A 45,796-nucleotide genomic window follows, 5' to 3' on the forward strand; every position below is an offset into this window, starting at 1 on the left:
CCTGGATGACCTTTTTGGGAAGAGTAGTAGGGATAATCTTCTCCTGCTTTTCATAAAGATATTCAGCTATGTCTTTAGAGTCCGCCTTGTCTGACTTACCTCTTCTTATTCCCAAGGATCGCTTTAATTCAAGTCCTGAAATGATACAAAATGGAAGGGAGTGCTTCTCAAGAAACAAAGCAAGTTCTGAAGAGTAAATACCCGTAGATTCGAATCCGAAAAGCAATTCTTTAGCAAGTACTAATCCGGAGTTTTCCATCACCCATTCCACCAGCTCCTGATACCCCTGTTCATTATTATCAAAGACTGCGTGACAGTGGTTGATCATCAGATAGGCATCAAGGGTAGATTTACTTACATCGATTCCGATAATTGATTTGAATTTCATAATTTAGATGTTGAAGTTTAACAAAAGAGAGTTGCGGAAACTAAAACCTTTATAAGGCCTTCAAGCCTAAAATTCTAACTGGTTACTGGCAACTCAATTAAGAATGGGGACTGATACAGGCAATAGGTCACTAGCCTATGCGGCAGGAAAGTTCACCCCATTCTTTTTTAATTTATTAAATCTCTGAGTCACTTAATAATCGGAAAGATATTAGCTCTGATTTTCCCAAATAATTCTCCATTGCAAACCTAAAGGAGGCAGACAGGCATGACGCAAGCGACACACAGAGGGATGATTATAAATGCGAGATTCTCCCGAATCAAGTTCGGGACAAGCTATGTGACCGCTTTAAGACAAATTATAAACACATGAAAAGAATAGGGATTTTTATATTCGACAATGTGGAGCTCTTGGATTTTGCAGGGCCACTGGAAGTTTTTTCCATCGTGGGAGAAATCATCGGAAAAAGCGAATTGGAAGTGTTTACCTTTACGGACAATCAAAGCCCTATCAAGACCATTCATGGCCTTTCAGTCTCGGCTGATCTCAGTCTAGATCATCTTGAAAGCTTAGATTACTTGGTAATCCCGGGAGGAGATGGTTCCAAACAAGTGATCCAAAATGAGGGTCTGATGAATTCCTTGGAGCAACTCATTTTAAAATCTGAATGGACCATGACCGTATGCTCAGGGGCAAGAATTCCTGCTAAACTCGGTCTATTGGCTGATAAACCATTTTGTACGCATGCTTCGGTTTATGAGGATTTAAAAAGGATGGAACCCACAGGAATCCCAAGGCCGGATCAGCGTTTTGTCCAATCTGATAAAAAGCTATTTACTGCGGCAGGTATTTCTGCGGGCATAGATTTAGCCCTCTACCTGACAGCAAGAACTTTTGGAAAAAGCGTAGCTGAAAAAACTGCCGAATACATGGAATATCCAATGAATTACAAATGATCGCAAAGACGCCCTCACCACCCTATTATGCTGTGATTTTCACCAATCTCCTTACTGAGAACACAGATGGATATCAAAAAATGGCCGAAAGAATGGTTTTGCTAGCTGAAAAGCAAGCTGGCTACTTAGGCCACGAAAGCGCAAGAGATGGCCTTGGAATCACCGTGAGTTATTGGGAAAGCCTGGAAGCCATCAAAAATTGGAAAGCCGTCTCGGAGCATATTTTGGCTCAGGAATTGGGCAAAGAAAAATGGTATAAATTTTTTAAAACAAGGATTTGCTTGGTAGAGCGGGATTATGGATTTGAAAGAGAGTCAGATCAAAATGCGTAACCTAGGCTGATCCCGAACCAAAAAGGGAAAAAGGTACCTTGTCCGAATAATGGTGTCATGGAGGCTCGGAAAAGAAATCCACCCTCCTCAGGTTCCCTTCTATATCCAAAAATCATATGACCAACAGTCCCGGTTCCTACAGACCGACTATCCCCTACTGCAAATGCATTTGTACTATCCTCTGCACGGAGGAAAGTAGCTCCCGCCCCCATTTCGAAGTATTTTCCATTTTTCCCCAATAGGTAATTCAAGCCAACAGGTAGCGTTGCAACAGAATTTCCATCTATGGCGAAATAAGATAATCCAGCTTTAAAGCCTAAGCCATCAAAGCGCTTATCAAATCGCTGATCGTAATTAAATGAATAGCCCAAACCATTCCCAAAAAGCTCCACAAAAACTCCTCTTCCCCTTTCCCTCGTGTTTTCTTGTGCAAAGGAGATTGTCGATACGGACAACAGTAGCAAGATGACTGTAAAAGTGAATAGAGATTTCATGGTTATATTAAAATGCATATCCAACCCCTATTCCAGCAAAAAGAGGCCAGAAGCCATTATTGTTAAAAATAGGATTCAGATTGACCTTCCAAGTAAATCCACCGTCAACAGGCACTCTTCGGTAACCAAAATTCATCGTACCCATGATGCTTGGTGAGCCATCTACATCGAGAATAAAATTGTAGGTACTAGTTTGAATATTCGTACAAATGTATTCACCGGTATTTTGGTCAAAATATCCATTAGAGCAATAATCATAAGACGAGTTATCAAAAGCAAAGAAGGTAGCTCCAAAACCTAATTCAAAATAATGGGGCCCCTTGCCATACAATCTATTAACCATGATAGGCAATGAAAAAAAAGAATCCCCATCCGGAGAGAGTGTATAGCCCCCTGCTCCAATCCGCATACCCCAAGAATTGATATTATCCTTGTCGAAACGGAAATCATAATTGAAACTATATGGAAGACCAGCTCCACCTAGTTCCACATAGACGGCCTTGGTTGGAGATGTAGGACTTTCCTGTGCCAAAACGAAATTTGAAAAAGTAATGGCAAGAATGGCGAGTAAAACTTTTTTCATTATAGAGGATTTTGTTCTTGTAACGCAAGACTAAAAGAAACGATACAGTTTTCCATGAAAATTGTTAAAGATTCTTTCAAAAATTTTCAGGTGATATAATTCTCTTAAATTAGGAAGGCATTTGGACGGATGAAAAAGAAATTAAAAGCATTATCGATGGTGATTGTGGGTTATTTTACCCTACTAATTGGACCTTCATGTGTCGAGGAACAATTGCCTGATCTCTTTGCCCGCTGCCCAGATCCGCGCGATGCTAATGCGATTGACATTACAGTCGATTTTGCTCCCTATCTCACCGATCGTTATGCTACCTCTTCTGATACGGTTGACTTCGAAGATTTTTTTATGGTCTTGGATTTGGAGGCTGAAGTATTGTCCGAAACTAGTTCCTCTTGGACATTTGGAAGAGCCTATGCGCTTTCATGTGCTCCGATATACAATTTCAAAAACATCTCCAATATCGCTGTGACTTTGCGTGAACCTTTTGATGATCTATCAGCGGGTACGGATATTTCCTATCTCTTTGAAACCTTAGAAGGCACTCAGCTTTCGGATTTGAGAGACTTTCAGAATTTCATTCCTACTTTTGGGCTTTATTATCAAAACACTCCCGAAAACTTCTCACAAATGTCACTAAGAATATTTCTATTCCTGAGAGATGGAAGGCAAATACTAGTCGATACCACTTCCCCTACTTTGAAAACCAACTAATTATGCTGAAAAAGCTGTTTTTATTCATTTTCGCAGCAGCGATGATCATAGCTGTAGTGTATATGCTGGGCCCAAAAGTAGAAAGACAAGAACTGACGATCGAATATCCTGAAGTTCCCACCCGACTGACAGAACTCGAGTCCTATCTTCAAACGCGAGAGGATACGGTCATCGGTCTGAAAGAAGGTAATCAGGCCTATATTCAGTGGGCTGATGAAAGCAATAAGCGAAAAACCCCCTATTCCATTGTTTACATCCATGGTTTTGGAGCCAGCCCCATGGAAGGTGATCCGGTGCATCGATTTCTAGCAGAGCATTTTGGAGCAAACCTTTTCGTGACAAGACTTCCGGAGCATGGGATCAGACGGGAAAATGGAATGGAATACTTAAGTCCTCAAGTCTTAGCCAATGCTGCTGGCGAGGCCTATCAAATTGGAAAAAGCCTTGGCGATGAGGTCATTATAGTTGGAACATCCATGGGTGGAGCTTTGACCCTACTGCTCGCTTCACAGCAGCCGGATATCAAAGCAGTTGTGGTGTACTCACCTGCTATTACTGATTATGGAGGAAGATTGGAAGCTTTATTTAGTCCCTGGGCTCAGTGGATCATGGAAAAGACAAGCATGAAAAACAAAGTGCTCCATCAAAACCGAGAGGGAGAAAAAGCAGCCTATTGGTCTGAGGACTACCATAGCAATGCCTATGAAAGCCTAGCGGTGATTATGTATGGGAATATGGAAGAAAAAACCTTCCAAAAAATCCGCCAACCACTTATGCTAGGATACTATTATAAAAATGATGAAGAGCAGGACAAGGTAGTATCAGTGCCAAAAATGCTGGAAATGTACGAGCAGCTTGGAACTCCCACCGAATTGAAAAGAGAGAAAGCATTCCCGAAAACGGGCGATCATGTGATTGCCAGTTCCATTACTTCCAAGGATTGGGAAGCGGTCTTATTTGAAACCATTGATTTTCTGGAAAATGTAGTTGGCATTCCTGCTAACCCCAAATTTCAGGAAAATATTGAAGAATTGACTAAGGCTAACGAACTGATGAAGAATTAAAAAAAGGCCCGAAAATTCAAATGATTTTCGGGCCTTTTGGCTTTAATCAATTAAAATCTAATTATCTACTTTTTACAATTCAAATTGTGAGCGGCTTAAAACCCGTTTTGAGGTTCAGCTTCCGTCCGCTTCACGCTTCTAGCTTCAAGCTTCCGACCAGAAATAAATAGAAAATCTTACAAAGGTCTTAAAGCTAATATTCGCATTTTAAATAAATCTATTCAGAAGATTCTCATAGTATTCCTGCTTGCCACTTATTTGCTCAGGTTCACCTGCCACAGCTGCATAGGTTCTCAAATCTTCCAATCCAAGTTGACCTTCTTCAAATTCCTTTCCTTTTCCTGAATCAAAGCTTTTATATCGATTGATTCTTCTCTCCAGGTAATCAGATTTTTCGAGGATATCCTGAGCGATCAACATGCTCCTTGCAAAGGCATCCATACTTCCGATATGAGCTAAGAACAAGTCATCTGCATCTGTTGAATTTCTTCTGATTTTTGCGTCAAAGTTGACACCACCACCTTGAAGACCTCCGGAAGTCAAGAGCACAAGCATCGCTTCTGTAAGTTCCTGAAGATTCAATGCAAACTGATCGGTATCCCATCCATTTTGATAGTCTCCCCGATTCGCATCTATACTTCCCAAAAGCCCTGCATCGGCAGCTACCTGCAATTCATGCTGGAAAGTATGCCCCGCCAGAGTCGCATGATTCACTTCGATATTTAATTTGAAATCCTTATCCAAACCATAGTGACGGAGGAAACCGATGACTGTTGCAGAATCATAGTCATATTGATGCTTGGTTGGCTCCATTGGTTTTGGCTCGATGAAGAAGGTACCCTTGAATCCATTCTTTCGGGCATAGTCTCTAGCCATGGTTAGAAAACGTGCAAGGTGCTCCGTTTCTCTTTTCATATCGGTATTTAGCAAGGACATGTAGCCCTCTCTACCTCCCCAAAACACATAGTTCTCTCCATCCAATTTGATGGTAGCATCAATGGCATTCTTAACCTGAGCTCCAGCCCAAGCCACCACATCAAAATTAGGATTGGTGGAAGCTCCATTCATATAGCGCGGGTTACTGAATACATTCGCAGTACCCCAAAGCAACTTTATTCCTGTTTCCTGTTGTTTCTGCTTCGCATAATCAGTGATGATTTCCATTCGCTTTTCATACTCAGCAAGCGAAGCTCCCTCATCTACCAAATCCACATCATGGAAACAGTAGTACGGTGCTCCAATCTTTGTAATAAATTCAAAAGCAGCATCCATTTTGTCCTTCGCACGTTGTACAGGATCTGGATTTTTATCCCAAGGATGCTGAATAGTCCCAGGTCCGAATGGATCACCGCCCGTTCCGCAGAATGAATGCCAATAGGCAATGGCAAACTTGAAATGCTCTTTCATGGTCTTTCCGCCTATCATTCGATTCTCATCGTAGTAGCGAAAAGCTAAAGGATTATCACTTTTGGGTCCTTCAAAAGGGATTTTTCCTATCTCTGGAAAATAATTTGTTGACATATAGGTTATGTTTAGGTTTGATATTTTTCGAATTATAAGTCCATTTTTTCAATATCTGAAAGCCGTTTTTTCCATCGGGAAAATAACTCTTCGTATGGCTCAAAGAAATTTTCATTGGGTTCATAGGTTTCGATCAACTGAAGCCCTTCAAAAGCCTCTGATTCATTGGAAAATAAACCCATTCCAATTCCTGCACCCCGAGCAGCTCCTTGAGCTCCATCCGTATCATAAAGCTCCAAAGTCACCCTATTCATATGAATAAAAGCACTTCGGAATATTGGACTCAAAAACATATTTGCCTTTCCGGCTTTTACGGTTTTGAGATCCAAACCCATTTCATTCATAATTTGAAATCCATAGGTCAATGCAGAAACAATTCCTTCCTGTGCTGCTCGAAGCATATGCCCTTTGCTATGCTTCAGCAAATCAAGCCCTATCAGATGAGCGCCAAGTTGTCGATTTTGGAGAATTCGCTCGGCTCCATTTCCGAATGGAAGGAAAATTAATCCGTCTGAACCGATGGGAGCAGATCTTGCCGAGGTATTCATTTCAGTATAGTTGATATGACTTCCTCCAAGGAGTTTACGCATCCAACTATTCAGAATTCCAGTCCCATTGACACAAAGCAAAACGCCGTAAGAGGGTTTTTCTTTAGCATGGTTGACATGGACAAAGGTATTCACTCTCGAAAGTGGATCATGAAGAGGCGTATCACAAACCCCATAGACAGTACCTGAGGTACCGGCAGTAGTGGCAAGCTCTCCCGGCTTCAATACTTGCAGCGAAAACGCATTATTGGGCTGGTCCCCCGCTCGGTAAGCTACAGGCACCCCTACTTCTATACCCGTCAGCTTGGATGCTTGGGCTGTTACTTTTCCTTGCTCAGAAAAAGAAGGAACCGCCTTAGGCATCCAGTTCTTATCGATTTGGTAATTTTTTAAAACGGAATCACTCAAGCCATTTTTCTGGAAATCCCAAAAAATCCCCTCAGAAAGACCTGTCTCTGAAGTCATAATTTCACCCGTCAACTTCATGGCAATAAAGTCCCCGGGAAGCATCATTTTATGAATTTTAGAGGCAATCTCGGGTTGATTTTCAATCACCCAGCGAAGTTTGGATGCAGTGAAATTTCCAGGGGAATTCAAAAGATTATTCATGCAATAATCTTCGCCCAGAGACTGGAAAGCTTTTTCGCCAATTCCAACCGCACGGCTGTCGCACCAAATAATTGAAGATCGAAGTACATTTTGATCCTTGTCGACCAAAACCAGTCCATGCATTTGATAGGCGATACCGATTCCTTTCAGTTCGCCCTTTTTGACATTTGCATGCTTGATTACATAGCGTGAGGCTTGCTGTACATATTTCCACCACATTTCTGGATCCTGCTCAGCATAGCCTGTTTCAGGAGCATCGATGGGCATTTCTTCCTCTGGAAATGCTTTTGAGACAATAGGTGCTCCAGTATCTGCATCCAATAGAGAGGCTTTGACGGAGGAGCTTCCGATATCAAATCCAATTAATAAGCTTCTCATTCTACCAGAAAATTATATAGAGTGCCGCTATAATACCCGAAATCAAAAATGCCCCAATTTTGAAACTGGTACTGGTCTGGAATAGCTCCTTGTTTACATCGATACTGTTTGGATGATCCTTACCTTTTCCTTCGTACAAACTGATCACAATCATCAATGCCGCAAGTACCAAGAAGACAATCCCCATTCGGTCAAGGAAAGGAAGATCAGGGAATGCTAATTTCAACACTACTGAAAGCGGAATACTCAACCCTGCACCTACCAAAGCTGCATTGGAAGTGGTTTTCTTCCAGAATACTCCAAAGAAGAAAATCGCAAAAACCCCTGGACTGATGAACCCTGTATACTCCTGAATAAACTGGAAGGCCTGATCTAATTGTCCTAAAGCAGGAGCTACAAAAGCTGCAATCACGAAAGCAACAACAGCCGTAATTCTGCCTACTCGAACCTGCTGAGTTTCTGTTGCATTTTTACCAAAATATTTGCTATAGATATCCATGGTAAAAATCGTAGAGGTACTATTGGCCATGGAAGCCAAAGAAGACACAATTGCCGCTGTCAAGGCAGCAAAAGCAAGCCCTTTCAATCCTACAGGAAGTAATTGCAAGAGCGTGGGATAAGCCCGGTCTGATTTAATCAAGCCAGTAGCAGGATCTTCCATGGAAGAGATGAAGCTCGCGTCCATACCATTATTCACGATCACCAGTGCCGCAATTCCAGGAATTACCACAATCAAAGGCATTAAAATCTTTAAGAAACCGGCAAAAATCATCCCTTTCTGGGCCTCATCAAGGCTTTTTGCAGCTAGAGCACGCTGCGTGATATACTGGTTAAAACCCCAATAGCTCAGGTTGGTAATCCACATTCCACCTACCAAAACACTTAGGCCTGGCAGATCTTTATACGCATCATAAGTTCCTCCCTTTCCATCAGGAATCATCATTTCTCCCTTGGATAAAATCATTGAGAAATGGCCCGGAACTTCTTTTCTAAGTAGGCCTAAACCTTCCCAAGCATCTCCATTACCGACCATTTGCAAGGCAATGTAGGTAGTCGCAAGACCACCCGCGATTAGGAAAAAGACCTGAACTACATCAGTCCAGGCTACTGCTTTGAGACCTCCATAGATGGAATAAATCATCGCAAAAAGAGCCAAGCCGATAATTCCGTAGGTCAGGGGAATGTTCAAAATGGTATTCAAACTCAAGGCTCCGAGATAAAGCACCGATGTCAAGTTGACAAAAACATAAAGAAGAAGCCAAAAGATCGCCATGGTGGTTCTCACCCTTGTATCGTAGCGATCCAAAAGGAATCCCGGCATGGTGTAGATTCCTTTTTTGATATATACCGGTAAAAAGAAAATAGCCACCACCAATAAGGTCGCAGCCGCCATCCATTCATAGGTAGAGATTGCCAATCCAAGGGCAAAACCTGAACCGGACATTCCGATAAATTGCTCTGCAGAGATATTGGAAGCAATGAGTGAAGCACCTACCGCCCACCAGGGCAGTGCTTTGGAGGCTAGAAAGTAATCTGAGGAGTTTTTTACGTGTCCTTTTTTTTCACGAGAGACAAAAAGCCCCATTCCGACAATCAATAGGCAGTATCCAATGAATACCGCCAGGTCTAAAGGTTCTAAGAGCATAGGATTTTGGGTTGTAAAGCTACTAAATAAGGTTTTGGTTTAAAGACTAAGGGATAAATAGGGACTAAATATAAAACTTTCATGCAAACGTCTGCGTCCCTTTCACCCATTTTCAAATAGAATTTTTGTAAAAGGCCAAAAGGTAATCCGGGAGATCGGTTTGAAATGCTTTGGAACCAATCTGTCCCAACATACTGATCCCAGTCACATTACTTACCCATACCCGGTCCGATTTTAAAAGATCATCCATAGGAAAAAGATCTTGGACAAATTCAATCCTTTTTTCCTCCAAAAAATCGAGGAAACTCCTACGCATCACTCCTCCGATACATCCAGATTCCAAGGAAGGAGTATAAATCTCCCTTCCTTTTTCCCAAAAAATATTTGCTGCTCCTGCTTCAGCCACATTACCATGATTATCTAGGAGAATAATTTCATCCGCCCCATTTCTCTTTCTTTCCAAATTGGCCAAAACGTAAGGTATCCCATTCAAGGACTTGCTTGAGGAAAAAATACTGGGGTTTAATCGAATTCTTTCAGAAATTATTGCTCTATGCTTAATAGCTGGAGCTCTATGAAAATCAGAAATCTGAAGGACCTGAACCACATCAGATGATTCCGGAGTGTATTTTCCCTTTCCGGCCCTAAAGACAGTCCAACGAAGACGGGATTCACCATGCAGATTCAAAGATTGTAAGAGCTGGAGTAGGCTATGCTCTTGCAGACCTGATACTGATAGTTCAAGGATTTCCATCCCATGTCTGAGTCTATCTAGATGAAAATCGAAAAGCCTTATCTTTTCTCCATCCCAATACATCGTCTCGAACAAACCATCACCAAAACTCATGGCACGATTGGGTAAATCAATCTGACTTGTGGAAGACCAAGTATCAGATTCGGACATTTTTATAAAAATTGTATCGCTAGCGTTCATTAAACCGTTCATTTTCGAACATAAAATCCCACAACTTATTTAGACCTTTGTTAAATTTCGCCATTGATATAAAGATTTTTCTTCTAATTGACTAAATATTTACATTTTTGGACCGTCGAAATGATCCTAGCTTTCATTAGCATCATTATTGACTATTTCGGGCAATGGCAGGTAAAAGTAGTGTATTTGATATGATCGGGCCAGTAATGATTGGACCTTCTTCTTCCCATACCGCGGGTGTGGTCCGAATAGCTCGTGCTGCCATTCGGGTATTGGGGGAGACACCGGATCATGCAAGCATTGTCTTTTACAATTCCTTTGCGAGAACTTATGAAGGACATGGAAGCGACCGTGCGATTATTGGCGGATTGATGGATTTCAAAACTGATGATGAGCGAATTCGAGAAGCTTTAGATTTGGCAAAGTCAAGCGGCTTGACTTACCAGTTCAAATCCATCGGCAACTCCTCTGTTCATCATCCCAATACGATTAAGCTCAACCTCAAGAAAGGTGAAAAGTCAGTGGAGGTAGTTGGAGAAAGTCTCGGAGGTGGGCTCATCAACATTGCAGAAGTGGATGGATTTGTAGCCAATTTTTCGGCTCAGTTTCATACACTGATCATAAAGGCTCAGGATATTTCAGGAGCAATTGCTTTTATATCTTCAGTCATCGCTCAGGAAAAAGCTAATATTGCTACCATGTCAGTTTCGAGAAAGGGAAAAAATGACCTAGCTTGCCATGTCATTGAGATGGACTCAGGGATTAAAGCACTTACCCTAGAATATCTCAAGTCGCTCTCTTGGGTAAAAGAATTAATCTACATTCCAGATATAGATTTATAGAATAAAGTGAATTGAAACTTTAAAAAATTTTAAACGCAACTTACAACAAGCATCTGATTATAAACAGATTAACCAAAAAAACTAAACCAAATGAAGAAACTTTTATTAGGTTTTGCATTAATGTTTGGAGCTTCTTTTGGAGTGAATGCACAAAACGCCGGTCCTTACGACCTGGAGACCGCTGTGACTATTGCTCTAGAGAATAACCTAACTTTAAAGCGAAGCGAATTAAACCAACTTAATAACGAAGCAAACCTGCTAAGTACAAAAGGCAACCGCTACCCTACCCTTTCCACTGGTGCTAGTAGTGGTTTTAGATGGGGGCGTTCGATCAACCCTGTGACCAACTTGTTTGAAACTGAGAGAATCGGAAACATCAACCTTTCCATGAACTCAAACATGACTCTTTTTGCTGCAGGAAGAATCAACAACGCGATCAATCAAAACAAAGCGGATTTGGAAGCGGGTCAATTCAATATCGAGGCTACCCGAAACAATATCACCTTAAATACAATCAACCTCTTTATCAATGTGGTTTTTAATAGAGAGCAGGTAAAAATCGCTGAGAATCAATTAGAAACTACAGAAGATCAACTTGCCCGTACAACTACCTTGGTTGAAGCAGGTCAGTTGCCGATTTCAGATCAATTAGACCTAGAGGCTCAGAACGCTACCAATCAGCTCGAGGTGATCAATGCCAAAAATGCTCTGCGAATTGCAAAATTGAACTTAGCACAAGCAATGCAGATTCCATTCACAGAGGAATTTGATATTGTAGATCCTGAGTTGGAGATAGATCAAAACTTGATGGCAACGGAGACTCCAGCTATGATTTATGAAACTGCTGTAGAAATTATGCCTGAAATTGCAGCTGCTGAGAAAGCAATCGAAAGTGCTGAATATGGAGTAAAATCGGCTAAAGGAGCCTTTTATCCATCTATTGGACTAGGAGCAAATATTTTCTCAAACTACGTAGACCGGGTTTTTGGTACGGAAAGACCAGGCTTTGGGGAACAGATCGAGAATAACCTTTCTCAATCCTTGAACCTTAGCTTGAATATCCCAATCTTCACACAGTTCAACAATAAAGCTTCCTTACAAAGAGCGCGCGTTTCGCGCCAAATCGCCGAGGTGGCAGAATTGGAAGCCAAGAACCAATTGAGACAGGATATTGAAACAGCTTACAATCAGGCGCTCGCTGCTAGACTTTCCTACGAAGCTTCGCAGACAAGAGTAGAAAGCCTTGGAGAAAGCTTCCGAATTGCTCAGCAACGATTCGATCTGGGCGCTATCAATTCGGTAGATTTCCAAGTTGCTCAGACTAACTTCTTCAATGCCCAAGCGGATCTACTAAATGCTAAATACACTTACATTTTCCGAGTGAAAGTTCTTGACTTTTACCTAGGTAACCCCATCAACCTAAACTAAACCATGGCTACTAAAAAATCCAACAAATCACTCTATTACCTCCTTGGCGTAGTCGCCTTGATTATTGTTTTTGCAATCATTGCTAAATCTGCCGGATGGATTGGCGGAGAAAGAACTACTTCCGTACAAACCGCAAAAGCTAAGAAAACCAAGATTATCGAGAAGGTCTCTGCATCAGGAGAGATTCAACCAGAAATCGAAGTAAATCTTAGCCCGGATGTCGCTGGAGAGATCATTGAACTCAATGTCGCAGAAGGAGATTCTGTGGAAATGGGTAAGCTTTTGGTGAAAATCCGCCCTGACAACTTTATCTCTGCACTTGACAGATCCAGAGCAAACCTGAATCAGCAGCAAGCTAACCTTGCGCAAGCAAGGGCTAGTCTTCAAAGAGCAGAAGCACAGTTTACCCAAAGCGAGCTAAACTTCAATCGTCAAAAGGTCCTTTTCGAGCAAAAGGCTATCTCAGAAGCTGATTATGAGCAGGCTGAAGCAAACTACATTTCTTCCCAAAAGGATTTGGAAGCTGCCAAGCAAAATGTAGTTGCTGCAGAATTTATCGTGAAAAGTTCGCAGGCAACCGTCAACGAAGCAGCTGAAAACCTCCGGTTGACCAATGTTTACTCTCCTGTTTCGGGAATCGTATCCAATCTTCTTGTCGAAAAAGGTGAGCGTGTTGTAGGTACGCAGCAGATGGCTGGTACAGAAATGTTGACTATTGCTGACTTGACCAAAATGGAAGTCCGAGTAGATGTAAATGAAAATGATATTGTCCGTCTAGCCAAAGGAGATACCACAATCATTGAAGTGGACGCTTATTCTTTCTCAGGAAAGAATTTCAAAGGAGTAGTGACAAGCATCGCTAATACTGCCAATCAAAAAGCTTCGGCTGATGCGGTAACTGAATTTGAGGTGAAAATCAGAATCCTCAACTCCTCATATGCTGACCTAGTTGCTGAAGGAAATCGCTATCCATTCCGACCTGGAATGACGGCATCTGTAGAAATTATCACCACTGAAAAGTCTGATGTTCTTTCAGTCCCACTTTCGGCCGTGACTACAAGAGAAAGCGAATTGGACACCCTATCTGATGGAACTACCCGCATGAAGGAACTCATTTTCGTGGTAGAAAATGGCACTGCCAAAATGCGTACTATTAAAACAGGTATTTCTGACTACCAAAACATTGAGGTATTGGAAGGACTTTCAGAAGGCGAGGAAGTTATTTCAGGCCCCTACTTCACTGTCAGTAAAGAATTGAAAGATGGTGATAAAGTAGAAGTAACAAAAGCCCCTGCTATGGGCGAAAGTATCGCAGAGAATTAATTCTACATCTTTTTTCAAAAAGCTTTCTTTCGAAAGTCTATCGGGAAAAACCCTTCATTTAGACTCTAGAAAGAAAGCTTTTTTATTTCCCTCCTTAGCACCCAACCGAACTTTTTCAGCGGATATTTTTTTATGAATTTGTGTGATTTGATACAATTTATTTATCTCATAAGAGTCACCTTTACCAGCTAGATTGATTTTCATTTTTAACTATGGAGCAAAGTACCCTCGACAAACAAAGCACAACACGCATTTTCCCCGTAACGGGAATGACTTGTGCTGCCTGTGCTTCCAGCGTAGAAACTATTTTGAGCTATACCGATGGGGTTGTTTCTGCAGCAGTAAATTTTGCCAGCAATACCGTAAAAGTCGAATTTGAAGAGGGTATTGATCCACAGCAGCTTCATGAGGCTTTAGCAGATGTTGGCTATGGTCTGATCATTTCTGACAAAAAGGTTCAAGACAGTGTGGAGGAAGCTCAGGCCGAGCAATATCAAAAAATCAAAAAGCAAACGATCGGAGCAGCCATTCTCAGCATTCCTGTTTTCTTACTGGGAATGTTTTTTATGGATTGGCTACCAGGAAGGTGGACCAGTCTTGTTTTGACCATTCCGGTCCTTTTCTATTTTGGCTCTCACTTTTTTGTCAATGCATGGAAACAGGCAAAAAGTGGAAAGGCCAACATGGATACCCTGGTTGCTCTATCCACTGGAATCGCATTTATCTTTAGTAGTTTCAACACAATTTTCCCTCAAATCCTCAGAAATCAGGGACTAGTACCACATGTGTATTTTGAAGCTGCGGTGGTGATTATCACTTTCATTTCCTTCGGAAAACTCCTGGAGGAACGCGCCAAATCCAGTACTTCTGCCTCATTAAAAAAGCTGATCGGACTTCAGCCTAAAACACTTACAAGACTGCGTGGAGAAAAATCCGAAGAAATCCCAATCGAAGAAGTCCAAAAGACAGATGTCATTTTGGTCAAGCCCGGTGAAAAAATCCCTGTGGATGGTCAAGTAATCGAAGGAGTGTCTTTCGTGGATGAAAGTATGATTTCGGGAGAACCAATCCCAGTAGAAAAGAAATCCGGAGATGAACTTTTTGCTGGCACGATCAATCAAAATGGGAGTCTTCAACTTCAAGCCACGGCCGTAGGCTCTGAAACTATCCTTTCACAGATCATTCAGCGAGTTCAAGAAGCTCAAGGAAGCAAGGCTCCGGTACAAAAATTGGTCGATAAAATAGCCGGAATCTTCGTTCCCACAGTGATGGGTATTTCGATTTTAACCTTTATCATTTGGATGGTTTTTGGTGGTGAGAATGCACTTACGCAAGGAATATTAGCATCCATTGCCGTTTTGGTGATTGCCTGTCCATGTGCACTAGGTCTAGCGACCCCAACCGCTGTCATGGTGGGAATGGGAAAAGGAGCAGAAAACAATATTTTGATCCGCGATGCGGAAAGTCTCGAGCTTGCTCATCAGGTAGATGCGATTATTTTGGATAAAACCGGAACAATTACCCAAGGCAAGCCTGAGGTCCAAAACGTAAAATGGGACAATGATTTGGATCCGGAAGAGCTAAATAGACTTTCTGGAGCTTTACTTGCAATGGAATCCCAATCCGAGCATCCCCTAGCCAAGGCTATTTCTAAGAGCCTACAGGAAAGTGGCGTTAAAGCCAAGAAAGTAGAAGACTTCCAAAATCTCTCAGGCCGTGGAATTCAGGCTTTCTTCGAAGGTAAAAAGTTACTGATTGGAAATCAGAGTTACATTCAGGAAAATGGTATCGAAATCCCCGAAGCCTTCACTGATATTTCAAAAGAAGCGATGCTTGACGGAAGTTCTACCATTCATTTTGCAGATGAAGAAAGAGTCCTTGCTATTTTCAATATAGCCGATCAGGTTAAAGAGGGTTCTCTTGAAGCTATCAAAACTCTCCAAAAGGACGGGATTGAAGTTCACATGCTGACAGGAGATCAACAGAGTGCTGCTGAGAAAATCGCAAAAAGTACCGGAATTAAGCATTTTAAGGCAGGAGTACTTCCTTCTGAGAAAGGTGAATATGTGGAAATGCTGAAATCCCAAGGCAAAAAAGTGGCCATGGTTGGCGATGGCATCAATGACTCGGAGGCACTAGCCCGAGCAGATGTAAGTATCGCAATGGGCCATGGATCGGATGTGGCCATGGATGTGGCAAAAATCACGCTCATCACCTCCGATCTTAGAAAAATCCCCCAAGCAATCCACCTTTCTAAGTTGACAGTCAAAGGAATCCGGCAAAACCTGTTTTGGGCATTTATCTACAATGTAATCGGTATCCCGATCGCTGCAGGTTTGCTATATCCGATCAATGGATTTATGCTTGACCCCATGATTGCAGGAGCGGCCATGGCTTTCAGTTCAGTATCCGTGGTGGGAAATAGCCTTTTGCTCAAGAGGAAATCGCTCTAAAGTTTGTTAAGTGAAAACTTCTTAAGGATTGTAGCATATATTTTGCAAATTAAGTTTTCGTAAAAAATCTCAAAATCATGAAATCGAGTATGGTTTTGCAATCACACAATGATATGACTATTGTCATGCGAGATTCTCCCGAATCGAGTTCGGGACAAGCTATGTGACCTTTGAAAATCAAATTATAAACACATGAAAAAATTAATTCTATCATTTTTCGCCTCCATTTTGATCCTTGGTGCTTTCTCCGCAACAGCACAGCAAATGGAAAACATTCCTATCATCGAGGTGATCGGGACTGCCAGCAGAAGTACAGCGCCTGATCAGGCTACATTCAATATCCTTTTAGAGGAAAAAGCCATGAATGTGCCCACAGCGACAGGCGTATTGAATACCAAGACAAAAAACCTCGCCGATGCCCTAAAAAAGGCCAGAATCAAGGACTATAAACTAGTGGCGGATAATTATTCTGTCAACGTCAATCGGGTAAAGCGAGGCAACTCCCTACAGGACAGTGGATTTGTGGCTAGACAATCCTTAAGAGTGGTTACAACCAGCCAAAATGAAGACTTGCAAAAAATCTCAGAAGCCATCCAATCAGCGGGAGATATGAGTTATCAACTACGATTTGAGCTTTCCGAAGAGCTCCAAAAATCACTGGAAAATACCCTGATCACCGAGGCACTAAGAGACGCTCAATCCAGAGCGAGATTGATTGCGGAGACTTTGGGAATTGCATCCATTCGTGTCCATCATGTTACTTTCGAACAGGATCTTCAAAAAGGCATTCGAATGATGTTGGGCGACTCGGAAAGCAGCCCAATGCTTATAGCCCCTGATAATCAGGATATTTCAAAAAGAGTATACGTGAAATATACCTATTGATAAAAAGCGAGGTCTTGGGTTAATACCCCAAGACCTTTAGCATACTTTCTTGTGTTTGATCCTCCGCAAAAAGGCGGTGAGTAACTTTTCCATTTTCATCACGATCAATCAACACATGCTTCGGCGCAGGAATCAGGCAATGCTGAATTCCCCCATACCCACCAAGTGATTCCTGATAAGCACCCGTGTGGAAGAATCCAATGTATTGCTTTTTCCCTTTTTGAACTTTAGGAAGATAAATATTAAACTGATGCGCCTCTGAGTTGTAATAATCCATGCTATCGCAAGTCAGACCGCCGAGTGAGATATTGTGATATTCCTCATCCCAGTTATTCACTGCGAGCATGATGTATTTTTGATTAAGTCCCCAGCTATCAGGCAATTGCGTGATAAAGGACCCATCGATCATATACCACAGCTCCTTATCATTTTGTAGCTTTTCATCCAAAATAGAATAAAGAACTGCCCCACTCTCCCCTACTGTATAGCTACCAAATTCAGTGAAAATATTCGGCTCAGTAGTGTTGTTTTTGGCGCACATCCATTTGATGTTCTTGACGATTTGATCTGCCATGTATTGGTAATCATAGTCAAAAAAGACATTGGTCTTGATCGGCCAACCGCCTCCAATATCCATAGTATCGAGACTTGGAGCGATTTTTTTCAGATCCACATACTTCTGAATAAAGCGAGTTAATTCAGACCAATAGTAAGCCGTATCCCTTATTCCTGAATTGATAAAAAAGTGCAGCATTTTCAGGCTCACCAAAGGATGATCTTTGATTTTTTCCTCGTAAAGCTTGATGATATCATTGTAACGAACTCCCAATCGGGAAGTGTAGAATCCAAACTTTGGCTCCTCATCAGCAGCAATTCGAATTCCTACCTGAAATGGCACTTTCACATGCTCCAAATAGTAATCGATCTCACTTAGATTATCTAGAATCGGCACGCAGTTTTTGAATCCGTCATTGAGCAATTCGGTGATGTATTGCTTATACAAATCACGCTTGTACCCATTACAGATAATAAAGGTATCCTTGGTGATTTTTCCACGCTCAAATAAAGTTCGCACAAGCGGAATATCGAAAGTGGAAGAGGTTTCGATATGAATATCATTTTTCAACGCCTCATCCAATACAAAGCTGAAATGCGAAGATTTGGTACAATAGCAATAAGTATAATTCCCCTTGTAATCATGCGTTTTCATCGCATTTCCAAAGTAAGACTTAGCGTTTTGAATGCTTTCAGAAATCTTTGGAAGATAGGTCAGTTTGAGCGGTGTTCCGTAGGTTTCAATTATCTCCATCAAGTTGACCCCATTGAAGAAAAGTTGGTTGTTTTCTACATGGAATTCCTTGGTAGGAAAGTCAAAAGTCTGTTGAATGAGGTCTATATAACGATTCATTTTTAAATATTTTCTTCTTTACAAAACTGCCACAAAATTTGGGGAATCCCATGAATTTTCAAAAACAAAGGTGCTCCCATTATATATAATTTATTTAATACTGCTTGTGTTTGAATTCCTCAGCTTCATTGGGCATCTCAATTGCCAAATAGCTGGATAAGCTAGATTCCTTAGAGTATATTAAGTACTTTTGCAAGCTGAAAATAATCCACCCAAAATACCATGAGAGATATCCGACTCGTAGAAGTACGATCTGAAATAGCTGCCGGCACACGAGGCGCGAGTTTAGGAATAGACGCACTCAAAATTGCTTCCTTGGATGCTAAATCAGACTTTTTTACTCAGTTTGACCCGATCAATGTGCCAGATGCCAATGATTACCTCTGGAAAGGCAATAAATTTCCTCATGCCAAGTACATTGATGGCGTATATCAGGTTTTGAAAAATGTGTACAGCACTATCGAATCGCTTAGAATCGACAAGAAATTCCCAATAGTCCTGGCAGGGGATCATAGTACTGCAGCAGGCACCATCATGGGAATCAAAGCAGCCCATCCCGATAAGCGCTTGGGCGTGATTTGGATCGATGCACATGCAGATCTCCATACCCCATTCACCACTCCTTCCGGCAATATGCATGGAATGCCCTTGGCTATGGCTTCGCAAACAGATAATCCTGAATGCAAGATTAATGAGCCTTCGGAGGACACTTTGATGTTTTGGGAGCGTATCAAAAATATCGGTGGCAATTTCCCAAAAATCAACCTTGAGGACATCGTTTTCATTTCGGTAAGAGATACAGAGTCACCGGAAGATTTCTTGATAGAAAAGCACGGAATCAAAAACTTTAAAACCAAAGAAGTACGGGAATTGGGAATCCAAGAAGTAGCCAAGCAAAGTCTGGAAATTCTGAAGGATTGCGATCAGATTTACATTTCCTTTGATGTGGATAGTCTGGACTCTTCCATTTCGGTAGGTACTGGAACACCCGTTCCGGATGGCCTTACGGTGAAAGAGGCCATCGAACTCAATGCAGAGCTCATCAAAGACAAGCGTGTCTGCTGCTGGGAAATTGTGGAAGTCAATCCTACTTTGGACACCGAAAACACCATGGCTGAAAACGCCTTTGAGGTCCTGGAAGTCACCACCAAATCTCTTGTAGATAATTTCTAAGGCATTTATTCAAAATAAATCCGGACGGCGACAGATAAAAATCGAGAAAACTGATTTATTACTGAAGCAGTCTTAAATTTGGCATTCAAAATATATCAACCTGCTTCGGCTTATTTACTGCTAAAAATCTAGCATGACCATACAAGAAAACATCCAAAAAGGCCTCCAACTTGCCTTTCAAAATATCTTTAATCATTCAGTAGAAACCCAAGATTTGGCTTTGGCCCCAACCCGGAAGGAGTTTGAAGGGACATATACTTTTGTGGTTTTTCCCTATTTGAAAATTTCCAGAACTACTCCTGAAAATACCGCGACTTTACTCGGTGAATACCTTCAGGAAAATGTCAAAGAAGTAGCAGGCTTCAATGTGGTCAAGGGTTTCTTGAATCTTGTGCTCAATCAAAGTTCTTGGTTGGACCTTTTTACAAAAATCTACCAAAACTCTTCCCGAGGCCAAATGCCTTCCAATGGTAAGCGGGTCATGGTAGAGTATTCTTCCCCAAACACCAATAAACCCCTTCACCTCGGGCATTTAAGAAATAACTTCTTGGGTTATTCTGTGGCTCAAATTCTGGAGGCGAATGGCTATGAAGTGATCAAATCCAATCTGGTCAATGATCGGGGAATTCACATTTGTAAATCCATGGTCGCCTATCTCCGATTTGGAAATGGAGAAACTCCTGAGTCATCCGGACTAAAGGGAGATCATCTTGCTGGAAAGTATTATGTGCTTTTTGACAAAGAGTACAAAAATGAGATCAAGGAACTGATAGCGTCTGGACAGACAGAGGAAGCTGCAAAGAAAAATGCTCCAATCTTGCTTGAAGCTCAGGAAATGCTTCGAAAGTGGGAAGCAAATGATCAGGAAACAGTTGCTCTTTGGAAGCAGATGAATACTTGGGTCTATGCAGGCTTTGATGAGACTTACCGAAAAATGGGCGTGGAATTCGACAAGTTTTATTACGAATCTGACACTTATCTGCTTGGGAAAGATATTGTAGAAGAAGGGTTACAAAAAGGCGTCTTTTTCAAGAAAGAGGACAATTCTGTTTGGGTAGACCTGACTGATGAAGGACTTGATGAAAAGTTGGTTCTTAGAGGTGATGGCACGTCGGTTTACATCACTCAGGATATGGGTACTGCGGATTTGAAATATGAGGACTTCCAGATTGACAAGTCTGTCTATGTAGTTGGAAATGAGCAGGATTACCACTTTGATGTGCTCTTCAAAATCCTCAAAAAACTAGGCCGTCCATATGGCGAAGGTTTGTATCATCTCTCCTATGGCATGGTAGATTTGCCTACCGGCAAAATGAAATCCCGCGAAGGGACAGTGGTAGATGCAGACGACTTGATGCAAGAAATGGTCGATACTGCTGAAAAACACACTAAAGAACTGGGGAAAATTGAGGGATTCAGCGCTGAGCAGGCAGAGGAGCTTTATCAGATTTTAGGACTTGGAGCCTTGAAATACTTCCTTCTGAAAGTGGATCCGAAAAAACGAATGCTCTTCAATCCGCAGGAATCCATCGAATTTCAGGGATTTACCGGGCCATTTGTCCAATATTCCCATGCTCGGATCGCCTCCATCCTTCGCAAGGCCGATCAGATTGGAGTAGATTATCAAAATCCGGATTTCACAGGAATTGGCTTTATTGCTCAGTCCGAATCTGATTTGATCTACCTGCTCAACGAATTTGAAAATAAACTCAGACTAGCTGGTGAGGAATATTCGCCATCGATCATTGCGCATTACCTCTTTGAATTGGCTAAGGAGTATAATCGCTTCTATGCGGATCAACAGATCTTTGCGGAGGAAAATCCCGAACTCGTAGCCTTCAGAGTTGCACTTTCTAAATTAACCGCCCAAACAATCAAAAAAGGGATGGGTTTATTGGGTATACAAGTACCAGACCGAATGTAATATGCAAAAGCTTTTAACTTTCATTTTTGCCCTTGGCATCCTGTCCTGTGGCCGAACACTAGAAAGACCTGAGAATCTTCAGGCAGGAATGTTACCCGTAAATACGAAAACTATGGAATCAGAATTTTACAATTTCAAACTGAAAGACCTTGATGGCAAAGAGGTGAACTTTGAGCAATTCAAAGGGAAGAAAATCCTTGTGGTGAATGTAGCATCTAAATGTGGCTACACTCCTCAGTATGCTGCCTTACAAGAGCTGCACGAGAACTTTGGAGATAAAATCCAAATTCTTGCCTTCCCTGCCAATAACTTTGGGGGACAAGAGCCTGGTTCAAATGAGGAAATCAAAGAATTTTGCTCTACCAATTACGGGGTGACTTTCCCGGTTTTTGAAAAAATATCTGTGAAGGGATTTGATAAACATCCTCTCTACAGGTGGCTTTCTGATGAAAACCTAAACGGTTGGAATAATCAAGAACCAACCTGGAATTTCTGTAAGTACTATATCAATGAAAAAGGAGAATTAGAAAAATTCTTCCCTTCATCCGTCGCTCCATTGGATGAGGAAATCTTGGCATTGGTAGGAGCTTAATTCAGAATCTTAGTGAAGCACTCCATTACAACAAAAAAAGAAGCCTGGCTGCATGCAGTCAGGCTTCGTACTTTACCTTTGGCTTTGGCCAGTATTTTTGCGGGATCAATACTTGCCGCTTACTACGGGATTTTTCGATTGGAAATTCTAATTCTGGCCTCCTTAACCACCATTTTTTTACAAATCCTCTCCAACCTATCCAATGATTATGGGGATACGGTTCATGGGGCTGATTCTCAGGAACGTGAAGGGCCTGTAAGAGCAGTTCAGTCTGGGCTGATCACTTTGTCCGAAATGAAAAGAGCCATGTATCTATTTGGAATGCTTTCATTCATTTCTGGAATCAGCTTGATTTATCTAGCCTTGAATGATTGGATCTTATTTAGTGTATTCTTGGGATTAGGAATTTTAGCCATTTGGGCATCTATTTCTTACACCTCGGGCGTAAATCCATACGGATACCTAGGATTGGGAGATTTATCGGTATTCCTGTTTTTCGGAATCTTGGGAGTAGCAGGAACGTATTTTCTGCATGGTTTAGAGCTTATTTGGCCCATATTTTTAATAGGCGGATCTTTGGGCTGCTTTAGCACGGCAGTTTTGAACATTAATAATATCAGGGATATCGAATCGGATCAAAAAGCCGGAAAGCGATCCATTCCTGTACGCATAGGAAGAAGGGCAGCTGTGCGATACAATTGGATTTTGATCATAGCTGGATATTTTTTCTTGTTGATATTTTGCCTGATTACTGAAAACTTCAATGGACTACTAGCTATTGGAGCTCTGGCAATGATGATCCCGATTGGATTGGGAGTACAAAAGGCCAAAAACCCGAAAGAAACAGATCCATTTTTGAAAAAAATGGCATTGAGCACCTTGTTTTGGGTCATCCTTTTGGGTGTGGGCTTATTGCTTTTTTGAAATCGAGCCTGCCAAAAGGAGACAGGCACTTCACAAGCGACACATACCGGGATACCCCGATGGATCGAGGAATTCCGACGAGATTCCATAGCCTGCCCCGATTATTCGGGGTGGTCTTTGAAAATCAAATTATATGCACATGAAAGCTGATAAAAGTCCTTTTTTGCTAAGGAAATTATGCTAATTTGGCATAAAACATTAATCCAAAAACCATGACTAAAGTACTTGTACCTTTTGATTTTTCGGAAGAAGCCCAAAACGCATTGGATTTTACTTTGGCTTTTGCCAGTAAACTCGATAATGTTTCCATAGAGGTTCTTCACGTCTTAGAGATTCCCGCTACCACTAGTATGGGCACCATGGGCGGAGGTGAAATGATGGGAGATATAGAGAATCAGATTTTTTTCGTAGAACTCATGGAAAAGCGAAAAAAACAGCTGAGTGATTTAGAAGCTGCTCATCAGAATAAACCTTATGCCTTTAAAAGCACCATCAAACTTGGTAATGCTTTCAAGAGTATTCAATCATCCATCTTGGAAGAAGATCCGGATTTAGTTGTCATGGGTTCTAAAGGCTCTTCAGGTCTGGAAGAAGTATTGATCGGATCAAATACAGAAAAGGTAGTTCGCACGGCCCGCTGCCCTGTCGTGACCATCAAATCTAAAGTCAACCCATCAGATTTGAAAAAAATAGTCTTTGCAAGCGACTTTAGAAGCAATTCAGCTGAAATCGCAGCTCGATTGAAAAGATTGCAGCATATTTTCGGGGCTGAGATTTTCTTAGTGATTGTCAATACACCAGGGAATTTTGAAACTACCAGAGAGTCCATTTCCAGAATTAAGCGATTCGCTAAAGAATTTGGATTCGAAAATGTGAAAGCAGAGGTCTATAATTCTACTTCTGAAGAAAATGGCATCATCGAATTTGCCGAGGATATAGATGCAGATCTAATTGCTATGGCCACTAGTGGGCGTACAGGCTTCCTACATCTAATCACTGGCAGCATCGCTGAAGATGTAGTCAATCATGCCAAGCGGCCTGTTTGGACGCTTCGGGTAGAAGATTAATTCTTAAAAAAGACAGTACTAAGAGACTGTCTCAAAGTGTATTTACGTCATCGGGATCCCGACAAAGTCGGGAGAAGCCCGCCTACCGGAGGACAGGCGATCTCATTGTTGATTTAACTTAGTCAAGATAGATTGCTTCCCCGCCGCGGCGGATCGCAATGACGAAAGTCTTTTGAGACAGACTCTTTTTAATTTTAAACCATGGGAAGAAAAAATAACGATTGGAAAAAGCGAGACGGTGTAGTCTATTCTACCTCTTCGGATTTTGATTTCAATTACGACTCAGAAGAAACATCGGATACCCTCCCTCCTCAGCAGCAGAATCTAAAAGTCATGCTGGATAAAAAAGCTCGGGGAGGAAAGCAAGTGACGTTGGTGTCTGGATTTGTTGGGTCGGAAGATGATTTGAAGGAGCTTGGAAAAACGCTCAAATCCAAATGTGGTGTTGGTGGCTCTGCAAAAGATGGAGAAATCTTAATTCAAGGAGACCATCGGGACAAAGTCCTGCAAATTCTAATTGAGCAAGGGTATAAGGCAAAAAAATCAGGAGGCTAATTCATGCTTTCCTATCGACTTTTTCAGGCAGGACTTTTTCCTTTTTTACCTTTTCTGATTGCTGAGGCAAAGGCGATCCGAAAAAGCAAACCCATCCCTCCTGCCCAAAGCAATCATTTGATTTTAGGAAGTGGAGACAAAAAACTATTGATTTTTGGTGAGTCAACTGCGGCAGGTGTCGGAGCTAGCAAACCCGAAAAAACGCTCGCTGGACAAATCAGCTTTCATTTTGGTCAAGATTTCCAAGTGATTAATCTGGGTAAAAACGGCTTGCAAGCCAAAGATTTTTTCAATGAGTTTGGGGAAGAGATCAGTAATCTAAAAGGTCATGTAGAGGGAGTTTTTCTTTTTATGGGAGCCAATGACTGCTTTAGACTTACGGAACCCTCAAATTACAAAAGCCTGCTTCTTGAAATCATCAATCATTTCCAGAAGAACTTTTCCCCGGAATGGATCTATCTGGCAGCCATCCCTCCGGTGAATAACTTCCCGGCATTTTCTCCAAGAATGCAGTTTTTCCTTCGCAAGCAGCGAACATTTTTGACCAAAAAGATGGAAGAGATCAAAGAAATTTATCCCAATGTCATTTTTGAAGAAATAGACCTGAAGCTTAGCCCGGAGTTTTTTGCAAGTGATGAAGTTCATCCATCTGACATGGGTTACGAAGCCATTGCCCAATTTGCCATTGATGGAATAAAAAGATGGCAGGCTAAAGTCTAGCCTCATTTTCCTTAAATTTCTGCCCCAATTTTGATTTGAAACTATGAGACGACTTCATCTCCCAATTCTATTCATTCTCTCCTCATTGATTTTCTCCTGTCAAAATTCCAAGATCCAAGAGGAATTGATTTTTGACGAGGCAGCCCAATTTCGGTTGGATTCGACACTTGAGGCTTTCGTATCTCAAGGAAAAGTGGCTGGACTTTCTGCTTTGGTTTTTGAAAAAGGGCAGGAGCGCTATTTCAACGCATTGGGATATGCAGACAAGGAGGCTAAGCGAAAAATGAACAGGGAGACTATGGTTCAAATTTACTCCATGACTAAGCCAATCACCGGAGCAGCACTTATGAAGGCCTATGAGCAAGGGCTTTTTGAACTGGATGATCCACTGGAAAAATACCTGCCTGAATTTACAAAAATGAAGGTATATCAAGGGGTAGATGAAAATGGGGAGATGATTTTGACGGAAGCCCAGCGATCCATCACGGTACGGGATATTACTAGGCACACTGCGGGCTTCCCCAATCGAGACAATATTCCCGGTCTCAGCGAAGTCATGGCCGAAAAGGATGCTAGAAACTTCGAGAACAGCCTCAGTGATATGGCTTCCAAAATTGCGAGTACTCCACTTTGGTTTGAACCGAGCACTCAGTGGGAATATGGACTATGTGTAGATATGCAGGCCTATTTGGTGGAGAAAGTGACCGGAGTTCCTTATGAGCAATTTGTGAGGGAAAACATTTTGGATCCTCTGGAGATGAATGAAACCATGTATTTCGTCCCAGAAAATTACCGGGATCGCATGGCTGCCGTTTACCAAAAAACCGATGAAGGTGGAGTCGAAAGACAAAATGATTCGATTGCTTATCGCTTTAGCTACAAAAATTGGCCTTTGACACCAGGAGGATTTGGCCTGAGCAGCACGATAGATGATTATTTGAAATTTGCTAAAATGCTCCTCAATGAGGGAAAACATGAAGAGAAAACCATCCTTAAGCCAGAGACTATTCAATTGATGGCTACCAATCACCTCCCCGATTCGATCCCGCTTGATAAGCGATCCTGGCTACCAAGCAAGGGTCAAGTGGGGTTTGGGATTGATTTCGCTGTGCGAACAGCTGCTCCCCAAGGTCCGGAAGAGAATCCGGGAGAGGTAGGAGAATTCTTTTGGGACGGAGCATTGAGTACGCTCTTTTTTGTGGATCCCAAAAATGAATTGATCGCCATTTTATTCGTTCAATTAACCCCCTACGATGGAATTGGACTACATCATGATTTCCGGCAGGCCATTTATGGTCCTTGGAAACCATCAAAAAATTAATCTTGCAGAAAACTATATCAGGCTTTGTATGTTTTGAATCGGTGGTTAACTTTGAATTCGAAATGAATTACTCCAAAGCACATAGCGCTTATTTTTATTCACATGCCTTTCAGGTTCATGTGCATCATTTCCATCATTCCTCTTGAGAGGAATATTACAAACACCCCACCCGGTGACGCTGATGATAGGGATTCGGCCTTTCACCACCATTTTACACAATCATTACATTTCTTAGCGTAAATTTATTCATGGAAAAAATTATCCGTATAGCCGTCCAAAAAAGCGGTAGACTCTCTGAAGATTCATTGAAGTTGATCAAAGAGTGTGGCATCAAATTCTATAATGGAACCGGAAAATTAAAATCCACCTCCACCAATTTCCCAATTGAGTTTTTATTCCTCCGGGATGACGATATCCCAGGCTATGTTTCTGATGGGGTTGCTGACTTGGGAATAGTGGGTGAAAACGAACTCGTAGAAAAGAACAAGGAAGTAGAAACGCTTAAAAAGTTGGGTTTCTCGAAATGCCGCCTTTCTCTTGCCATTCCAAAGGGAGAAAAGTATGCTGGCATCGAATATTTCGAGGGAAAAAACATTGCTACCTCCTACCCAAAGATTCTGGGCGATTACCTTCAGAAAAAGAATATCCAAGCAGAAATCCACGAGATCAGTGGATCTGTAGAAATTGCACCAAGCATAGGGCTTGCTGAAGGGATTTGCGACATTGTGAGCTCCGGCTCTACCTTGATGATGAATGGACTGAAAGAGGTTGAGGAAATCTTCAACAGTGAGGCTGTATTGATCGCCAACAAGGAATTGGCAGATTGGAAAAAAGAGATTGTGGACAAGCTCCTATTCCGAATCAATGCCGTCCAAAAAGGAAAAAGCAACAAATACGTCCTTTTGAATGCACCCAATGAATCTCTGGACAAAATTATCAGCCTGATTCCGGGAATGCGTAGCCCAACCATACTTCCTTTGGCTCAGAAAGGCTGGTCATCTGTCCACTCAGTGATCAGTGAAGATCAATTTTGGGAAAATATCGAAGAACTCCGTGCTGCAGGAGCTGAAGGCATCTTGGTAGTTCCCATCGAGAAAATGGTAATTTGATCAATTAGCAAGCATTAAAACAAAAAGCTGATGAACATACTCGTCAATCCTGAAGAGAAAGTTTGGAAGAAAGCGGTTGAGCGACCTGTATTCAAGACCAAGCAAATCAATAAAATCGTCAAGCCTATTCTCCGAAAAGTGAAAAGAAATGGAGATAAGGCATTGATCAAATATGCTTATGAGTTTGACCATGTGGAATTGGATAGTTTGCTGGTCCCTCAGTCAGAGATTAAAGCGGCTGCTGATGAATTGAGTCCTGAACTCAAGGAAGCGATCCAAAAAGCAAAGGCAAATATCGAACGCTTTCATCAAGCTCAACAGAGCCCAGAACTGATCGAAGAGGTCATGCCAGGTGTGGTCTGCCGACGAAAGAGTGTCTCCATCCAGCGGGTAGGACTCTATATTCCCGGAGGCACGGCACCACTTTTCAGCACAGTTCTCATGCTTGGTGTTCCTGCCAAAATAGCCGGATGCAAAGAGATTGTACTATGCACCCCTCCCAATGTAGAAGGCAAGGTTCACCCGGCCATCATCTACACTGCTGATTTGATCGGAATCCATAAAATTGTCAAAGTTGGAGGTGCTCAAGCAGTTGCCGCCATGACTTTTGGAACAGACACTGTCCCTCAAGTGGATAAAATCTTCGGCCCGGGTAATCAATTTGTGACTGCAGCCAAGCAACTAGCCACCAAATATGGAGTCGCTATCGATATGCCTGCGGGACCTTCTGAAGTTTTGGTTTATGCAGATGACAGTACGCCTGCAGAATTCGTAGCTGCAGACCTTCTCAGTCAGGCAGAGCATGGCGTGGACTCCCAAGTAGTATTGGTCACCCATAGTCAGAAGTTTGCCAAAAAAGTACTAAAAGAAATAGACGTACAACTGGAAGTACTACCTAGAAAAGATATTGCAGCAAAATCACTGGATAATTCCGTTGCTATTGTAGTCAAAGATCTTCAGGAAGCGCTTGATTTGATCAATTTCTACGCGCCAGAGCACTTGATCATCAGCGTGGAAAATGAAGAAGAGGCTGTGGAAGGAATCGTCAATGCCGGATCTATTTTCATTGGAAAATATACTCCTGAATCCGTGGGTGATTATGCATCCGGCACCAATCATACCCTCCCTACCTATGGCTATGCCAGAAACTACAGCGGAGTTTCATTGGACAGTTTTGTCAAAAAAATCACCTATCAAAAGCTTACGCCTGAGGGAATTCAAAATATCGGTCCCACTGTAGAAGTGATGGCAGAAAATGAACTTCTTCATGCCCACAAAAACGCTGTAACTGTTAGACTTAACTCACTCAAAAAGAATAAGTAATGCCCTTTGATCTAAATTCATTACTTAGGCCTCACATCAAAGATTTGAAGCCCTACACTTCTGCGCGGGATGAGTACAGTGGTAAAGAAGGGATCTTCCTGGATGCCAATGAAAACCCTCTTGGCTCAGTGACTATTGAAAACTTCAATCGCTACCCAGATCCCTATCAGACTAGCCTTAAGGTGGAGCTATCCAAGATCAAGGAAGTCGATCCCAAGCAGGTGTTTTTGGGAAACGGTTCGGATGAAGCCATAGACCTACTCTTTCGTGCCTTTTGCAATCCCGGAAAAGACAATGTGATCCTCCTTCCTCCTACATATGGCATGTATGAGGTCAGCGCCAATATCAATGATGTAGAAGTTCGAAAAGTGAGCCTGACCGCAGACTTTCAACTTCAACCTTTGAAGATTTTGGAGGCTGCAGATCATAATTCGAAGATATTATTCATCTGCTCTCCAAATAATCCTTCCGGAAATAAGGTAAAGCGAGAAGATATCTATTTTCTCCTGCGAAATTTCCCAGGACTCGTGGTAGTTGATGAAGCCTATATCGACTTCAGTGATGAACCTAGCTTTACTACCGAACTGAAAAACTATCCCAACCTACTTGTGATGCAGACTTTCTCCAAAGCCTGGGGATTGGCTTCGCTTAGACTGGGTATGGCTTTTGGAAGTGAAGAAATCATTCGAATACTGAATAAAATCAAGCCTCCCTACAATATCTCAGGACTGACCCAAGATACTGTTTTGCATGCTTTGAAAGATAAAGGCAAGGTAGATTTGATGATCAAAGAGATCTTGGCCGAGCGGGATTTCTTGGAGTTGGAGCTGAAAAAGCTTCCATTCGTTGAGAAAATCCACCCTTCTCATGCTAATTTCCTTTTAGTGAAGCTTCCTCATGCAAATCAGGTTTATGAAGAATTGATCAAAGAGAAAATCATTGTGCGGAATCGTGCCAAGGTCACTTTATGTGAAGACTGTCTCCGAATTTCGGTTGGGACAAGAAGTGAAAATGAGGCTTTTATTGAGGCTTTATTAAAAATTGGAAAATTGAAAAATTGAAAAATTTGAAAATGCACATCCTGACTATTTAGGAAAGGATGACTTTTGATTTCCAATTATCTTGACTGGATTTACAGTAAGATTGTTGTTGATTACGTCTTTGCGAGGAGCAGTCCTAAAAAAAAAGTTAAGTATTCATCCTAGAAAGCGACGAAGCCTGCCTTCCGGAGGGCAGGCAATCTTAAACTGCATGATTAGAATTCACAATTGCCATAAAAAGAATATTTATAGATGAAAAAGAAAGTGCTTTTCATAGACCGGGATGGTACCATCATCAAGGAGCCACCCACTGACTTTCAGGTCGACAGCTTGGAAAAGCTGGAATTTATCCCGAAAGCCATCTCAAACCTTCGCAAAATAGCAGAGGAAACGGAATACCATCTAGTCATGGTAACCAATCAGGATGGTTTGGGTACGGACTCATTTCCCGAAAAGGACTTTTGGCCGGCACAGTTCAAAATGCTCTTAACCCTTGAACAAGAAAACATCACCTTTGATGCTGTGCATGTAGATAAGACCTTTGAGCATGAAAATGCACCTACGCGCAAACCAAGAACAGGTTTACTGCAGGAATACTTCTCAGATGAATACGATCTGGAGAATTCCTATGTAATCGGCGATAGATTGACCGACGTTCAATTGGCTGAAAACTTAGGAGCCAAAGCCATCTTCATAGGAGACCATGAACCAAAAGCGGCGCTTTCTACCAAAGATTGGGACGAGATTTACACCTTCTTGAAAATGCCTCCACGAAAGGCTACAGTCAGTCGAAAAACCAGCGAAACCAATATTCAAATCAGTTTAAATCTGGATGGAAATGGCTATTGTAAAATAAATACAGGCTTGAGCTTTTTCGATCATATGTTGGAGCAGCTTGGCAAGCATGGTTCGACTGACTTGGAGATACAAGTGAAAGGCGACCTGCACATTGACGAGCATCACACCATTGAGGACACTGCCTTAGCATTGGGAGAAGCTTATTTGAAAGCCTTGGGAGACAAAAAAGGGATCTATCGCTACGGTTTCCTATTGCCCATGGACGATGCCTTGGCTCAGGTAGCGATCGATTTTGGAGGAAGACCTTGGTTGGTTTGGGAAGCTGAATTCAAGCGTGAGAAAATCGGTGATATGCCCACAGAGATGTTTTACCATTTCTTCAAATCCTTCTCAGACACTGCCAAGTGCAATCTGAATATTAAAGTAGAGGGAGACAATGAGCATCACAAAATCGAAGCAATCTTTAAAGGTCTTGCTAGAGCTATCAAAATGGCAGTGATGCGCGACCCCAGAAACATCAATCAATTACCAAGTACCAAAGGAGTACTTTGATTTTGAGTTGATACTCCCATAACTGGAAGATAAATAGGTTTTTAACATAAATTTGGATTTGAATTAGTACTTGTGCTTTTTCAAATCCATATTTTTTTTGTTTATTTCGGTATGCTACGAAATTTTAAAACTATTCTCGCACTGTCAGTCTTGGTATTTTTTAGCTCCTGCAGATCAGAACTTTATGAAGCTGAAGAACTATTTGACGGAAAACGCTACGAGGAGGCTATTTCTTCCTTGAATGCCTACCTCTTTTTTCATGTAACCGATGTAAAAGCATTCCATCTCCGTGCCCGAGCAAAGGAAGAATTGGGTGATATTCCTGGGGCTATGGAGGACTACGAACGCATTATTCAACTTGATAATCAATACGCTCAAGCCTATGCGGGCATTGGGATCATTCTTTTTAATCAAGAGAAATACAAAGAGGCTGAATTATGGCTACTTCGCGCAGCCAAGACCGATGCAGAGGATTTTAATATCCTCTATCACTTAGGCAGGGCCCTTTTGATGAATGAAAATTACACCCTTGCGGAAGAGTTTTTTCTTAAAGCTAAGGAACTCAACGAAAAGCACCCTCAACTCCATTTTTACACCGGAATGGCTCGAGCCTTTCGTGGGGATGTGCTCGGTTGCGCGGCTTCCTTCAATACCTACGTACAATTAGAACCCAACAATATGGTAGGTCGCTACAATAGAGGTTTTGCTTTGATGCGTGCGGGCTATTTAGAATGGGCTTTAGAGGACTTTGATGCGGTACTTAAGACCGATCCAAACCACACAGAGGCATTGGGTAAGAAAGGCATTTGCATGGCGCAATTGGGAAAAACTGAAGGATGCAATTACATTCAGCAAGCTGCATCCAAAGGTTCGGACTATGCCCAAAGCCATTTGGATCTCTGCTCTTAAGCCAATTTTGATTGAATAGCCTCCCGATAATTGGGCATGGATTTTTCACTCAATCCCAAAAACAAATATGGCTCAATCAGCTCCAATTCCATCAAGTAAAATCCTGTATCCCTCATCACACCATCTACTCGGGCGTAAAGCGATTCGCTCGCAAACTCTTTTACAAAGCTAGTGGCTGTTTCCAGCATAGGCTGATCAGGATTGATTTCTTGAATAGTTCCTCCAAAATAATGTTGCACCCGAAAATCTTCCTTCTTCGGAGTTTTTAAAACAGCATGGGAGAATTTCCCATCGAAAAATATCAGGGAATATTCTCCAACCTCAGCTACTTCCTGTACAAAAGGCTGGGCTAAAAATGATTCATTCTCCAAAAGACCTTGAATTTGGTCCTGCTGGGCAATCGCTTTCTCTAAATCCAGTCGAAAAGTATTCTTTGCTCCCCCACTGACCAAGGGCTTGATGACAAACTCTTTCACCGCCAAGCCATCCATTACCTCCTTAGGATCAAACTTGCTACCCTTCTCCAAAATCTTTCCAGCTATTACCGGAAAGCCTTTTTTCTCCATTTCCAACAGGTAGGTTTTGCTACTGTTCCATCGGATAGTATTCAGATCATTAAAAACCTGGATTTTCAGCGACTCTATTCGATCCATCCACTGCAAAAACTCCGGATAGTAATCGAAATAATCCCATACAGATTTGATCAACAACGCGTCATATTGAGCCCAATCTACCTTTGAGTCCGACCAAGGCATGATTTCATTGTCAAAACCCAATTCTGAAAGTGTTTTGGATAATATCTGGTCCTCATCGATAGTATTGGCATCATAGGCCCCTGTAGACACGTAACTGACGATTCCGATTTTCTTTTGCATGGTATAATTTTGCCCCAAAAGTAAGCTTTAACGATATTTTGTACGGACCGTTCTTCAAAAATCGCCTCGAAGAATTACTTTTGGGCTTTGCTCTACCTATGAAACACCGAAAGCTGGTCATCATTCCTACCTACAACGAGTCCGAAAACATTCAGGACATGGTTCGCACCGTGATGAATTTGGATGGTCATTTCGAACTGCTCGTCATTGATGATGGATCTCCGGATGGCACAGGTGAATTGGTCAAAGGCTTACAAACTGAGCTTGGTGGCCGTCTTCATTTGATCGAGCGAAAGGGAAAATTAGGCCTGGGGACAGCCTATATCACGGGATTCAAGTGGGCCTTGTCCCATGGCTACGACTACATCTTTGAAATGGATGCGGACTTCTCCCATGATCCTAAGGACTTGATCAGACTGTACCAAGCTTGTGCAGAGGAAGGATTTGACATGGCCATTGGAAGTCGGTACATCACCGGAGTAAACGTGGTTAACTGGCCGATTGGTCGGGTACTTATGTCCTATTTCGCCTCAGTCTATGTTCGCTTCATCACGGGATTACCGATCAGTGATTCGACAGCTGGATTTAAATGCTATCACCGAAGTGTACTCGCAGGTATAAAACTGGATGAAATTCGATTTATCGGCTATGCCTTTCAAATTGAAATGAAATTCACCGCCTGGAAGCTAGGTTTCAAAATCAAAGAAGTCCCGATCATTTTTACAGACCGAACGAGAGGCACTTCCAAAATGAGCAAAGGAATTTTCAAAGAAGCGGTTTTTGGCGTGATTTGGATGAAAATCAAAAGTATTTTTTCTCCTTACCAACTCAATCAAAACGAATGGACTGAATCGGGTTTACCCGTGAAATAACAATCACCGGAATCCACAGCACTAAGGCTGTTAAAATCGTGATCCCAATATTCAGACCGATAAAGACAGGCCAATTCCAATCTATCGGCACGTAGCTCATATAATAACTCTCTGGATTGAGTGGAATAAGGTGAAAATAGTATTGCAAGACCCCAATGCCCAATCCCAAGGAATTCCCAATCAGAAGTCCACGTCCCAAAATCCGCATTCCATTCCAAAAGAATATTTTTCGGATCTGAAGATCCCTTGCTCCCAAAGCTTTCAGCAATCCAATCATCTGCGTACGCTCCATGATGAGAATAAAAAGGATGGCTCCCATATTAAAAACAGCTACAAAACCAATTAAAATCAAGAAGACGTACACGTTGGTATCCAGCAACTTAAGCCAGTCAAAAATCTCCAAATATTTATCATCTGAAGGAATTAATTTCAAGTCCAAATCCAGTACATCCTCTATCGAGCGGGTGAGCTCTGGACTTGATTGACCTTCCAAAAAGATCTCTAAGCCTCCTACCTGATCTTCTTTCCACCCATTCAGGTTGCGAATGGTTTGAAGCTCTCCGATGATGATTTTTTGATCAAAGTTTTCTAGAAATGTCTCATAGATCCCCACAACTTCCACCCTGCGATATCGTGGTGGGTCTTGCACAAAGTATAGAAGAATCCTGTCTCCTACCTCCAAAAGCAGACGATTAGCCAAATAGCGACTGATCACAATCTCATTGGATGTGCCGCTCTGCGGAATGCTTAGAAATCGTCCTTCAACCAGGTATTCTCGGAAACCCAAGGTATCAAAGTCACTGGAAACCCCTTTCATCAAGACACCTTCCACTTCCTCTTCCCCTTTCATCAATGCCGCCTTATGGGCTACTTGCTGCACTCGTTGGATTTCCGGGATGTCTTGATAAATCTGAGGATAGTTAGGCTTTAGGGAAAAAGGGTTTTCCTCAAAGGAATTGCTCATCGTAAAGCGCTGCACCTGATAGTGCCCCGTGAATCCATATACCTTATCCGAAACCGTCTTTTGGAAACCTCCCAAAATCATAAATGCGAGGATTGAAACGGCAATTCCAATTCCCAAACTTCCCACGGCGATTTTATGAATCGTCGCGGAAAAACCGCCTGTCCGGCTAAAACTGATTCTTTTGGCAATGAAATAGGAAAGGTTCAACAGAGTGGTTTAATTTGTGAAGACACAGCGCAAATTAGCATGAAGAAGATGAAAAAATTAATCCAATTCGGTTTTTTGTCAATTTTGATCCTTTCAATCAGTTTTGGCTCCACTTCACTTTTTGCTCAGGTACTGACTGGTGCTGAGCGACATGAATTATACCTTCCCATGCTGGAGGGGAAAAAAGTTGGCTTGGTTGGAAATCAGACCTCCATTCTTCCCCAATCCGACAACAAACATGTGGTGGATTTTCTGCTTGAAAATGGCGTTCAAATGAAAAAGGTTTTCGTACCTGAGCATGGATTTAGGGGGACAGCCGATGCCGGAGAAAAAGTAGACAATAGCATAGACCAAAAGACCGGGCTGCCAATTATCTCACTCTATGGAAATAATAAAAAACCCGCAGCGGATCAAATTCAAGATTTGGATGTGATCATCTTTGACCTGCAGGACGTGGGGACCCGTTTTTTCACCTACATCAGTACCATGCATTATGTAATGGAAGCCTGTGCTGAGCAAGGCAAAAAGATCATCATCTTTGATCGTCCCAATCCAAATGGAAGCTATGTGGATGGCCCAATACGAAAGCCGGGTTTTGAATCTTTTGTGGGAATGCATCCCATCCCGGTTGTTCATGGACTTACCGTAGGTGAGCTCGCGCAAATGATCAATGGGGAAAAATGGCTAAAAGGCGGAATCACAGCAGATTTGGAGGTAATTCCTGTAGCTAATTGGACGCACAGCCAAACCTACAATCTTCCGATCAAGCCCTCCCCCAATCTGCCCAGTGATCTAGCCATCAAACTCTACCCTAGCACCTGTTTTTTTGAAGGTACCGTCATGTCATTGGGCAGAGGTACCTACGAACCCTTTCAGATGTATGGTTACCCGGACCCGAAGTTTGGAGACTTCACATTCACTCCAGTTAGCATAGATGGAATGTCCAAAACACCTCCCCATCAAGATAAGCTTTGCTATGGCGTTGATCTTCGTGGAGAATCATTAGACCATCATTTTACCCTCAAATACCTACTAGATGCCTATCAAAAATCGGGAATGAAGGAGAAGTTTTTTAATAATTTCTTCAATACACTTGCCGGCACGGATGAACTGAAAAAGCAGATTTTGGCAGGAAAAAGTGAGTCCGAAATCCGAGAAAGCTGGAAGGCAGGATTGGAGGATTTCAAAGCGATGAGAGCGGGGTATTTGCTGTATGAGTGAGGGGGAAGCGTGAAGTAGGAAGGGGGAATTGTGAAGTTGGAAGGGGGAAGTTGGAAGTTTGGGGGTTAGGGAGTTGGGAAGTTTGGGAGGTAAGGAAGTTTGAAGTTAGGAAGTTAGGAAGTTGGAAGTTGGAAGTTTAAAGTTAAAACGCATTGAAGTCAAAAGAGGAAATGAGGATTATTTATATGGGCACACCGGAATTTGCGGTGCCGGCCCTAGAAAAGCTAGTGGAAGCGGGTTGGAATATCGTCGGAGTAATCACCGCTCCCGACAAACCTCAAGGGCGAGGAAGAAAATTGGTGGGTTCGCCGGTGAAGCAAGCATCAGAACGTCTTGGACTCCCTATCCTACAACCTACCAATCTCAAAAACCCGGAATTTCAAGAAGAGCTTCGAGAACTAAAAGCTGATCTACAGATCGTCGTAGCTTTTCGAATGCTTCCCGAATCCGTTTGGAGCATGCCGCCATTAGGCACCTTCAACCTGCATGCTTCCCTCCTGCCCGATTATCGAGGAGCTGCTCCTATCAATTGGGCTATCATCAACGGGGAAACTGAAACCGGTGTCACAACATTTTTCCTCAAGCATGAAATCGATACTGGAAGTATCATTTTTCAGGAAAAGGTAGCCATTCTTCCGGAAGACGACTTGGGAATTGTCTATGAAAAATTGATGAATGTAGGATCCGATTTGGTAGTTCGAACGGTGGAAGCCATTTCAAAGGACGAAGTAAAGCCACTTCCTCAGGACGAAAGCAAGGCCCTGCACCATGCGCCAAAAATATTCAAAGAAACCTGTCAGATCGATTGGACTCAATCATCTGAATCCATTCACAATTTGATCAGGGGACTCTCTCCTTATCCTGCAGCATGGACTACACTCCATGATAAAACTTGTAAGATCTTTAAATCCAAATCCCATCCTGAACCATTTCCCGAGCTAAAACCCGGTGAATGGAAAAGCGACGGAAAGAGTTTTCTAAAATTTCAATGTGGAGAAGGACATTTGGAGGTACTGGAGCTGCAGCTTGAAGGAAAAAAACGGATGCACATTGGAGATTTCTTGAAAGGCTACAGACTAGAGAAATAGAAAAATTAATCCTGACCGTTTGAAGGCAAAATTCATCCTATTTCCAACTGAATCACACGGAATTTTAAAACCCATCTGCGATCATCTGCGACTTTTTCTGCGAACATCTGCGGGAAACCTATTCTCTTCTCCTGCTGATTTACGCGGATAAAAATTATACCCATCTGCGATCATCTGCGACCTTTTCTGCGACTATCTGCGGGAATTACTATTTTTTCTCCCGCTGATTCACGCTGATTTTAAGCGCTGATCTACGCGGATAAAAATAACCAATCTGCGATCATCTGCGACCTTTTCTGCGAATATCTGCGGGAAACACTTTCTTCTCTCCCGCTGATCTACACAGATTTTAACCGTTGATTTACGCGGTTAAAACAACCTCATTCATGAAAATCATTAACTTTTCTATGAATTGAATTTGAAATATTTTCTGAATTGAAATTCACTAATAGACCAACTTTCAGGTTTGATAACCTTAAATAAGTAATAAGTTGCTTAAAATGTACTTCAGCCAGGTTTTCTACAGATTTAACCTCTACAATTACTTTATTCTCAACCATCAAATCAATTCGATAGCCAACATCCATTTTCAATTTTTCATAAACCATAGGCAATCCAACTTGTTGCCGAACATTTAAACCTAAATTAATTAACTCATAGGCTAAAGCCGCCTCATAACTTGATTCTAAAAGCCCCGGGCCAAGTGCATTATAGACCTTAAAAATTGCTCCACGGATCTTATAGGTTATCTCATTTTCATGCATGTCCTAAAATAGTAAAAATTGAAAATTTTTGAACGTAATGCTTAGAAATAAATTAATTTAATCACAAAAATTTAAACATAAAAATTACTTATGATTCCATTAATTCAATGGCGACCTGTTCCTCTTTCTAGGGGTGATGTTTTCTTTTCTCACTCTGATTTGCTCAGCTTTTAACCGTTGATTTACACGGATTATTAAAACCAATCAGCCATCATCAACGAGCTTTTCTGCGAATATCTGCGGGAAACACTTTCTTCTCTCCCGCTGATCTACACAGATTTTAAGCGCTGATTTGCGCGGATTATTTAAACCAATCAGCCAACATCTACGACCTTTTCTGCGAATATCTGCGGGAAATATTTTCTTTAAATTGATAAATTAGAATTATAAAATTCCAAAAATTATTTTTTCAATTCCATTGATTTTTCAAGATATTTAAGGTACTACTATTGAACAATTTAAACACTTTGATCATGAAAAAATCACTTTACATTTTTGTTTCATTTTTACTTTTATCCAGTTACACATCAGAAGCTCAGATTCTCAAAAAACTAAAGCAGGCAGCCGAGCGAGGTGCTACAAATGCCTTGGAGAAGAAAACAGAAGAAGAGATCAATAAGCTCGTCCAGCGCCAAATCGAAAAACAACTCAGCGCTTGGGGAAGTAATGAATCCAGTCCAATCAATATGGACATGGAATCTATTTTTGCAGGAATTGGCGAACCTGTCGACATCGAAGATAGCTATGAGTTTTCCGGGTATATGACCATGGAGATTGTCAGTACCGATGCCAAGGGAAAAACGGAAGACCCGGTCACCATGAAGACCCTTATGACAGACCAGGAGTATACAGCTATGGAGATAAGTGACCCCGAGGCAAATGAAGGTCTGATGACCATAGTATTTGATTTTAAAAATAGTGCCTCTGTCCTATTTATGGATAATGAAGGTCAAAAAAGCAGCTTTGCTTACAAGTTTGACATGAGTAAAATCGCTGATGAAGAAATGGAACAGCAGGTGGAAGATGAGGATGTGACCTTTGAAAAAACAGGAAATACCAAAACGATCTTAGGCTATACCTGTGATGAATACCTAGTAAAGAGCGAAGATGGAGAAGGACATTACTGGATCACTCAAGAGCCCATTGAGGGAGTAAGATCCCTTTGGAGTATGGACAGCCCATTGCTTAAAAACGCCACCAAAGAAAAATATGCCAAGCGATTCGCCAATTTACCCTATGGAGATTTTATGGAAATGAGCTTCACCGAAACAGGAGGAGATACGATAGATATGACCGTCATAGAAATCGAAAAAAACAGTCCCAAATCCCTTACCACTTCTGAATATCCAAATGTTATGGAGAGCATGGGCAAGGATTGATTAGCACAAACAAATAACAAAGGAAAGGCGATGAGAATTTCATTGCCTTTTTTCGTTTAACCTGGATTTTGAATTAGTACCCAAAATAGCCTTTTCCGACCCGATTTATCTGGATTTTAGCAATCAAGGCAATTGATTTTCTCTCGGCTAAGGCTAATCTCATAATACTTGTTTGACGAGGTATAGAGCCTATAATGCGTTTTTCTATTTAGCTCAAATGAATAGAGTTTTCTTAGGTCGAAAAAGAGGTTGTTTTTCGACACAGTTTGATCATAAACTTGATATCCAGAACTAAGGGCTTTTGTGCGCGATGGGCCGTCGCAGCCGCGAGCCTGGCGTTGGCTTTGCGGGAGGAAGCATAGCTGCGACAAAGCCTTTTGGATACTTTTTGGCTAAAAAGTATCAATGTAAAATCCGTAGAAAGACAATCTTGATGTGTAAATCGTTAATTAAGCGCTTGGTCAGCTTATCACTGAACTACCTTTATTTATACCTCAATTCCATCTATCTCCGTGAAAAAGGAGAACACACTTTATACTAACAAAATGAGTTAGCTATTTTACTTTACCTACCAAATTTCATTGAATCCGGGTTTAATATTAGCTAGTCATCAATTCTCATTTTTATAAACCAAGCAATCAAGGTAAATTCAGCCTCGATCAAAAAATACAGATGAAGCTTACCCTAATAGCCGCAAAAGCAAAAAACAATGTAATCGGAAAGGAAAATGACCTTATCTGGAGATTACCTGCTGATTTCAAGCGATTTAAAGCGATCACAAGCGGGCATTATATTTTAATGGGGAGAAAAACTTTCCTTTCGCTGGGAAAACCACTCCCCGACCGAACCCATTTGGTCATCACACGAGACCCGAAATTTGAAGTACCTGAAGGACATTTTACTTTTGGCACGATCGAAGATGCCTTTACCTTTTGCAATAAATTAGGAGTAAATGAGCTCTTTATCATTGGTGGTGGAGAGATATACTCGCAGACAATAGCTATGGCTGACAAGCTTATCTTAACAGAAGTCGAGGCCGAACCAGAGGGAGACACTTATTTCCCTGAATTTGATCCAAAAGACTGGAAAGAAGTCTTCCGGGAATATCATCCGGTTGATAGCAGGCATCGCTTTGCTTTTTCCTTTGTGGACTATGAAAAAATCGACCGACCATGAGTCAATCCGTCATTTGGATCACAGGAGCTTCCTCTGGAATTGGTGAAGCTTGCGCAAAAAAATTCTCCCAAGAAGGTCATGCACTTATTCTTTCAGCGAGAAATCAAGAAGCGCTCGAGCAAGTAAAAAAAAGCTGTCAGCATCCAGAACGCATTCAAGTCCTACCTCTTGATCTATCTGATCAGTCAAACTATGATCAGAAAGTACAGGAAGCCCTAGGCTACTTCGGTCGAGTGGATGTCCTTTTGCACAATGGAGGAATCAGTCAACGATCTCTGATTTCGGAAACCCAATTAGAAGTAGACCGGAAACTCATGGAGGTGAATTTCTTTGGAACAGTGGCTCTAACAAAGGCCATCTTACCCTATTTTATCCAACAGAGGTCTGGTCATTTTGGGGTGGTGACCAGTTTGGTGGGAAAATTCGCTTCCCCTTATCGATCCTCCTACGCGGCTTCCAAGCATGCCTTGCATGGTTTTTTCGATACACTGCGAGCAGAGCATGACAAGGATGGCATTCGTGTGACGCTAATTTGTCCCGGATTCATCCGCACGCAAGTTTCTGTAAATGCCCTTACCGGAGACGGAAGTTCTCTTGGCCAAATGGACGATGCCCAAGCCAAAGGCTATCCGGCAGAAAAATGCGCAGCAGAAATCTATGCTGCTATCCGAAAAGAAAAAGAAGAAGTCCTGATCGGTGGAAAAGAAACCTATGCTGTGTATTTAAAGCGCTTCTTCCCCCGTATTTTCTCCAAAATCCTTAAAAACGCTAAAGTCAGATAAAATGCAATTGGTAAAAGCCGAGATCATCGCCATCGGTGATGAGTTACTTTATGGCCAAATCGTAGATACAAACAGTCACTGGATTTCTCAGGAATTGGATCTAGTGGGGGTAAAAGTGGTGCAAAAAACCACCGTTGGTGATAAGCGCGAGGATATATTGGCAGCATTCGAAGCTGCTGAAAAGCGAGCCGATTTAGTCTTAATCACTGGAGGATTGGGACCCACGCAGGATGACCTGACCAAGCCTCTTTTAGCGGAGTATTTTCACTGCCCAATAAAAGAAGTTCCTGAAGCAGTTGAAGCCATTACGGCCTTTTTCAAGCGAAGAGGGCGGGAAATGACTCCTCTAAATGTACTTCAGGGTCACCTTCCCTCCTGCTGCACCTACGTGCCCAATGAGGTGGGAACAGCTCCAGGGATGTGGTTTGAGCGAAATGGAACCTACTGGATGTCCATGCCGGGTGTACCCCATGAGATGAAAAAACTCATGAAAGACTTTGTCTTGCCCAAATTACCGACGCTTTTTGAATTGCCGGTGATCTATCACAAGGTGATCAAAACAGCCGGGATCGGTGAAAGCTGGCTAGCAGATATGATCAATGATTGGGAAAACGCCCTTCCTGAAAACATTAAATTAGCCTACCTTCCTTCTTTGGGACATGTCAAACTGCGCTTGACTGGCTTTGGAACTAACCATCAGGAGATACAGCAAGCGGTGGAAAAGCAAATCCAACTGGTACTTCCAAGGATTCAGAAATACGTTTATGGATTCAATGAAGAACGGCTTGAGACAGCCATTGGGAAACTTTTGAGAGAAAGTGGGAAAACCGTAGCTTTGGCTGAAAGCTGTTCGGGAGGATATATTTCCCACCTCATTACAACGGTGCCCGGAAGTAGTCAGTATTTGCAAGGAGCGGTCGTTCCCTACCACAACGAATTCAAGGAAAAAATCCTAAGCGTATCCGCCAAAACCTTGGAAACTTGGGGAGCGGTGAGCGAACAAACGGTCCAGGAAATGAGTAAAGGGGTAAGAGAACTCTTTCATGCAGACTTTGGGATTTCGAGCAGTGGAGTAGCCGGTCCGGATGGAGGAAGTCCCGAAAAACCGGTTGGAACCGTATGGATCGCCTGTGCCGGAAAGGACTTTGTTGAAAGCAAAAAGCTCCAACTTACCCAAGATCGAATGCTGAATATTCAACTGACAGGGGTTGCTGTTTTGAATTTGCTAAGAATCTGCATTGAGAAATATGACAAATAAAATTTTATCTTATCCGTTTTGATGGATGGTAAATAAAATTTAATTTTAAAACTTGATTATAAACCCAATTAAATATCAAAACCAGAATGGCTAGTGTAGAAATGCTCATGCCCAAAATGGGTGAAAGTATCATAGAAGGAACCATCCTGTCCTGGCTGAAAAGCGAGGGAGATGAAATCGAACAGGATGAATCAGTACTGGAAGTAGCAACCGATAAGGTCGATACAGAGGTACCGGCTACTCATGGGGGGATTTTGAAAAAGATCCTGGCCAAGGAGGGTGATGTCATCGCGGTGGGTGCTCCGATTGCGATAATCGAAACTTCCGATGAGGTAGAAGTTCCTGCAGCCGCGCCTAGTGATACGCAAAAAGAAGAATTGGTAGCTGCTGCTCCTGATAACACAGCATCTATTCTCAGCGAGCCTGAAGTGAGTTCTGCAGACGTCTCTAGCGAGGATGGACGCTTTTATTCCCCTCTGGTGAAAAGTATTGCAAAAGAAGAAGGCATCTCAGCCGCTGAATTATCTAAAATTCCAGGCACAGGCAAGGAAGGTAGAGTGACGAAGCAAGACATGCTTTCTTATTTGAAAAATAGAAAAGCTGCTCCTGCTCAGGAAACCGCTGCTGCTCCTGCCCCATCCATTGCAGAACCTAAACCGGTTCCTGTAAGCATTTCAGCATCTGATGAGATCATCGAGATGGACAGAATGCGTAAAATGATTGCGCAGCGAATGGTAGACTCCAAGCGTATTTCTCCTCATGTTACTTCTTTCGTGGAAGCAGATATGACAAACATTGTTCTGTGGAGAGAGAAAAATAAGCATGCCTACAAAGAAAAATACGGAGAGCCTATCACTTATACCCCGTTTTTTATCGAGGCCATAGCAAAAGCAATCCGGGACTTCCCAATGATCAATATCTCTGTGGATGGAGATCGAATCATCAAAAAGAAAGCCATCAACATCGGTATGGCGGTGGCTCTACCTTCCGGTAATCTGATTGTGCCTGTAATCAAAAATGCAGATCAGTTGAATCTAGTTGGTATCTCCAAGCAGGTAAATGATCTAGCCAACCGAGCGAGAAATAACAAGTTGAATGGAGATGACCTCGCTGGAGGAACCTACACGGTCTCGAATGTAGGCTCCTTCGGAAATGTAATGGGAACTCCTATCATTCCACAGCCTCAGGTCGCAATTATGGCAGTAGGTGCCATTGTCAAAAAGCCAGCTGTAGTCGAGACTCCAACCGGCGATGTAATTGCCATCCGGCATAAGATGTTTCTCTCTCACTCCTATGACCATCGGGTTGTAGATGGTTCCCTAGGCGGGATGTTTGTAAGGCGAGTAGCAGATTATCTGGAAGCCTTTGATATGAATTCAAGTTTTTAATCAGAATCCCGGGAGACCGGGATTTTTTTTTGTCTTAAAGGCGAAAGAGCGTAAGCTCTCACATAGAAATACACCTTCAGTGAAATACACTTTGCGCCTGCCTGCCGTGCAGGAAATATAGCTCTCTTCGTTTGGTGAAATAAAGAGCGCTGAAGACATCGCAAGACGAAGAAGAATCTGAATTGAAGAAATACGATTTACGAAATACGATATTTTCGTCTCAATTGACCTGAAATCATTTCTCTGATGGACATCTTCTCTCTTGGCTGTTTTAATGTCGAATGATTAAATAATTTGAAAATTGAAAAATTGGAAAATTGGAAAATTTTTAAAAACTGCCTAATGTAATGAATTGCAGAATAGACTTCATCTTTCCGATTTGGGAATAAGTTAAAAATTGAATTCTCATTACCGGAAGAGAGGAAAAAAGCGCTGAAGTGCCAGTCCGCCGTGCTGGACGCGAAATATATCAGCCCCTGGGTAAGCAAGCGAGGTACGAGACTCAGCGCAACCCAGGGTAAAACATACAAATCCAATCCCAGCGCTGGCCCAATATCTTTGAATTGGAATTCAAAACACCATGCCAGCAAGAGGTCTGCAAAACCTGATTGGAATCAATGGAATATTTTGGTTTGTTCGGATTATAAATCTTACAATATGAGTTCGGGATTACATTCTAATAGCAATCTCGACCCGAACAGCAAAATAGCTGAAAAGGAAATTATACCCTTCTTTCACCTATTTTTAACTCAAAATTACCCACTTTATGGTATTTTTTTCTTGGAATTATTCACTTTCTTGCAAATGAAGCCTTTAGGGAAAAAATCAAAGAAGGAAAAGTCTTGGTGATAGGTAAGCTGATTAACAAATGCATTTGAAAAGAGACTGGATATTGTGGATATAGGAATGAAGAGGCTCGTTTATCCAAAATTCTCTAATAATTAAGTATTTCCAAGCCATAGCAAAGGGAAAAAAAATTACATCTCATTTAGGATATTTACTAGTTACAGACCATAAAAATAATTATGTGAGCAAAATAAAACGAAAACCACCTGTTGCTAAAAGTTTGGTCAATAATTCAATTTCAGCATACATATCTGGAATTGAAATACATAACAAACCAAATTTCAAATTTCGATATGAAATTGTAATTATTCTTTTTATAAATTCATGGGAATTACTACTTAAAGCTTATATATATAAATTTCATAAAAAAAAATATCGAATAGTATATTTAGATGGTACCAGTAAATCTTTAGACGATTGCTTAAACATAGTTACTAATGAACTGGGAAAAGATTTTGCAGCTACTA

At 41.8% G+C, this 45,796-nt stretch carries 42 protein-coding genes; 31 read left to right on the forward strand and 11 right to left on the reverse strand.

What is annotated here, in order from left to right:
* The coding region (locus OU792_RS13495) for an IS110 family transposase (protein ID WP_274670447.1) at nucleotides 1-388 on the reverse strand (388 nt) is incomplete at its 3' end.
* A gap of 368 nt (nucleotides 389-756) precedes the next feature.
* On the opposite strand from OU792_RS13495, the gene OU792_RS13500 reads away from it, so the two are divergent.
* Nucleotides 757-1,344 carry a DJ-1/PfpI family protein gene (locus OU792_RS13500; protein ID WP_274670448.1) on the forward strand — a complete coding sequence of 196 codons (588 nt, stop codon included), beginning with the start codon at nucleotides 757-759 and terminating at the stop codon, nucleotides 1,342-1,344.
* Complete coding sequence (locus OU792_RS13505; RefSeq protein ID WP_274670449.1) at nucleotides 1,341-1,676, forward strand: antibiotic biosynthesis monooxygenase family protein; 336 nt, start codon at nucleotides 1,341-1,343, stop codon at nucleotides 1,674-1,676. The genes OU792_RS13500 and OU792_RS13505 overlap by 4 nt, the downstream gene beginning before the upstream one ends.
* Here the strand turns inward: OU792_RS13505 and OU792_RS13510 are convergent.
* Both OU792_RS13510 and OU792_RS13515 read right to left on the reverse strand, forming a co-directional pair.
* Nucleotides 1,664-2,170, reverse strand: a complete 507-nt coding sequence (locus tag OU792_RS13510; RefSeq protein ID WP_222583064.1) for a hypothetical protein — start codon at nucleotides 2,168-2,170, stop codon at nucleotides 1,664-1,666. The two genes, OU792_RS13505 and OU792_RS13510, sit on opposite strands and share 13 nt — an antisense overlap.
* Before the next feature lie 7 nt (nucleotides 2,171-2,177).
* Nucleotides 2,178-2,753: a hypothetical protein gene (locus tag OU792_RS13515; RefSeq protein ID WP_274670450.1), complete on the reverse strand. Its 576-nt coding sequence runs from the start codon at nucleotides 2,751-2,753 to the stop codon at nucleotides 2,178-2,180.
* 129 nt (nucleotides 2,754-2,882) lie between these two features.
* Here OU792_RS13515 and OU792_RS13520 point away from each other — a divergent pair, with 129 nt between their 5' ends.
* Both OU792_RS13520 and OU792_RS13525 read left to right on the forward strand, forming a co-directional pair.
* Nucleotides 2,883-3,464: a hypothetical protein gene (locus OU792_RS13520; RefSeq protein ID WP_222583063.1), complete on the forward strand. Its 582-nt coding sequence runs from the start codon at nucleotides 2,883-2,885 to the stop codon at nucleotides 3,462-3,464.
* 2 nt (nucleotides 3,465-3,466) lie between these two features.
* Nucleotides 3,467-4,528, forward strand: a complete 1,062-nt coding sequence (locus OU792_RS13525; RefSeq protein ID WP_274670451.1) for an alpha/beta hydrolase — start codon at nucleotides 3,467-3,469, stop codon at nucleotides 4,526-4,528.
* 207 nt (nucleotides 4,529-4,735) lie between these two features.
* Here the strand turns inward: OU792_RS13525 and xylA are convergent, their stop codons facing one another.
* The 4 genes from xylA to OU792_RS13545 all read right to left on the reverse strand — a co-directional run bounded on the left by xylA (nucleotide 4,736) and on the right by OU792_RS13545 (nucleotide 10,133).
* Complete coding sequence (xylA, locus tag OU792_RS13530; protein ID WP_274670452.1) at nucleotides 4,736-6,049, reverse strand: xylose isomerase; 1,314 nt, start codon at nucleotides 6,047-6,049, stop codon at nucleotides 4,736-4,738.
* 32 nt (nucleotides 6,050-6,081) lie between these two features.
* Entirely contained in the window at nucleotides 6,082-7,584 is a 1,503-nt protein-coding gene (locus OU792_RS13535; RefSeq protein ID WP_274670453.1) for a xylulokinase, read from the reverse strand.
* A 1-nt stretch (nucleotide 7,585) separates the two neighbouring features.
* The gene (locus tag OU792_RS13540; RefSeq protein WP_026945837.1) at nucleotides 7,586-9,229 is read right to left on the reverse strand and encodes a sodium/sugar symporter; all 1,644 of its coding nucleotides are present in this window, start codon (nucleotides 9,227-9,229) and stop codon (nucleotides 7,586-7,588) included.
* 112 nt (nucleotides 9,230-9,341) lie between these two features.
* Nucleotides 9,342-10,133, reverse strand: a complete 792-nt coding sequence (locus tag OU792_RS13545) for an aminotransferase class IV (RefSeq protein WP_274670454.1) — start codon at nucleotides 10,131-10,133, stop codon at nucleotides 9,342-9,344.
* Between the two features lie 194 nt (nucleotides 10,134-10,327).
* Between OU792_RS13545 and sdaAB the strand changes: the two genes are divergently transcribed.
* From sdaAB to OU792_RS13570, 5 genes are all read left to right on the forward strand, one after another.
* Entirely contained in the window at nucleotides 10,328-11,005 is a 678-nt protein-coding gene (gene sdaAB, locus OU792_RS13550; protein WP_026945838.1) for an L-serine ammonia-lyase, iron-sulfur-dependent subunit beta, read from the forward strand.
* A 90-nt stretch (nucleotides 11,006-11,095) separates the two neighbouring features.
* Nucleotides 11,096-12,433 (forward strand): TolC family protein, encoded by a 1,338-nt coding sequence (locus OU792_RS13555; protein ID WP_134202920.1) that lies wholly within the window; start codon nucleotides 11,096-11,098, stop codon nucleotides 12,431-12,433.
* A 3-nt stretch (nucleotides 12,434-12,436) separates the two neighbouring features.
* Nucleotides 12,437-13,756, forward strand: coding sequence for an efflux RND transporter periplasmic adaptor subunit (locus tag OU792_RS13560; RefSeq protein WP_026945840.1), 1,320 nt, complete (start codon nucleotides 12,437-12,439; stop codon nucleotides 13,754-13,756).
* 212 nt (nucleotides 13,757-13,968) lie between these two features.
* On the forward strand, nucleotides 13,969-16,209 hold the full coding sequence (locus OU792_RS13565) for a heavy metal translocating P-type ATPase (protein WP_274670455.1): 2,241 nt from the start codon (nucleotides 13,969-13,971) through the stop codon (nucleotides 16,207-16,209).
* Between the two features lie 192 nt (nucleotides 16,210-16,401).
* A complete protein-coding gene (locus OU792_RS13570; RefSeq protein WP_274670456.1) occupies nucleotides 16,402-17,094 on the forward strand; it encodes an SIMPL domain-containing protein in 693 nt (230 codons plus the stop codon).
* 19 nt (nucleotides 17,095-17,113) lie between these two features.
* On the opposite strand, the gene OU792_RS13575 is transcribed toward OU792_RS13570, so the two are convergent.
* Nucleotides 17,114-18,502, reverse strand: a complete 1,389-nt coding sequence (locus tag OU792_RS13575; protein ID WP_134202917.1) for an arginine decarboxylase — start codon at nucleotides 18,500-18,502, stop codon at nucleotides 17,114-17,116.
* A gap of 222 nt (nucleotides 18,503-18,724) precedes the next feature.
* Here OU792_RS13575 and OU792_RS13580 point away from each other — a divergent pair, with 222 nt between their 5' ends.
* The 13 genes from OU792_RS13580 (at nucleotide 18,725) to OU792_RS13640 (ending at nucleotide 32,509) form a co-directional block, all read left to right on the forward strand.
* Nucleotides 18,725-19,675: an arginase gene (locus OU792_RS13580; protein WP_026945844.1), complete on the forward strand. Its 951-nt coding sequence runs from the start codon at nucleotides 18,725-18,727 to the stop codon at nucleotides 19,673-19,675.
* A 133-nt stretch (nucleotides 19,676-19,808) separates the two neighbouring features.
* Nucleotides 19,809-21,599 (forward strand): arginine--tRNA ligase, encoded by a 1,791-nt coding sequence (gene argS / locus OU792_RS13585; RefSeq protein ID WP_222583053.1) that lies wholly within the window; start codon nucleotides 19,809-19,811, stop codon nucleotides 21,597-21,599.
* 112 nt (nucleotides 21,600-21,711) lie between these two features.
* The gene (locus tag OU792_RS13590; RefSeq protein ID WP_394373335.1) at nucleotides 21,712-22,191 is read left to right on the forward strand and encodes a glutathione peroxidase; all 480 of its coding nucleotides are present in this window, start codon (nucleotides 21,712-21,714) and stop codon (nucleotides 22,189-22,191) included.
* Between the two features lie 12 nt (nucleotides 22,192-22,203).
* Nucleotides 22,204-23,115: a 1,4-dihydroxy-2-naphthoate octaprenyltransferase gene (menA, locus tag OU792_RS13595; RefSeq protein WP_134202914.1), complete on the forward strand. Its 912-nt coding sequence runs from the start codon at nucleotides 22,204-22,206 to the stop codon at nucleotides 23,113-23,115.
* A gap of 212 nt (nucleotides 23,116-23,327) precedes the next feature.
* Nucleotides 23,328-24,182 (forward strand): universal stress protein, encoded by an 855-nt coding sequence (locus OU792_RS13600; protein ID WP_134202913.1) that lies wholly within the window; start codon nucleotides 23,328-23,330, stop codon nucleotides 24,180-24,182.
* A gap of 201 nt (nucleotides 24,183-24,383) precedes the next feature.
* Entirely contained in the window at nucleotides 24,384-24,737 is a 354-nt protein-coding gene (locus OU792_RS13605) for a translation initiation factor (protein WP_026945849.1), read from the forward strand.
* A 3-nt stretch (nucleotides 24,738-24,740) separates the two neighbouring features.
* On the forward strand, nucleotides 24,741-25,457 hold the full coding sequence (locus OU792_RS13610) for a GDSL-type esterase/lipase family protein (protein WP_274670457.1): 717 nt from the start codon (nucleotides 24,741-24,743) through the stop codon (nucleotides 25,455-25,457).
* A gap of 43 nt (nucleotides 25,458-25,500) precedes the next feature.
* On the forward strand, nucleotides 25,501-26,778 hold the full coding sequence (locus tag OU792_RS13615; RefSeq protein WP_274670458.1) for a serine hydrolase domain-containing protein: 1,278 nt from the start codon (nucleotides 25,501-25,503) through the stop codon (nucleotides 26,776-26,778).
* 248 nt (nucleotides 26,779-27,026) lie between these two features.
* Complete coding sequence (gene hisG / locus OU792_RS13620; protein ID WP_274670459.1) at nucleotides 27,027-27,887, forward strand: ATP phosphoribosyltransferase; 861 nt, start codon at nucleotides 27,027-27,029, stop codon at nucleotides 27,885-27,887.
* A 30-nt stretch (nucleotides 27,888-27,917) separates the two neighbouring features.
* The gene (hisD, locus tag OU792_RS13625; protein ID WP_274670460.1) at nucleotides 27,918-29,210 is read left to right on the forward strand and encodes a histidinol dehydrogenase; all 1,293 of its coding nucleotides are present in this window, start codon (nucleotides 27,918-27,920) and stop codon (nucleotides 29,208-29,210) included.
* Nucleotides 29,210-30,271: a histidinol-phosphate transaminase gene (hisC, locus tag OU792_RS13630; RefSeq protein ID WP_274670461.1), complete on the forward strand. Its 1,062-nt coding sequence runs from the start codon at nucleotides 29,210-29,212 to the stop codon at nucleotides 30,269-30,271. Before hisD ends, hisC begins: the two co-directional genes overlap by 1 nt.
* 231 nt (nucleotides 30,272-30,502) lie before the next feature.
* Nucleotides 30,503-31,600: a bifunctional histidinol-phosphatase/imidazoleglycerol-phosphate dehydratase HisB gene (hisB, locus tag OU792_RS13635; protein WP_274670462.1), complete on the forward strand. Its 1,098-nt coding sequence runs from the start codon at nucleotides 30,503-30,505 to the stop codon at nucleotides 31,598-31,600.
* Between the two features lie 111 nt (nucleotides 31,601-31,711).
* Entirely contained in the window at nucleotides 31,712-32,509 is a 798-nt protein-coding gene (locus OU792_RS13640) for a tetratricopeptide repeat protein (RefSeq protein ID WP_222583045.1), read from the forward strand.
* Here OU792_RS13640 and OU792_RS13645 read toward each other — a convergent pair.
* Nucleotides 32,506-33,384: an ATP-grasp domain-containing protein gene (locus OU792_RS13645; protein WP_274670463.1), complete on the reverse strand. Its 879-nt coding sequence runs from the start codon at nucleotides 33,382-33,384 to the stop codon at nucleotides 32,506-32,508. The two genes, OU792_RS13640 and OU792_RS13645, sit on opposite strands and share 4 nt — an antisense overlap.
* A gap of 98 nt (nucleotides 33,385-33,482) precedes the next feature.
* On the opposite strand from OU792_RS13645, the gene OU792_RS13650 reads away from it, so the two are divergent.
* A complete protein-coding gene (locus OU792_RS13650) occupies nucleotides 33,483-34,256 on the forward strand; it encodes a polyprenol monophosphomannose synthase (protein ID WP_026945858.1) in 774 nt (257 codons plus the stop codon).
* Here OU792_RS13650 and OU792_RS13655 read toward each other — a convergent pair.
* Complete coding sequence (locus tag OU792_RS13655) at nucleotides 34,213-35,427, reverse strand: ABC transporter permease (protein WP_274670464.1); 1,215 nt, start codon at nucleotides 35,425-35,427, stop codon at nucleotides 34,213-34,215. The genes OU792_RS13650 and OU792_RS13655 overlap by 44 nt on opposite strands.
* 48 nt (nucleotides 35,428-35,475) lie before the next feature.
* Between OU792_RS13655 and OU792_RS13660 the strand changes: the two genes are divergently transcribed.
* Both OU792_RS13660 and fmt read left to right on the forward strand, forming a co-directional pair.
* Nucleotides 35,476-36,648, forward strand: a complete 1,173-nt coding sequence (locus OU792_RS13660; RefSeq protein WP_394335563.1) for an exo-beta-N-acetylmuramidase NamZ family protein — start codon at nucleotides 35,476-35,478, stop codon at nucleotides 36,646-36,648.
* Between the two features lie 170 nt (nucleotides 36,649-36,818).
* Nucleotides 36,819-37,736, forward strand: a complete 918-nt coding sequence (gene fmt / locus OU792_RS13665; RefSeq protein ID WP_274670465.1) for a methionyl-tRNA formyltransferase — start codon at nucleotides 36,819-36,821, stop codon at nucleotides 37,734-37,736.
* A 380-nt stretch (nucleotides 37,737-38,116) separates the two neighbouring features.
* Here fmt and OU792_RS13670 read toward each other — a convergent pair whose 3' ends face one another.
* Nucleotides 38,117-38,500, reverse strand: a complete 384-nt coding sequence (locus OU792_RS13670) for a GxxExxY protein (protein ID WP_274670466.1) — start codon at nucleotides 38,498-38,500, stop codon at nucleotides 38,117-38,119.
* A gap of 473 nt (nucleotides 38,501-38,973) precedes the next feature.
* Between OU792_RS13670 and OU792_RS13675 the strand changes: the two genes are divergently transcribed.
* From OU792_RS13675 to OU792_RS13700, 6 genes are all read left to right on the forward strand, one after another.
* On the forward strand, nucleotides 38,974-39,879 hold the full coding sequence (locus OU792_RS13675) for a DUF4412 domain-containing protein (protein WP_274670467.1): 906 nt from the start codon (nucleotides 38,974-38,976) through the stop codon (nucleotides 39,877-39,879).
* 672 nt (nucleotides 39,880-40,551) lie between these two features.
* The gene (locus tag OU792_RS13680) at nucleotides 40,552-41,055 is read left to right on the forward strand and encodes a dihydrofolate reductase (protein ID WP_035483366.1); all 504 of its coding nucleotides are present in this window, start codon (nucleotides 40,552-40,554) and stop codon (nucleotides 41,053-41,055) included.
* Nucleotides 41,052-41,837 (forward strand): SDR family oxidoreductase, encoded by a 786-nt coding sequence (locus OU792_RS13685; protein ID WP_274670468.1) that lies wholly within the window; start codon nucleotides 41,052-41,054, stop codon nucleotides 41,835-41,837. The genes OU792_RS13680 and OU792_RS13685 overlap by 4 nt, the downstream gene beginning before the upstream one ends.
* 1 nt (nucleotide 41,838) lies before the next feature.
* Entirely contained in the window at nucleotides 41,839-43,095 is a 1,257-nt protein-coding gene (locus OU792_RS13690; protein ID WP_274670469.1) for a competence/damage-inducible protein A, read from the forward strand.
* 86 nt (nucleotides 43,096-43,181) lie between these two features.
* Nucleotides 43,182-44,483, forward strand: coding sequence for a dihydrolipoamide acetyltransferase family protein (locus OU792_RS13695; RefSeq protein WP_134202112.1), 1,302 nt, complete (start codon nucleotides 43,182-43,184; stop codon nucleotides 44,481-44,483).
* Nucleotides 44,484-45,510: 1,027 nt separating this feature from the next.
* A partial coding sequence (locus OU792_RS13700) for a DUF3644 domain-containing protein (RefSeq protein ID WP_274670470.1) occupies nucleotides 45,511-45,796 on the forward strand: 286 nt, incomplete at its 3' end.

The sequence above is a fragment of the Algoriphagus sp. NF genome (genome assembly GCF_028823735.1).
Classification (GTDB): Bacteria; Bacteroidota; Bacteroidia; order Cytophagales; family Cyclobacteriaceae; genus Algoriphagus; species Algoriphagus marincola.

Bases quoted from the DNA above. Each gene is read 5' to 3' on its own strand.
- OU792_RS13525 (WP_274670451.1), top strand. From the start codon at position 3,467: ATGCTGAAAAAGCTGTTTTTATTCATTTTCGCAGCAGCGATGATCATA.
- OU792_RS13515 (WP_274670450.1), bottom strand. From the start codon at position 2,753: ATGAAAAAAGTTTTACTCGCCATTCTTGCCATTACTTTTTCAAATTTC.
- OU792_RS13695 (WP_134202112.1), top strand. From the start codon at position 43,182: ATGGCTAGTGTAGAAATGCTCATGCCCAAAATGGGTGAAAGTATCATA.
- OU792_RS13685 (WP_274670468.1), top strand. From the start codon at position 41,052: ATGAGTCAATCCGTCATTTGGATCACAGGAGCTTCCTCTGGAATTGGT.
- OU792_RS13675 (WP_274670467.1), top strand. From the start codon at position 38,974: ATGAAAAAATCACTTTACATTTTTGTTTCATTTTTACTTTTATCCAGT.
- OU792_RS13540 (WP_026945837.1), bottom strand. From the start codon at position 9,229: ATGCTCTTAGAACCTTTAGACCTGGCGGTATTCATTGGATACTGCCTA.
- xylA (WP_274670452.1), bottom strand. From the start codon at position 6,049: ATGTCAACAAATTATTTTCCAGAGATAGGAAAAATCCCTTTTGAAGGA.
- hisG (WP_274670459.1), top strand. From the start codon at position 27,027: ATGGAAAAAATTATCCGTATAGCCGTCCAAAAAAGCGGTAGACTCTCT.
- hisD (WP_274670460.1), top strand. From the start codon at position 27,918: ATGAACATACTCGTCAATCCTGAAGAGAAAGTTTGGAAGAAAGCGGTT.
- OU792_RS13640 (WP_222583045.1), top strand. From the start codon at position 31,712: ATGCTACGAAATTTTAAAACTATTCTCGCACTGTCAGTCTTGGTATTT.
- OU792_RS13575 (WP_134202917.1), bottom strand. From the start codon at position 18,502: ATGAATCGTTATATAGACCTCATTCAACAGACTTTTGACTTTCCTACC.
- OU792_RS13680 (WP_035483366.1), top strand. From the start codon at position 40,552: ATGAAGCTTACCCTAATAGCCGCAAAAGCAAAAAACAATGTAATCGGA.
- OU792_RS13500 (WP_274670448.1), top strand. From the start codon at position 757: ATGAAAAGAATAGGGATTTTTATATTCGACAATGTGGAGCTCTTGGAT.
- argS (WP_222583053.1), top strand. From the start codon at position 19,809: ATGACCATACAAGAAAACATCCAAAAAGGCCTCCAACTTGCCTTTCAA.
- OU792_RS13600 (WP_134202913.1), top strand. From the start codon at position 23,328: ATGACTAAAGTACTTGTACCTTTTGATTTTTCGGAAGAAGCCCAAAAC.
- OU792_RS13605 (WP_026945849.1), top strand. From the start codon at position 24,384: ATGGGAAGAAAAAATAACGATTGGAAAAAGCGAGACGGTGTAGTCTAT.
- OU792_RS13520 (WP_222583063.1), top strand. From the start codon at position 2,883: ATGAAAAAGAAATTAAAAGCATTATCGATGGTGATTGTGGGTTATTTT.
- hisB (WP_274670462.1), top strand. From the start codon at position 30,503: ATGAAAAAGAAAGTGCTTTTCATAGACCGGGATGGTACCATCATCAAG.
- OU792_RS13610 (WP_274670457.1), top strand. From the start codon at position 24,741: ATGCTTTCCTATCGACTTTTTCAGGCAGGACTTTTTCCTTTTTTACCT.
- OU792_RS13670 (WP_274670466.1), bottom strand. From the start codon at position 38,500: ATGCATGAAAATGAGATAACCTATAAGATCCGTGGAGCAATTTTTAAG.
- OU792_RS13590 (WP_394373335.1), top strand. From the start codon at position 21,712: ATGGAATCAGAATTTTACAATTTCAAACTGAAAGACCTTGATGGCAAA.
- OU792_RS13555 (WP_134202920.1), top strand. From the start codon at position 11,096: ATGAAGAAACTTTTATTAGGTTTTGCATTAATGTTTGGAGCTTCTTTT.
- sdaAB (WP_026945838.1), top strand. From the start codon at position 10,328: ATGGCAGGTAAAAGTAGTGTATTTGATATGATCGGGCCAGTAATGATT.
- OU792_RS13645 (WP_274670463.1), bottom strand. From the start codon at position 33,384: ATGCAAAAGAAAATCGGAATCGTCAGTTACGTGTCTACAGGGGCCTAT.
- OU792_RS13510 (WP_222583064.1), bottom strand. From the start codon at position 2,170: ATGAAATCTCTATTCACTTTTACAGTCATCTTGCTACTGTTGTCCGTA.
- OU792_RS13650 (WP_026945858.1), top strand. From the start codon at position 33,483: ATGAAACACCGAAAGCTGGTCATCATTCCTACCTACAACGAGTCCGAA.
- OU792_RS13535 (WP_274670453.1), bottom strand. From the start codon at position 7,584: ATGAGAAGCTTATTAATTGGATTTGATATCGGAAGCTCCTCCGTCAAA.
- OU792_RS13565 (WP_274670455.1), top strand. From the start codon at position 13,969: ATGGAGCAAAGTACCCTCGACAAACAAAGCACAACACGCATTTTCCCC.
- OU792_RS13660 (WP_394335563.1), top strand. From the start codon at position 35,476: ATGAAAAAATTAATCCAATTCGGTTTTTTGTCAATTTTGATCCTTTCA.
- OU792_RS13560 (WP_026945840.1), top strand. From the start codon at position 12,437: ATGGCTACTAAAAAATCCAACAAATCACTCTATTACCTCCTTGGCGTA.
- OU792_RS13570 (WP_274670456.1), top strand. From the start codon at position 16,402: ATGAAAAAATTAATTCTATCATTTTTCGCCTCCATTTTGATCCTTGGT.
- fmt (WP_274670465.1), top strand. From the start codon at position 36,819: ATGAGGATTATTTATATGGGCACACCGGAATTTGCGGTGCCGGCCCTA.
- OU792_RS13615 (WP_274670458.1), top strand. From the start codon at position 25,501: ATGAGACGACTTCATCTCCCAATTCTATTCATTCTCTCCTCATTGATT.
- OU792_RS13545 (WP_274670454.1), bottom strand. From the start codon at position 10,133: ATGTCCGAATCTGATACTTGGTCTTCCACAAGTCAGATTGATTTACCC.
- hisC (WP_274670461.1), top strand. From the start codon at position 29,210: ATGCCCTTTGATCTAAATTCATTACTTAGGCCTCACATCAAAGATTTG.
- OU792_RS13690 (WP_274670469.1), top strand. From the start codon at position 41,839: ATGCAATTGGTAAAAGCCGAGATCATCGCCATCGGTGATGAGTTACTT.
- OU792_RS13505 (WP_274670449.1), top strand. From the start codon at position 1,341: ATGATCGCAAAGACGCCCTCACCACCCTATTATGCTGTGATTTTCACC.
- OU792_RS13580 (WP_026945844.1), top strand. From the start codon at position 18,725: ATGAGAGATATCCGACTCGTAGAAGTACGATCTGAAATAGCTGCCGGC.